At 73.7% G+C, this 54867-nt stretch carries 58 protein-coding genes and 4 tRNA genes (2 of these 62 running past the window's edge); 39 read left to right on the top strand and 23 right to left on the bottom strand.

What is annotated here, in order from left to right:
* From treY to GXB85_RS08270, 6 genes are all read right to left on the bottom strand, one after another.
* On the bottom strand, positions 1-923 hold the beginning of the coding sequence (treY, locus tag GXB85_RS08295) for a malto-oligosyltrehalose synthase (RefSeq protein WP_161917172.1). Its footprint begins 1591 nt before the window's first position; 923 of the gene's 2514 nt are visible here — the first part of the coding sequence; it begins with the start codon at positions 921-923; its stop codon lies beyond the left edge, outside the window.
* Entirely contained in the window at positions 920-3040 is a 2121-nt protein-coding gene (glgX, locus tag GXB85_RS08290; protein WP_161917171.1) for a glycogen debranching protein GlgX, read from the bottom strand. Before glgX ends, treY begins: the two co-directional genes overlap by 4 nt.
* A gap of 68 nt (positions 3041-3108) precedes the next feature.
* Positions 3109-3534, bottom strand: a complete 426-nt coding sequence (locus tag GXB85_RS08285) for a rhodanese-like domain-containing protein (protein WP_161917170.1) — start codon at positions 3532-3534, stop codon at positions 3109-3111.
* Between the two features lie 55 nt (positions 3535-3589).
* Entirely contained in the window at positions 3590-4093 is a 504-nt protein-coding gene (locus tag GXB85_RS08280; protein WP_161917169.1) for a DsrE/DsrF/DrsH-like family protein, read from the bottom strand.
* A gap of 71 nt (positions 4094-4164) precedes the next feature.
* Positions 4165-4479 carry a TusE/DsrC/DsvC family sulfur relay protein gene (locus GXB85_RS08275; protein ID WP_161917168.1) on the bottom strand — a complete coding sequence of 105 codons (315 nt, stop codon included), beginning with the start codon at positions 4477-4479 and terminating at the stop codon, positions 4165-4167.
* 23 nt (positions 4480-4502) lie between these two features.
* Positions 4503-5786 carry an NAD(P)/FAD-dependent oxidoreductase gene (locus tag GXB85_RS08270; RefSeq protein WP_161917167.1) on the bottom strand — a complete coding sequence of 428 codons (1284 nt, stop codon included), beginning with the start codon at positions 5784-5786 and terminating at the stop codon, positions 4503-4505.
* A 181-nt stretch (positions 5787-5967) separates the two neighbouring features.
* Here GXB85_RS08270 and GXB85_RS17820 point away from each other — a divergent pair, with 181 nt between their 5' ends.
* Positions 5968-6132, top strand: a complete 165-nt coding sequence (locus GXB85_RS17820; RefSeq protein WP_202627718.1) for a hypothetical protein — start codon at positions 5968-5970, stop codon at positions 6130-6132.
* Between the two features lie 27 nt (positions 6133-6159).
* Here GXB85_RS17820 and GXB85_RS08265 read toward each other — a convergent pair whose 3' ends face one another.
* The 3 genes from GXB85_RS08265 to GXB85_RS08255 are packed head-to-tail and all read right to left on the bottom strand — an operon-like array spanning position 6160 to position 8781.
* Complete coding sequence (locus tag GXB85_RS08265) at positions 6160-7185, bottom strand: FAD-dependent monooxygenase (RefSeq protein WP_161917166.1); 1026 nt, start codon at positions 7183-7185, stop codon at positions 6160-6162.
* Positions 7172-7696 carry an isoprenylcysteine carboxyl methyltransferase family protein gene (locus tag GXB85_RS08260; RefSeq protein ID WP_161917165.1) on the bottom strand — a complete coding sequence of 175 codons (525 nt, stop codon included), beginning with the start codon at positions 7694-7696 and terminating at the stop codon, positions 7172-7174. Before GXB85_RS08260 ends, GXB85_RS08265 begins: the two co-directional genes overlap by 14 nt.
* Positions 7690-8781, bottom strand: coding sequence for a type III polyketide synthase (locus GXB85_RS08255; RefSeq protein ID WP_161917164.1), 1092 nt, complete (start codon positions 8779-8781; stop codon positions 7690-7692). Before GXB85_RS08255 ends, GXB85_RS08260 begins: the two co-directional genes overlap by 7 nt.
* Positions 8782-8852: 71 nt before the next feature.
* Between GXB85_RS08255 and GXB85_RS08250 the strand changes: the two genes are divergently transcribed.
* Together GXB85_RS08250 and GXB85_RS08245 are read left to right on the top strand one after the other, a co-directional pair.
* Positions 8853-9809 (top strand): UbiA family prenyltransferase, encoded by a 957-nt coding sequence (locus tag GXB85_RS08250; protein ID WP_161917163.1) that lies wholly within the window; start codon positions 8853-8855, stop codon positions 9807-9809.
* The gene (locus tag GXB85_RS08245) at positions 9802-10683 is read left to right on the top strand and encodes a glycerophosphodiester phosphodiesterase family protein (RefSeq protein WP_161917162.1); all 882 of its coding nucleotides are present in this window, start codon (positions 9802-9804) and stop codon (positions 10681-10683) included. Before GXB85_RS08250 ends, GXB85_RS08245 begins: the two co-directional genes overlap by 8 nt.
* Here GXB85_RS08245 and GXB85_RS08240 read toward each other — a convergent pair.
* The 3 genes from GXB85_RS08240 to GXB85_RS08230 all read right to left on the bottom strand — a co-directional run bounded on the left by GXB85_RS08240 (position 10619) and on the right by GXB85_RS08230 (position 14687).
* Complete coding sequence (locus GXB85_RS08240; protein ID WP_161917161.1) at positions 10619-11623, bottom strand: alpha/beta hydrolase; 1005 nt, start codon at positions 11621-11623, stop codon at positions 10619-10621. The two genes, GXB85_RS08245 and GXB85_RS08240, sit on opposite strands and share 65 nt — an antisense overlap.
* Positions 11620-13032 carry an MFS transporter gene (locus tag GXB85_RS08235; RefSeq protein ID WP_161917160.1) on the bottom strand — a complete coding sequence of 471 codons (1413 nt, stop codon included), beginning with the start codon at positions 13030-13032 and terminating at the stop codon, positions 11620-11622. Before GXB85_RS08235 ends, GXB85_RS08240 begins: the two co-directional genes overlap by 4 nt.
* A 68-nt stretch (positions 13033-13100) precedes the next feature.
* Entirely contained in the window at positions 13101-14687 is a 1587-nt protein-coding gene (locus GXB85_RS08230; protein ID WP_161917159.1) for a molybdopterin-dependent oxidoreductase, read from the bottom strand.
* A gap of 94 nt (positions 14688-14781) precedes the next feature.
* Here GXB85_RS08230 and GXB85_RS08225 point away from each other — a divergent pair, with 94 nt between their 5' ends.
* A complete protein-coding gene (locus tag GXB85_RS08225) occupies positions 14782-15057 on the top strand; it encodes a hypothetical protein (RefSeq protein WP_161917158.1) in 276 nt (91 codons plus the stop codon).
* Between the two features lie 29 nt (positions 15058-15086).
* Positions 15087-15257 (top strand): CsbD family protein, encoded by a 171-nt coding sequence (locus GXB85_RS08220; protein ID WP_161917157.1) that lies wholly within the window; start codon positions 15087-15089, stop codon positions 15255-15257.
* 105 nt (positions 15258-15362) lie between these two features.
* Here GXB85_RS08220 and GXB85_RS08215 read toward each other — a convergent pair whose 3' ends face one another.
* A complete protein-coding gene (locus GXB85_RS08215) occupies positions 15363-15587 on the bottom strand; it encodes a hypothetical protein (RefSeq protein WP_161917156.1) in 225 nt (74 codons plus the stop codon).
* Positions 15588-15732: 145 nt separating this feature from the next.
* On the opposite strand from GXB85_RS08215, the gene GXB85_RS08210 reads away from it, so the two are divergent.
* The 5 genes from GXB85_RS08210 to GXB85_RS08190 all read left to right on the top strand — a co-directional run bounded on the left by GXB85_RS08210 (position 15733) and on the right by GXB85_RS08190 (position 21846).
* Positions 15733-17100 (top strand): rhodanese-like domain-containing protein, encoded by a 1368-nt coding sequence (locus GXB85_RS08210; RefSeq protein WP_161917155.1) that lies wholly within the window; start codon positions 15733-15735, stop codon positions 17098-17100.
* Positions 17097-17906: a sulfite exporter TauE/SafE family protein gene (locus GXB85_RS08205; RefSeq protein ID WP_161917198.1), complete on the top strand. Its 810-nt coding sequence runs from the start codon at positions 17097-17099 to the stop codon at positions 17904-17906. The genes GXB85_RS08210 and GXB85_RS08205 overlap by 4 nt, the downstream gene beginning before the upstream one ends.
* Positions 17907-18010: 104 nt before the next feature.
* Positions 18011-19375, top strand: a complete 1365-nt coding sequence (locus GXB85_RS08200; RefSeq protein WP_161917154.1) for a hemolysin family protein — start codon at positions 18011-18013, stop codon at positions 19373-19375.
* On the top strand, positions 19368-20411 hold the full coding sequence (locus GXB85_RS08195; protein ID WP_161917153.1) for a hemolysin family protein: 1044 nt from the start codon (positions 19368-19370) through the stop codon (positions 20409-20411). The genes GXB85_RS08200 and GXB85_RS08195 overlap by 8 nt, the downstream gene beginning before the upstream one ends.
* A gap of 70 nt (positions 20412-20481) precedes the next feature.
* On the top strand, positions 20482-21846 hold the full coding sequence (locus tag GXB85_RS08190) for a cytochrome P450 (protein WP_161917152.1): 1365 nt from the start codon (positions 20482-20484) through the stop codon (positions 21844-21846).
* Here the strand turns inward: GXB85_RS08190 and GXB85_RS08185 are convergent.
* Positions 21822-22172, bottom strand: a complete 351-nt coding sequence (locus GXB85_RS08185) for a nuclear transport factor 2 family protein (protein WP_161917151.1) — start codon at positions 22170-22172, stop codon at positions 21822-21824. The genes GXB85_RS08190 and GXB85_RS08185 overlap by 25 nt on opposite strands.
* Before the next feature lie 90 nt (positions 22173-22262).
* On the opposite strand from GXB85_RS08185, the gene GXB85_RS08180 reads away from it, so the two are divergent.
* Both GXB85_RS08180 and GXB85_RS08175 read left to right on the top strand, forming a co-directional pair.
* Positions 22263-22832 carry a TetR/AcrR family transcriptional regulator gene (locus GXB85_RS08180; protein WP_161917150.1) on the top strand — a complete coding sequence of 190 codons (570 nt, stop codon included), beginning with the start codon at positions 22263-22265 and terminating at the stop codon, positions 22830-22832.
* The gene (locus GXB85_RS08175) at positions 22829-23632 is read left to right on the top strand and encodes an SDR family oxidoreductase (protein ID WP_161917149.1); all 804 of its coding nucleotides are present in this window, start codon (positions 22829-22831) and stop codon (positions 23630-23632) included. The genes GXB85_RS08180 and GXB85_RS08175 overlap by 4 nt, the downstream gene beginning before the upstream one ends.
* A gap of 33 nt (positions 23633-23665) precedes the next feature.
* On the opposite strand, the gene GXB85_RS08170 is transcribed toward GXB85_RS08175, so the two are convergent.
* Positions 23666-23962: a winged helix-turn-helix domain-containing protein gene (locus GXB85_RS08170; RefSeq protein ID WP_161917148.1), complete on the bottom strand. Its 297-nt coding sequence runs from the start codon at positions 23960-23962 to the stop codon at positions 23666-23668.
* Positions 23963-24167: 205 nt separating this feature from the next.
* Between GXB85_RS08170 and GXB85_RS08165 the strand changes: the two genes are divergently transcribed.
* From GXB85_RS08165 to GXB85_RS08155, 3 genes are read left to right on the top strand one after another with little or no spacing between them, the layout of a single operon-like run.
* Positions 24168-25277 carry a TerC family protein gene (locus GXB85_RS08165; protein WP_161917147.1) on the top strand — a complete coding sequence of 370 codons (1110 nt, stop codon included), beginning with the start codon at positions 24168-24170 and terminating at the stop codon, positions 25275-25277.
* Complete coding sequence (locus tag GXB85_RS08160; RefSeq protein WP_161917146.1) at positions 25274-25837, top strand: hypothetical protein; 564 nt, start codon at positions 25274-25276, stop codon at positions 25835-25837. The genes GXB85_RS08165 and GXB85_RS08160 overlap by 4 nt, the downstream gene beginning before the upstream one ends.
* Positions 25824-26318: a succinate dehydrogenase hydrophobic membrane anchor subunit gene (locus tag GXB85_RS08155; protein ID WP_161917145.1), complete on the top strand. Its 495-nt coding sequence runs from the start codon at positions 25824-25826 to the stop codon at positions 26316-26318. The genes GXB85_RS08160 and GXB85_RS08155 overlap by 14 nt, the downstream gene beginning before the upstream one ends.
* A 61-nt stretch (positions 26319-26379) precedes the next feature.
* On the opposite strand, the gene GXB85_RS08150 is transcribed toward GXB85_RS08155, so the two are convergent.
* From GXB85_RS08150 to GXB85_RS08140, 3 genes are all read right to left on the bottom strand, one after another.
* A tRNA-Val gene (locus GXB85_RS08150) sits at positions 26380-26454 on the bottom strand.
* A gap of 27 nt (positions 26455-26481) precedes the next feature.
* Positions 26482-26552 (bottom strand) — tRNA-Cys (locus tag GXB85_RS08145).
* Positions 26553-26603: 51 nt separating this feature from the next.
* Positions 26604-26675: transfer RNA gene (locus GXB85_RS08140), tRNA-Gly, on the bottom strand.
* A gap of 94 nt (positions 26676-26769) precedes the next feature.
* Between GXB85_RS08140 and GXB85_RS08135 the strand changes: the two genes are divergently transcribed.
* Together GXB85_RS08135 and GXB85_RS08130 are read left to right on the top strand one after the other, a co-directional pair.
* Positions 26770-27876 (top strand): chorismate-binding protein, encoded by a 1107-nt coding sequence (locus tag GXB85_RS08135; protein ID WP_370524097.1) that lies wholly within the window; start codon positions 26770-26772, stop codon positions 27874-27876.
* A gap of 46 nt (positions 27877-27922) precedes the next feature.
* Complete coding sequence (locus GXB85_RS08130; protein ID WP_161917144.1) at positions 27923-28807, top strand: aminotransferase class IV; 885 nt, start codon at positions 27923-27925, stop codon at positions 28805-28807.
* 49 nt (positions 28808-28856) lie between these two features.
* Here GXB85_RS08130 and GXB85_RS08125 read toward each other — a convergent pair whose 3' ends face one another.
* On the bottom strand, positions 28857-29285 hold the full coding sequence (locus tag GXB85_RS08125) for an SsgA family sporulation/cell division regulator (protein WP_161917143.1): 429 nt from the start codon (positions 29283-29285) through the stop codon (positions 28857-28859).
* A 232-nt stretch (positions 29286-29517) separates the two neighbouring features.
* On the opposite strand from GXB85_RS08125, the gene GXB85_RS08120 reads away from it, so the two are divergent.
* From GXB85_RS08120 to GXB85_RS08075, 10 genes are all read left to right on the top strand, one after another.
* Positions 29518-29589 (top strand) — tRNA-Val (locus GXB85_RS08120).
* A 238-nt stretch (positions 29590-29827) separates the two neighbouring features.
* Complete coding sequence (gene thrS, locus GXB85_RS08115) at positions 29828-31828, top strand: threonine--tRNA ligase (protein ID WP_161917142.1); 2001 nt, start codon at positions 29828-29830, stop codon at positions 31826-31828.
* Complete coding sequence (locus GXB85_RS08110) at positions 31828-32373, top strand: HIT domain-containing protein (RefSeq protein ID WP_161917141.1); 546 nt, start codon at positions 31828-31830, stop codon at positions 32371-32373. Before thrS ends, GXB85_RS08110 begins: the two co-directional genes overlap by 1 nt.
* Positions 32374-32377: 4 nt before the next feature.
* Positions 32378-33013 (top strand): phosphatidylinositol phosphate synthase, encoded by a 636-nt coding sequence (pgsA, locus tag GXB85_RS08105; protein WP_161917140.1) that lies wholly within the window; start codon positions 32378-32380, stop codon positions 33011-33013.
* On the top strand, positions 33010-33996 hold the full coding sequence (locus tag GXB85_RS08100; RefSeq protein WP_161917139.1) for a phosphatidylinositol mannoside acyltransferase: 987 nt from the start codon (positions 33010-33012) through the stop codon (positions 33994-33996). The genes pgsA and GXB85_RS08100 overlap by 4 nt, the downstream gene beginning before the upstream one ends.
* Complete coding sequence (locus GXB85_RS08095; protein ID WP_161917138.1) at positions 33993-35177, top strand: glycosyltransferase family 4 protein; 1185 nt, start codon at positions 33993-33995, stop codon at positions 35175-35177. The genes GXB85_RS08100 and GXB85_RS08095 overlap by 4 nt, the downstream gene beginning before the upstream one ends.
* Entirely contained in the window at positions 35174-35797 is a 624-nt protein-coding gene (locus GXB85_RS08090) for a hypothetical protein (RefSeq protein WP_161917137.1), read from the top strand. The genes GXB85_RS08095 and GXB85_RS08090 overlap by 4 nt, the downstream gene beginning before the upstream one ends.
* 65 nt (positions 35798-35862) lie before the next feature.
* Positions 35863-36963 (top strand): PrsW family intramembrane metalloprotease, encoded by a 1101-nt coding sequence (locus GXB85_RS08085; RefSeq protein WP_161917136.1) that lies wholly within the window; start codon positions 35863-35865, stop codon positions 36961-36963.
* Positions 36964-37070: 107 nt separating this feature from the next.
* Entirely contained in the window at positions 37071-37973 is a 903-nt protein-coding gene (pdxS, locus tag GXB85_RS08080) for a pyridoxal 5'-phosphate synthase lyase subunit PdxS (RefSeq protein ID WP_161917135.1), read from the top strand.
* The gene (locus tag GXB85_RS08075; RefSeq protein ID WP_370524096.1) at positions 37970-38593 is read left to right on the top strand and encodes an NUDIX hydrolase; all 624 of its coding nucleotides are present in this window, start codon (positions 37970-37972) and stop codon (positions 38591-38593) included. The genes pdxS and GXB85_RS08075 overlap by 4 nt, the downstream gene beginning before the upstream one ends.
* 20 nt (positions 38594-38613) lie before the next feature.
* On the opposite strand, the gene kynU is transcribed toward GXB85_RS08075, so the two are convergent.
* Both kynU and GXB85_RS08065 read right to left on the bottom strand, forming a co-directional pair.
* Positions 38614-39852, bottom strand: a complete 1239-nt coding sequence (kynU, locus tag GXB85_RS08070) for a kynureninase (RefSeq protein ID WP_161917134.1) — start codon at positions 39850-39852, stop codon at positions 38614-38616.
* A complete protein-coding gene (locus GXB85_RS08065; protein ID WP_161917133.1) occupies positions 39849-40532 on the bottom strand; it encodes a hypothetical protein in 684 nt (227 codons plus the stop codon). The genes kynU and GXB85_RS08065 overlap by 4 nt, the downstream gene beginning before the upstream one ends.
* 49 nt (positions 40533-40581) lie before the next feature.
* Here GXB85_RS08065 and pdxT point away from each other — a divergent pair, with 49 nt between their 5' ends.
* From pdxT to GXB85_RS08015, 10 genes are all read left to right on the top strand, one after another.
* The gene (gene pdxT, locus GXB85_RS08060; RefSeq protein ID WP_161917132.1) at positions 40582-41205 is read left to right on the top strand and encodes a pyridoxal 5'-phosphate synthase glutaminase subunit PdxT; all 624 of its coding nucleotides are present in this window, start codon (positions 40582-40584) and stop codon (positions 41203-41205) included.
* 12 nt (positions 41206-41217) lie between these two features.
* Complete coding sequence (locus GXB85_RS08055; protein WP_161917131.1) at positions 41218-41979, top strand: YebC/PmpR family DNA-binding transcriptional regulator; 762 nt, start codon at positions 41218-41220, stop codon at positions 41977-41979.
* 75 nt (positions 41980-42054) lie between these two features.
* Positions 42055-42633 (top strand): crossover junction endodeoxyribonuclease RuvC, encoded by a 579-nt coding sequence (gene ruvC / locus GXB85_RS08050; RefSeq protein WP_161917130.1) that lies wholly within the window; start codon positions 42055-42057, stop codon positions 42631-42633.
* A 53-nt stretch (positions 42634-42686) separates the two neighbouring features.
* Complete coding sequence (gene ruvA / locus GXB85_RS18150) at positions 42687-43295, top strand: Holliday junction branch migration protein RuvA (RefSeq protein ID WP_161917129.1); 609 nt, start codon at positions 42687-42689, stop codon at positions 43293-43295.
* A complete protein-coding gene (gene ruvB, locus GXB85_RS08040) occupies positions 43288-44343 on the top strand; it encodes a Holliday junction branch migration DNA helicase RuvB (RefSeq protein ID WP_161917128.1) in 1056 nt (351 codons plus the stop codon). The genes ruvA and ruvB overlap by 8 nt, the downstream gene beginning before the upstream one ends.
* 100 nt (positions 44344-44443) lie before the next feature.
* Positions 44444-44815: a preprotein translocase subunit YajC gene (gene yajC / locus GXB85_RS08035; protein ID WP_161917127.1), complete on the top strand. Its 372-nt coding sequence runs from the start codon at positions 44444-44446 to the stop codon at positions 44813-44815.
* Positions 44816-44867: 52 nt separating this feature from the next.
* Positions 44868-46775, top strand: coding sequence for a protein translocase subunit SecD (gene secD, locus GXB85_RS08030; RefSeq protein ID WP_370524095.1), 1908 nt, complete (start codon positions 44868-44870; stop codon positions 46773-46775).
* On the top strand, positions 46775-47875 hold the full coding sequence (gene secF / locus GXB85_RS08025) for a protein translocase subunit SecF (RefSeq protein ID WP_161917126.1): 1101 nt from the start codon (positions 46775-46777) through the stop codon (positions 47873-47875). Before secD ends, secF begins: the two co-directional genes overlap by 1 nt.
* A gap of 11 nt (positions 47876-47886) precedes the next feature.
* Positions 47887-48423 (top strand): adenine phosphoribosyltransferase, encoded by a 537-nt coding sequence (locus GXB85_RS08020; RefSeq protein WP_161917125.1) that lies wholly within the window; start codon positions 47887-47889, stop codon positions 48421-48423.
* Positions 48424-48505: 82 nt separating this feature from the next.
* A complete protein-coding gene (locus GXB85_RS08015; protein ID WP_161917124.1) occupies positions 48506-50860 on the top strand; it encodes a bifunctional (p)ppGpp synthetase/guanosine-3',5'-bis(diphosphate) 3'-pyrophosphohydrolase in 2355 nt (784 codons plus the stop codon).
* Positions 50861-50938: 78 nt separating this feature from the next.
* On the opposite strand, the gene GXB85_RS08010 is transcribed toward GXB85_RS08015, so the two are convergent.
* Complete coding sequence (locus tag GXB85_RS08010; protein WP_161917123.1) at positions 50939-52597, bottom strand: DUF349 domain-containing protein; 1659 nt, start codon at positions 52595-52597, stop codon at positions 50939-50941.
* Positions 52594-53379 (bottom strand): peptidylprolyl isomerase, encoded by a 786-nt coding sequence (locus GXB85_RS08005; protein WP_161917122.1) that lies wholly within the window; start codon positions 53377-53379, stop codon positions 52594-52596. Before GXB85_RS08005 ends, GXB85_RS08010 begins: the two co-directional genes overlap by 4 nt.
* A 154-nt stretch (positions 53380-53533) precedes the next feature.
* Between GXB85_RS08005 and GXB85_RS08000 the strand changes: the two genes are divergently transcribed.
* Positions 53534-54265, top strand: a complete 732-nt coding sequence (locus GXB85_RS08000) for an MBL fold metallo-hydrolase (RefSeq protein WP_161917121.1) — start codon at positions 53534-53536, stop codon at positions 54263-54265.
* 14 nt (positions 54266-54279) lie between these two features.
* Positions 54280-54867 carry the 5' end (the start) of a histidine--tRNA ligase gene (hisS, locus tag GXB85_RS07995; RefSeq protein ID WP_161917120.1) on the top strand. The gene runs 810 nt beyond the window's last position, so the window shows 588 of its 1398 coding nt (coding positions 1-588); it begins with the start codon at positions 54280-54282; the stop codon falls past the right edge of the window.

Genomic DNA, 54867 nt, shown 5'->3' with positions numbered 1-54867 from the left:
GCCCAGTCCTCCGGGAGCTCCTCGGCGGGCGCGAGGATCTTCTCGACCGCCACCCACGCGTCGTCGGTGGCCCGCGCAAGGCGCTCGAGGTAGCCCTGCGGGTCGGCCAGCCCGTCGGGGTGGTCGATGCGCAGGCCGTCCACGACGCCGTCACGCACGAGCCCCGCCACCAGGTCGTGGGTCGCGTCGAAGACCTCCGGGTCCTCGACCCGCACGGCCGCGAGCGTGCCGACGTCGAAGAAGCGCCGGTAGTTCAGCTCCTCGTCCGCGACCCGCCAGTACGCGAGGCGGTAGTGCTGCCGCTCGACGAGCTCGGCGAGGGGCAGGTGCTCGGTCCCCGGCCGCACGGGGAACACGTGGTCGTAGTAGCGCACCACGGTCTGGGTGCCCTCGTGCGGTACCTCCTCCTCGGCGACCACGAGCTCGTCAGCCGCGAGCACGGCACCGATCCGGCGCCCGAGCACAGGCATCAGCAGGGCGCCGTCACCGGCGGACCAGTCGACGTCGAACCACGCCGCGTACGGCGACTCGGGCCCGTGCGCCAGGACTGACCAGAGCGCACGGTTGTGCCAGGCCGGGGTCGGCACGGCCATGTGGTTGGGCACGATGTCCACGACGAGGCCGAGCCCCGCCGTGCGGGCCGCGGCCGCGAGCCGGTCGAGCGCCTCGCGGCCGCCCAGGACGGGTGACACGGTGGCGTGGTCGACGACGTCGTACCCGTGGGTCGAGCCGGGTGCGGCCGTCAGGAGGGGTGACAGGTACAGGTGCGTCACGCCCAGGTCGGCGAGGTAGTCGACCTGGGTCGCCGCGTCGTCGAGGGTGAGCCCCGCGTTGAGCTGGAGGCGGTAGGTCGAGACCGGGACGGGTCGCCCCGGCGGGGGACGACGCCTCGAGGGGCCGGGTCGCTCGCCGGTGTCGCTCACGAGCGCTCCTGCACCGGGCGCGTCAGCACGACGCTGCTGCGGCCGGTGACCACCACGGAGCTCGCCGCCTCGACCTCGGCCCCCTCTTCGAGCGAGTGGTCGGTGTCGACCACGCACGTCCAGGTGGCGCCGAACTCGACGGGCGGGAGCGTGAACTCGACGCCTTCGGGAGCGGCGTTGTAGAGCAGCAGGAAGCTGTCGTCGACGACGCGCTCGCCCCGCACGTCGGGCTCGGCGATCGCCTCGCCGTTGAGGAACACCATCACGGCCTTGGCGTGCCCCTCGTGCCAGTCCTCGTCGGACATGTGCTCACCGGTCGCGTTGAACCACGCGATGTCGCCCAGGTCGCTCTCGCCGCCGTGGTCCGCGCTGCCGTGGAAGAAGCGGCGTCGACGCAGCACGGGGTGGTCCCGGCGCAGGTGGACGAGCGTGCGGGTGAACTCGAGGTGCGCGGCCTCGGCCTCGTCCAGGTCCCAGTCCATCCAGGTGATCTCGTTGTCCTGGCAGTAGCCGTTGTTGTTGCCGCCCTGGCTGCGACCGAGCTCGTCGCCGTGGGCGAGCATCGGCACCCCCTGCGACAGCAGGAGCGTCGCGAGGAAGTTGCGCTGCTGGCGCCACCGCAGCCGCTGCACCTCGGGGTCGTCGGTCGGGCCCTCGGTGCCGCAGTTCCACGAGCGGTTGTGGCTCTCGCCGTCCGCGTTGCCCTCGCCGTTCGCCTCGTTGTGCTTCTCGTTGTACGAGACCAGATCCCGCAGCGTGAAGCCGTCGTGCGCCGTCACGAAGTTGATGGATGCGATCGGTCGACGGCCGGTGTGCTCGTACAGGTCGGAGGACCCCGTGAGCCGGCTCGCGAACTCCGCGAGGGTCGACGGCTCGCCGCGCCAGAAGTCGCGCACCGTGTCGCGGTACTTCCCGTTCCACTCGCTCCACAGGGGAGGGAACCCGCCCACCTGGTAGCCGCCGTCGCCCACGTCCCACGGCTCCGCGATCAGCTTGACCTGGCTGACCACCGGGTCCTGCTGGACCAGGTCGAAGAACGCCGAGAGGCGGTCGACCTCGTGGAACTGGCGCGCGAGGGTCGACGCGAGGTCGAAGCGGAAGCCGTCGACGTGCATCTCCGTGACCCAGTAGCGCAGCGAGTCCATGAGCAGCTGGAGCACGTGCGGGTGCCGCATGAGCAGGGAGTTGCCGGTGCCCGTGGTGTCGAAGTAGTGCGCCTGGTCCTCGTCGACGAGGCGGTAGTAGGCGGCGTTGTCGATGCCGCGGAACGAGAGGGTGGGGCCCAGGTGGTTGCCCTCGGCGGTGTGGTTGTAGACGACGTCGAGGATGACCTCGATGTTCGCCTCGTGCAGGGCCTTGACCATCTGCTTGAACTCCTGGACCTGCTGGCCCGGCGTGGTCGAGGCCGCGTACCCGTTGTGGGGCGCGAAGAAGCCGATGGTGTTGTAGCCCCAGTAGTTCGACAGCCCCTTCTCCTGGAGCGAGGGGTCGTTGACGAACTGGTGCACGGGCATGAGCTCGATCGCCGTGATGCCGAGCTCGACGAGGTGCTCGACCACCGCGGGGTGCGCCATGCCGGCGTAGGTGCCGCGGAGCTCGTCGGGGACGCCCGGGTGGAGCTGCGTCATGCCCTTGACGTGCCCCTCGTAGACGATGCTCTCGTGGTACTCACGGTTCGGCGGACGGTCGTGGCCCCAGTCGAAGTAGGGGTTGATGACCACCGAGGTCATCGTGTGCCCCGCGGAGTCGTCGGTGTTGAGCGACGTGGGGTCACCGAAGTCGTAGGAGAACAGGGCCTGGTGGCCGTCGACCTGCCCGTCGATGGCCTTGGCGTACGGGTCGAGGAGCAGCTTCGCGGGGTTGCACCGGTGCCCGTTCGCGGGGTCGTACGGGCCGTGCACCCGGAAGCCGTAGCGCTGGCCCGGCTGGACGCTCGGCAGGTACGCGTGCCAGACGAACGCGTCCACCTCGGGGACGTCGATCCGCGTCTCCGTGCCGTCCTCGTCGATGAGGCAGAGCTCGACGCGCTCGGCGATCTCGGAGAAGAGTGCGAAGTTGGTGCCCGAGCCGTCGAACGTGGCTCCGAGGGGGTAGGGCTTGCCCGGCCAGATCTGCATGGGCCAAGAGTGCCAGCAGGACCGGCCGACCGCGCACCGGGGTGGGGCCGCGGACTGTGGCGAACCTCTCAGTCGGTGACGACCTCACCCTGCCATGCCGCGATCCCGCCCTCGAGGTGCGCCACGTCCTGGACGCCCGCGTCGAGCATCACGGCGACCGCCTGGGCCGACCGGTTGCCCGAGCGGCAGTACACGGCGTAGGTGCCCGTCGGATCGAGCGCGGCGACCGCCTCGGGGAAGCCCGGGTCCGACACGTCGAGGTTGACGGCGTCGGGAAGGTGCCCGCTCGCGAACTCCTCGGGCGTGCGCACGTCGAGCACCACGACGTCGGGCTCGCCGACGAGCGACGCGAAGGCGTCACCGTCGAGCGTCGCGCCGAGCCCGGTGCCGACCGCCTCGGCGGGCGGCCCGTCGGGGGACGTGGGGCCGCAGCCGACCAGGGCGGCGGTGGCCACGACGAGGCCGACGAGGGGGCGGAGGATGCGTGGCGTCATGGGAAGACCATACCCCACGGGGTATTGACCGGACATGGCCGAGCGTCCGGAGCGCTCAGATGAACAGGAGCTGGGCACCCTCGGTGAGCTCGATGAAGTCGCTCGCCGAGATGATGCCCTCGACCTCCTCGTAGAGGTCGGCCTCGGTGAGCTTGTTCATGTCCGCGCTGAGCCTGCAGGCCCACAGGTGGCCGCCCGCCGCCACGATCTGCTCCAGGAAGTCGCGCACCGGTGGGATGTCGAGCTCGGCGAGCGAGCGGCGCATCTGGCGTGTGGCCATCGTCGTCATGCCGGGCAGCGGGGTCAGGCCCATCGGCATGTGCGTCGCGGTGTTGCCGACCGGGGTGAACTTCAGGTCGTCCATCCGGGACCGCGTGATCATGTCGAAGCCCCAGAAGGTGAAGAACAGGTGCGTCTCGACGCCCTCGCCCAGGGCCGCGTTCCCGAGGATGAGACCCGGGTAGGCCATGTCGAGGTTGCCCTTGGAGCAGATGATCGCGAGCTTGCGGCCCTCGGTGGCGTCGTCGTCGAACGACGGACGGATCTCGGGGACGGTCATGGCAGCTTCCTCTCGGAGGGCCGGGTGCGCGGTGTCGCGACTTCGGCGAGTGTCGGGGGCGGCAGTACGCGTCAGACGCAGCCCTTGGGCTTGGGGAGACCTGCCACGTAGGCCATCTTCTTGGCGGGCTTCTTGGGGAACAGCGCGAACTGCTCCTTGGTCGGTACGCCGCCCACGGTCTGCACGCGACGCGTGGTCGCCGTCTCGCCCTGCTCCGCGAAGTCGGCGCGCAGGAACCGCAGCAGCTCCCAGTGGCGGTCGGTGAGCTCGATGCCGATCGCCGCGGCGAGAGCCGCGGCGAGGGACTCGTCCCACTCGGCGGGGTCGGTCATGAAGCCCTCGGCGTCGACGTGGACCTCACGTCCGTCGATCGTGGTCACGGGCATGGCGTACTCCTTGTCTCGTGCGGTCAGTCCATCCCGGCCGGGACGACGGGGCCGGTGGTCGTGCCGGGCGTCGGCGCCTCGGGGCGCTGCTTGCCCACCATCGACATGTGGGCGCTCACGGGCAGGCGCCGGCCGGGGAGCAGCGCGTGCCAGTACAGGTGCCGGAACGCGAGCTTGCCCCAGTGGTTCACGCGGCTCTCCCGCAGCAGTCGGAACGGTCCGACGCGGGGGAGGGGGTACGTGCCGGGCAGGGGCTCGACGTCGTAGCTGAAGTCGATGAGCAGGCCCTTGCCGTGCCCCGACTCGATGAAGCAGTTCGCGTGCCCGTCGAAGCCGTGCGTCATGGGGCGGCCTGCGACGTGCGCGAGGAAGTTCGGCACGAACGACTCGACCGCGAAGTGTGCGACCGAGCCCGCCTTCGACGCCGGTGCGTCGCTGGCGTCGCCGATCGCGAAGATCGTGTCGTACGCGGTCGAGAGCAGCGTGTGCTTGTCGACCGGGACGTAGTTGAGCTCGTCGCCCAGGCCCGAGCGCGCCACGAAGTCGGCGCCCATGTTGACCGGGATCGTCACGAGCAGGTCGAAGCCCAGCTCGCGCCCGTCGAACGCGCTGAGCGTCCCTGCCTCGGCGTCCACCTGCTCGACGACGAAGTCGGGCTCGACGTGCACGCCGCGGTCCTCGAGCATCGAGCCGAGCGCCGCGGAGGCCACGGGCTTGGTGAACGCGCCCGGCAGCGGCGTCGCGTAGGTGATCTCGACCTTGTCGCGGATCTGCCGGTCGGTGAAGAACGCGTCGGCGAGGAACGCGAACTCGAGCGGCGCGACCGGGCACTTGATCGGCATCTCGGTCACGTGGACCACCAGTCGTCCGCCCGGCCAGTCGGCCAGGCGTGCCGCGAGGGCCATGGCCCCGTGGTAGGTGAAGAACTCGTGCACCGTGTCGCCCAGCCCCTCGCGCATCCCCGGCGTCTCGTCGGGACGCGGGGAGGTGCCCGTCGCGATGACGAGGTAGTCGTAGGCGAGCGTGCGGCCGTCCTCGAGGTGGACCACGCGGGCGTCGGGGTCGACGCGGTCGACGGCGGCCCGGACGAGCTCGACGCCCGAGGTGAGGGTCGGCCGGACCGGGCGGACGACGTCACGTGCGCGCAGGCTGCCGAAGGGGAGGAAGAGGAAGCCGGGCTGGTAGAAGTGCTCGGCCGACGGCTCGACCACCGTCACGCTCCACTCGTCGCGCGCCAGGCGCGGCCGGAGCTTGTTGACCACCATCGTGCCGGCGGTCCCGGCACCCAGGACGACGAGTCGGCGCATCTTCGACACCTCGCGTGCTCGGGGGCCGCCCGGTGGCGGCCGTGCACCCGTCACTCCCGACGCTATGTCGCACCGTCGGGGCAGCCCAGGGACCTTCGTCGCATACCCTGCGGGGTATCAGACGGGGGTGGTCCGGAGGCTTCCGCATGCGGTGGGCCGACGGCGGTGCGACTGTGGTCCGATGAGCGAGCAGACACCCTCCGAGCGCCCCTACGACCCGGCCGAGGACCCCGATGCCGACCCGGAGAACCTCACGCCTCGCACGGGCGAGGAGGCCCAGGGCGAACCGGCCGACGGTGACCCGGACGCCGACCCGGACATGCTGAATCCTCGCGCCGACCGCTGAGACGTCGCCGCGTCGGCGCCGGGGCCCTCATCGGGCGAGCCGGTCGACCACTGCGCCGTAGAGCCAGGGCACGCGCCGGGCGACGGGCACCACGGCGGGTCGCAGCGGCGACGTCGCCCATGTGACGAGGCCGGCGGTCAGCAGGCGGTAGTCGCGTGTGACGCGGCGCCACTCCCGCTCGTACGCGGACGCGTCCTCGAGCGTCGCGATCGCTGCGTGCGCCTGGGCGAGCCCCACCCGCAGCCCCTCACCCGTGAGCGCGTCGACGTACCCGCTCGCGTCACCCACCAGCCGTACCGCGCCGCACGTGCGCCGAGCGGTACGACGCAGCAGCGGCCCGGCGCCGCGCAGCGTCCCGACGACCGGCGCGCCCTCGAGGCGCCCGGCGAGCTCGGGGGCGAGGGCGACCTGGTCGGCCAGGTCCGTTCCCGTGGGACCGAGCGCGGCCACCCCCACCAGCTCCGGGCCCACGGGCGTGACGTAGAGCTCGGCGTGCGGGGTCCAGTGCACCTCGACGAGGTCGGTCCAGGGCGCCACCGCGTGGTGACGGCGCACGCCGTACCGTCGCGCACCGCCGCGGCTCGCGGCGACGTCGAGGCCCAGCAGCCGGGAGACCGTCGAGTGCAGACCGTCGCACGCGAGCACGTGCCGCGCCCGGATCCCGTCGACCACGGCGCCGTCGGGCTCGAGCGTGAGGGTCCGCACGCGCTGCTCGCGGTGCGCGACCCCGAGCTCGTCGGCCCGCGCACGCAGGGCCGCGTGGAGCGTGGTGCGTCGCACGCCCCGGCCGGGGGAGCGGAAGCGGTGGTCCACGTGCGCACCGTCGCGTCGGTAGCTGATCCCGGCCAGGGCGTGCCCCTCCGGGTCGACGCCGAGGCGGAGCAGGGCTGCCAGCGTCCCTGGCATGAGGCCCTCGCCGCACGCCTTGTCCACCGGACCGCTGCGCGGTTCGAGCACGACCACCTCGTGCCCCGCGAGCCGCGCCTCGATCGCGGCGGCGAGGCCGACCGGCCCACCGCCCACCACCAGGACCTCGGCGTCAGGCGGCGGCACGGGCGGCCTCGAGCGCGCGCGCCTCGGCGGGGATGCGGAAGCCGAGCAGCAGCACCGCGTTGAGCACGGTGAACGCCACCGCCGTGACCCACGCACCGTGCACCAGCGGCAGCGCGACGCCCTCGACGACGACGGCGACGTAGTTGGGGTGCCGCATCCACCGGTACGGCCCGCGGGCCACGAGCGGGAGGTCCGGGACCACGATCACGCGGGTGTTCCAGCGCGGGCCCAGGGTCGCGATGCACCACCAACGGAGCGCCTGGCTCGCGACGACGAGCGCGAGGGCCGGCCACCCGACCCACGGCGTGAACGGTCGATCGGCGACGAGCACCTCGACCACGCAGGCGACCAGCAGCCCCGTGTGCAGGGCGACCATGGGCGGGAAGTGGCCACGGCCGCTCTCGACCCCGCCGCGCGCGAAGGACCACCGGGCGTTGCGGGTCGAGACCACCAGCTCCGCCAGGCGCTCGAGCGCCGTCGCGGCGACCACGGCCAGGTACACCGTCAGCATGCGGATCCTCCCTCGTCGGACCAGCGCAGCAGCACGAGGTCGGTGCTCACGCCCGGCCCGAACGCCATGAGCACCCCCGGGGAACCGGGCGGGTGCTCCTGCTCGAGCGCCCGCGCGAGGCCGTGCAGCACCGAGGCGGACGAGAGGTTGCCCGTCGCCGCGAGCAGCTCACGTGCGCCGGCGAGCTCGGCGGCGTCGAGGTCGAGGGCCTCCTGGACGGCGTCGAGGATCCGTGGGCCGCCGGTGTGCACCACCCAGCCCGTCACGTCTGGGGGCTTGAGGTCGTGGCGGTCGAGGAGGCGTTCGACGGGGCCGCGCAGCCCTCGTCGCACGACGTCGGGCAGGCCTGCCCCCAGCACGATCCGGAAGCCGGAGGCCCCGATGTCCCAGCCCAGGTCGCCCGCGGTGCCGGGCTCGAGGTGGCTCGCGGCCGCGACCGTCCGTGGTGCGGGACGCCCGGCACCGTCCCCGGCAGGTACGGCGTCACCCGTCATCACCACCGCAGCCGCCCCGTCGCCGAACAGCCCCGTCGCCACCAGGTTGGCCGCCGAGTCGTCGTCGCGCTGGAGCGTCAACGAGCACAGCTCGACCGACACGAGCAGGGCGACCTGCTCGGGGTGGCCCACGAGGTGGTCGTGGAGCCGGCCCAGCCCGGCCGCGCCGCCCGCGCACCCGAGCCCGAAGGTCGGGATCCGCACGACGTCGGGTCGCAGCCCCAGCTCGGTCACGAGCGTCGCGTCGAGCGAGGGTGCGCCGATCCCGGTGACCGAGGTGAGCAGCAGCAGGTCGACGTCCTGCGGGCGCAGGCGCGCGTCGTCGAGGGCACGCCGCACGGCCGTTCCCGCGAGGCGAGCGCCCACCTGGTGGAACGTGCGGTTCGTCTCGTCGAACCCACCGAGGTGCGGGTAGGCGTCGAGCGGCAGCGCGAGATGGCGTGTCGTCACCCCGGTGGCCGCGTGCAGGCGGGCCATCGCGCGGGCGCGCGCCGGCGTCCCGGTGAGCAGGGGGGCCAGGACGTCGGCGATCTCGGACTGGCGGTAGGTGTGCGGGGGCAGGACCGGGGCGACGGCGACCACACGGGGCATCTCGGCATCGTGTCACGTCGCGTGCGCCACGTCGCGAGGGCTAGCGTCCGGTGGGGAGGTGGTCGGCCGGGATGGGTGCCACGGACGCGGGGACGACGAGCAGCGGCGACGGCCGGGCCGCAGGCGCGCGCGCCGGTGCGCGCCTGCGGGCCGGGGCGACAGGCGGACTCGTGGCGCTCGCGGCGCTCGCCCGCGCGAGTCACGCGGGACCCACGGCGATGGTCACGGCGATGTCGGCCGCCGTCCTCGTCGCCGCGTCGGCGCCCGCCGTCACGGTCGTCGTCGCGACCGCCGCCGTGCTCACCGGTCAGCTGTCCGTCGGCTGGTCCAACGACTGGGTCGACGCGCGCCGGGACCACGCCGCGGGGCGCGTCGACAAGCCCGTCGTCGTCGGAGCGCTCGAGGTCGGCACCCTGCGAACCGCGGCACTCGGCGCGCTCAGCGTGTGCGTGCTCGCCTCCGTCGCGACGGGACTGCTCCCGGGCCTCGTGCACGTCGCCGCGGTCGCCTCGGCCTGGGCGTACAACCTCGGGCTCAAGGCGACCGCGTGGTCGTGGGCCCCGTACGCGGTCTCGTTCGCCCTGCTGCCGCTCTTCCTCGTGCTGACGCTCCCGGGCGCCCCGCTCGCGCCCGCGTGGCTCGTCGCCGGGGGAGGGCTCCTGGGTGTGGGCGCCCACGTCGCCAACGTGCTCCCGGACCTCGACGACGACGCGCGCACGGGTGTCGACGGCGCGGTGCACAGGCTCGTGCGCCGTCGCGGCCGGGCGGCGGCGCTGCTGCTCGCCCCCGCCGTGCTGCTGGCCGCCGTGGTCGTGATGGTCACGGGCCCGCTGATCGCCGGCGGCGCGGTGACGCCTGCGCCGGCGGCCCTGGTCGTGGGCGGCCTCGCGGCCGTGACCGCCGTCGTCGCGGGGGCCCTGGGCCTCGTGGCGCCGCGCAGCCGGCACCCGTTCACGCTGTCGATGGTCGTCGCCGCGCTGTGCGTGGTGCTGGTGGTCGACGCGGGCAGGTCGGTCGCCGGTGCCTGAGCGACGTCGGGAGCACGTGCCTCGGATCATCGCCCACCGGGGTGCGCACGGCCCCGCGCCCGAGCACAGCCGCGCGGCCTACGTGCAGGCCCTGGCCGACGGCGCCGACGGGCTCGAGTGCGACGTGCGTCTCACGGCCGACGACGTCGCCGTGTGCTGGCACGACGCGACCCTGGACCGCACGACGACCGAGCAGGGCCCGCTCGCGGAGCGCACCTACGCCGGCCTGCGTGAGGTCCTGCTGAAGCCTGCGGGCACCCGGCGGGCGGACGCCGGCGGCACGCACCGGGTGCTCAGGCTCGCGGAGCTCGTCGAGCTCGCGGCAGGAGCCGCCCGGACGGTCGAGCTCGCGGTCGAGGTCAAGCACCCCGACCCGCGTGGCAGGCCCACCGAGGACGCCGCGCTCGAGGTGCTGACCGCGGCGGGGTGGGAGGCGACCACGGGTGCCGTGGGAGCGGCACGTGTCTCGCTGATGGCGTTCGACCCGGACGCGCTCGAGCGCCTCGCAGGGCAGGGCGTGTCGAGGCGCGACCTCGTGCTCCTGGTGGACGCCGGAGACCCGGTCGCGCTGACGCGTCTGACGGCGCGGCCGGACGACGACGCGACGCGGGCCGCCCGGTCCGTCGCCCGTGCGCTCGCCCTGGTCGACGACGGCGCGTTCGGTGGGGTGGGGCCCAGCGTGGCCTTCGTGCGTGGGCACCCCGAGCGGGTCGAGCGGTGGGTGCGTGCAGGACGCGCGCTGCGTGTGTGGACGGTGGCGGGCGCGAACGACCTCGACGTGTGCCTCCGGGCGGGCGCCGAGGCCGTGATCACCGACCAGCCGGCGGCGCTGCGTCGGATCCTGGGTCGCGCGCCAGGTCGAGGCGGCGGCTGAGCCAGGTCACCACGGCGTCGAGATACGCCTCGCGCGCGGGGGTCTGCGACAGGGCGAGGTCGTGCAGGCCGCCCTCGATGCGCTCGACCGTGACGTCGGGACCGATGCGTGCCGCGCGGGCGACGATCTGCTCGACGTCGAGCACCGTGTCCTGCTGGTGACGCGACGGGTTGGTGTCGTCGTCGGGCCCGCTGCTGGCGGAGACGCAGACGAGCACGGGCACACGCACGTCGAGGCCGCGCGCGAGTCGCGCCTGGCCGCGGCGCACCGCGCGGAGCCAGCCGGCGAGCACGGGAACACCCTCGGGACGCTTGAGCTCGACGTCGAAGTCCCACGGGCCGCCGGCATCGCGGTGCAGCGTGCGCGCGTACGACGGCCCGTGGCTGAGCCTGCGGCGCGGGTCGAGCGGACCCACGAGGTCGAGCACGCGCGTCGACACCACCCGACTGAACCACGGGGCGGCGAGGTCGAACCACGGGCTGTTGAGCACGAGCGCGTCGACGGCGTCCGTGCGCCGCAGCGCGTGCGCCCACAGCGTCGCGACGAGCCCGCCGGTCGAGTGCGCCATCACGACGAGCCGGCGGTGACCGGCCGCGCGCACGTGCCGGGCGGCGGCCGTGAGCTCCTCGGCGTACTCCGTGAGGTCGTCCGTCCACCCCGGCGTCTGCCACGGCCGCAGCGACCGCCCGTAGCGGCGCAGGTCCACGGCGTAGAAGGCGTAGCCCTCACGCGCGAGCCGCTCCCCGACGTGCGCCTGGAAGAAGTAGTCGTTGTAGCCGTGGACGTAGAGGACCACCGGCCGTGGATCGGCAGCGTCCCCTGCCGGGAGCCCGTGGGTGCAGCGCACCAGCGTCGCGACGAGCGGGCCCTCGTCGTCGGCGCCCAGGTCGAGCGTGGTCTGCTCCCAGCCCGCGCCGAGGCCGTCCGGCCGCCACCTCATCGGTCGAGGCTCGTCCGCGTGGCGGTCGAGGCGTGGTCGGGGACGCGCACCCGCAGCAGCAGCACGAGGCCCAGCCCCACCACGAGCATGATGCCCAGGACCCCCCAGTACTGGGCCCCGCCCAGGGCGATGAGGGTCGAGAAGGCGAACGGGGCGAGGAAGCTGGCCGCGCGCCCCGTGGTCGCGTAGAGACCGAACATCTCGCTCTCGCGGCCGAGCGGGCTCACGCGCGCCAGGAGCGAGCGGCTCGCCGACTGGGCCGGCCCGACGAAGACGGTGAGCAGCAGGCCGAAGACCCAGAAGGCCGTGCGGCCGGCGTCGTGCAGCACGAACACCGCCGAGCCCGCGACGAGGAGCCCCACCAGGGAGGCGATGATGATCCGCTTGGGCCCGAGCCTGTCGTCGAGGTGCCCCCCGACGAACGTCGAGACGCCGGCCACGACGTTGGCGGCGATCGCGAAGACGACGACCTCGCTCGCGCTGAAGCCGAACGTGCCCGAGGCGATGACCGCGCCGAACGTGAAGACGCCCGCCAGCCCGTCGCGGTAGACGGCCGCGGCGATCATGAAGGTCAGGGTCGAGCGGCGGTCGCGCCACAGGGTCACGACGTCGGTCACGAGCCTGCGGTACGCGCCGAGGAACCCGAGCCGCTGCCGCGTCGGGCTGGGCGGGACCTCGGGCACGCTGAGCATGACCGGGATCGCGAACACCGCGAACCAGACGGCCGAGAGCAGCACCGACACCCGGATGTCGAGGCCGTCCTCGCCCGTGACGCCGAACCAGCCGACGTCGGGGTTGATGAAGCCCACGAACAGCACGAGCAGCAGGACGATCCCGCCGATGTACCCCGCGCCCCAGCCGATCCCGCTGACCTGGCCTCGGTTCCGTGGCGTCGAGACCTGGGTGAGCATCGCGTTGTAGTTGACGCCGGCGAGCTCGAAGAACACGTTGGCGAACGCCAGCAGCGCGATCCCGAGGAGCAGGTTCTCGGTGAGCGAACCGGGGGCGGGACGCACCAGGAACATCGCGGCGCAGATGGCCACGGTCACGCCCGTGTGGACGCCGAGCCAGAGCTTGCGGCGGCCCGTGTCGTCCGAGCGCGCGCCGGCCACGGGCGCCAGGAGTGCGATCACGAGGCCTGCGGCCGCGAGCCCCCAGCCCAGCCACGTCGAGTGGACGGCGACCGCCGCGTCGTAGGCGGCCGTCGCGGGACCGCCGTCCGGCTCTGCGGCGGCTGCCGCCACGACGTCGGGCTCGATGAACGCCTCGCTCGTCAGCCACCGGGTGAAGACGAAGGTCGTGATGACCGCGTTGAACGCGGCCGACCCCCAGTCCCACAGGGCCCACGAGACGACGCGTCGGCGCGGGACGGGGGCAGCGGCGGCTCGGCTCGGAGCGTCGGCGATCACACGCGGATCCTAGGGGTGGGCCCGCAACCGCAGGTGGCCGCTCCGCGAACGGCGCGTGACGCGCGGGCTCACCCGGTGACGGTGACGCCCACCGTGTGCCATCCGGTCGCGCCGTCGGGCACCACGGGCGCCACCTCGCCGGTCTGCGTGACCCCCGAGGCGTCGACCGCTCGGACCCGCAGCTCGTGGCTCCCGGGGCGCGCGTCGCGCCACGTCCACGACCACTGCCGCCAGGTGTCGAGCCCCACCTGCGCGGCGAGCTCGGCGGGCTCCCACGGTCCGCCGTCGACGCTGAGCTCGACCGCCTCGATGCCGGTGTGCTGGGCCCATGCGGTGCCGCCGACGGCGACGTCGCCCGCCGGGAGCGCCGCGCCGTCGGCTGGCACCTCGATGCGCGAGGAGGTCTTGACCGGCCCGCGCTCCGACCAGCCGCGCACCGTCCAGTACGCCTGCTGGTCGGCGAAGCGGGTCACCTCGAGCTCGGCGAGCCACTTGGTCGCTGAGACGAACCCGTAGAGGCCCGGCACCACCATGCGCACGGGGAAGCCGTGCGCGAGCGGCAGGGGCTCGCCGTTCATCCCGACGGCGAGCAGGGCGTCGCGGTCGTCGAGCAGCACCTCGAGCGGTGTCGAGGCCGTGAAGCCGTCGACGCTGCGCGAGAGCACCATGTCGGCGCCGGGGAGTGGCCCGGCCCGGCCCAGCACCTCACGAATCGGCAGGCCCAACCAGGTGGCGTTGCCGACGAGGTCGCCGCCCACGGGGTTGGACACACACGCGAGGGTGACGTGGGCCTCGACCAGCGGCGAGGCGAGCAGCTCGTCGAACCCGATCTCGACCTCGCGGTCGACGAGGCCGTGCACGCGCAGCCGCCAGGTCTGCGGGTCGACGCGCGGCACGGTCAGCGCGGTGTCGATGCGGTAGAACTCCCCGTTGGGCGTCACGAAGGGCACGACTCCCGGCACGGGCGACTGCGCCGCGGCGGGGACCGCGCGAGCCTGCGTCCGCGCACGCGGCAGGCGGACGAGGTCACGCGCAGCCGTCGCGGCGCGGCCGAGGCCCTCGACGGCGACGCCCGCGGCGGCGGTGAGCACGCCTGCGGCGGCGACCACCGCTGCGAGGCCCAGGAACGCACGCCTGTCGGGGCCCGGGCCGGGGTGGCGGGTGGGTGCGGGGGCGGCACGCAGCACGAGGCCGCGGAGCGCGCCCGCCCCGGCGAGGGCACCCACCGCAGCCGGGAGCACCGAGGCCGCGGACGCGTCGGGGCGCAGCGCGGCAGCTGCCGCGCCCAGCGCGCCGAGGGCGAGCACGAGACCGGTCGCGAGTCCCGCGCGCCGTCGCGCCACCAGGCCGATCGCGGCGGCGACGGCGGCGATCACCAGGCCCGTGACGACGAAGAGGGCGGTCTTGTCGTGCACGCCGAACGCGGCGATCGCCGCGTCCTTGAGCCACGCAGGCGACGCGTCGACGACCATGCCGCCCACCGCGACGAGCGGCGAGGAGCCAGGTGCGGCGATCGCCGCGACCAGGTGGGCCGTGCCGAGCGTGAGGCCGGCGGCGAGGACGCCCGCGAGGGCGAGGGCGCCGCGCGCGTCCGACGACGCGTCCGCGGGGCCCTCCGGCGGGTGGGCCCGGACCTGCGGTGGTTCGGTGGTCATGTGCCAGCCTCTCCCGCGACCCTCGGATGTGTCACCCCTCGGGGCGAGCGCCGCGTACGCCGAGCGTGTCGGTGGTCGAAGGCAGGGTGGGGCCATGGACGGTGGGCACGCCTTCGTCGCACCGGGACCGCACCCGTGGGGCGGCTCCTGGGGCTACGACCGCGTGCTCGAGTGCTTCTGGGCCGAGGTGGCGTTCCCGGATGAGCGCGGTGTCGTACGGGTCGGTGTCGAGCACCTCGTGCCTACGCTCGCCGGGCTCGCGCGCGTGCTCGCCGCGCACGTGGGCGTGCCGGGTGACGAGGTGTTCGTCGCGCTCACCCACGTGCACGGAGACGTCGCTCGACGCGCGGGGACCGGGTGCGCGGCCTAGCCTCGAGTGACCCGACCGAAGGAGGCGCCATGGGTGTCGACGACAAGGCCCGCAACGCGGGCGAGGAGTGGCAGGGCAAGGCCAAGGAGGCGCTCGGCGACGCGACCGACGACCGCGACCTCGAGGCCGAGGGCCAGAAGGACCAGACCTCGGCGAACCTCAAGCAGGCGGGGGAGAAGGTCAAGGACGCCTTCCGCTGACGTGCACATCAGCCGGGCCGGATCCGCTCGTCGGGTCCGGCCCGTTCTGCGTCCGGGCCTTGCTCCGAGCGACGGTCCAGCCCTCGGACGGGGTGCGGGCCCGGCTCAGTGCGCCGGCGCGGGCGCGGCGGCGGCGGGCTCTCGCCACGAGTGCTCGCCGACCCGTCGCACCGCGTGCGTGGGTGCGATCTCGCGTTCGAGGACACGCTGCCAGTGCGGACGTGCCGCGAGCATCCGCCGGTGTAGCTCGGCGTCGACGTCGCGGTACTCGAGCGCGAGGCGCTGCTCCTTGCTGGGGGAGCAGAAGCGGACGGTGAGGACGCGGGTCACGGGGTCGTGGGTGCACGAGCAGACGAAGAGCACCTCTCCACTGTGCGCGGTCCGGACGCCGCAGACGTAGGACCTCTGGCACGCCGGGAGTCCATGGAACAATACCCCCAGGGGTATGGTTCCCCAGGTGACCCGAGGAGGAGACATGACACGGACCACCATCGTCCCCATCGAGACCCCGTCGCTGGGGGATCGCAGCTACCTGGTGCACGACGGCGAGGTCGCCGTCGTCGTCGACCCGCAGCGCGACATCGATCGCGTGCTCGAGCTGGCCGCCGCCGAGGGCGTGCGGATCACGCACGTCGTCGAGACGCACATCCACAACGACTACGTGACGGGCGGCCTCGCCCTCGCCCGTGCGGTGGGCGCCGCGTACGTCGTGGGGGCCGACGACGACGTCGCGTACGAGCGCGTCCCGGTGAGGGACGGTGACGTGATCGCGACGGGGTCCCTGCGGCTGCGCGCGATGCACACCCCGGGCCACACCTTCACCCACCTGTCCTACGTGCTCGAGGGTGACGAGCCCGCGGTGTTCTCGGGCGGGTCGCTCCTGTTCGGCTCGACGGGTCGCCCCGACCTGCTGGGCGGCGACCACACCCACGAGCTCGCGCACCACCAGTACGCCTCCGCGCGCCGACTCGCGGCCGAGCTCCCCGACGAGACCCGGGTGATGCCGACCCACGGCTTCGGCAGCTTCTGCTCCGCGACCGCGACCACCGACGGCGCGACGTCCTCGACGATCGGGGACGAGCGCCGGGCGAACCCCGCCCTCACGAAGGACGAGCAGGACTACGTCGACGAGATCGTGGCAGGGCTCGACGCCTACCCGGCGTACTACGTGCACATGGGCCCGGCGAACGCCGCGGGACCCGACGCGCCCGACCTGAGCCCGCCGGCTCCCGCCGACGCCGGCGAGCTCGCGCGACGGCTCGCGGACGGCGAGTGGCTCGTGGACCTGCGCACGCGCACCGCCTTCGCCGCGGGCCACGTCCCCGGGACGTTCAACTTCGGGACGGACGGCCAGTTCTCGACGTACCTCGGCTGGCTGATCCCGTGGGGCACACCGGTGACGCTCCTGGGCGAGACCGCGGAGCAGGTGGCGCAGGCCCAGCGCGAGCTCGTCCGGATCGGTATCGACCGCCCCGCCGCGGCCGCCACCGGCGGACCGGAGGACTGGACGGACGGCCCGCTCGCGCAGGTGCACCGGGCGACCTTCGCCGACCTCGCCCAGGTGCGGCACCACCGCCCCGTGACGGTGCTCGACGTCCGTCGCGCGAGCGAGTGGACGGCGCGTCACCTCGAGGGCGCCGTCCACGTGCCGCTCCATGAGCTTCTGGTGCGGGCCGACGAGGTGCCCGCCGGGGAGCTCTGGGTGCACTGCGCGAGCGGGTACCGCGCGTCCATCGCGGCCTCGCTGCTCCTCGCCCGCGGCCACCGGGTCGTGCACGTCGACGACGTGTTCGACGAGCACGCCGGCGACGCCGGCGTGCCACTCGTCGGAGCTGTCGCCTGAACGCGGCCGACCTCGCGCTGGCCCTGCCGCTCGGGCTGCTCATCGGGCTGAGCATCGGGGCGCTGGGCGGCGGCGGCTCGATCCTCGCGGTCCCGGCGTTCGTCCACCTCTTCGGGCAGGACGCGTTGACCGCCACCACCGGATCGCTCGTGGTGGTGGGCGTGACGGCCCTCGTCGGGGCCGTCCCGCACCAGCGGGCGGGGCGCGTCCGGGTCGTCCGGGGGCTCACCTTCGGCGCGCTCGGGTCGGGCGGCGCCGTCGCTGGGTCGTGGTTGTCGGCCGGGGTGCCCGACGCCGTGCTGCTCGCGGGGTTCGCCGCGCTCATGCTCGTCGTCGCCGGGCTGATGACAGCGCGTCGACGGCGTGCGGCGCGCGACGTTGCAGGCGCCGCACGCGGCACGACGGCGGACGCGGGTACCCGTAGCGGGCGGCACGTCGTGCTCCTGGTCGCGACGGCCACCGGGGTCGGGCTCCTGACCGGCTTCTTCGGCGTCGGCGGCGGCTTCGCGGTGGTCCCCGCGCTGGTCCTCGCGCTCGGGCTGCCGATGCGCGTCGCGGTGGGCACCTCTCTCGTCGTCATCGCCGTCAACAGCGCGGTCGCGCTCTCCGCGCGGCTCGCGGGTGCGGGCGACCTCGACTGGGGGCTGCTCGGTGCCTTCACCGTCGCCGCGGTGGGCGGGAGTCTGCTGGGCAGCCGCGTCGTCGGCCGCGTGAGCCCTGCGAGGCTGAACCTGGGCTTCACGGTGCTGCTGGTCGCGGTCGCCCTCTCCATGGCCGTGCGCAGCGTCCTGGACCTGCTCGGCTGAGCACCGATCTGCCGTGCCGGCGGTGAGCCCGTATCGTCGTGGCGCATGGACGACTGCTCGCCGACCACGGCTGACCCCACGCGTCGAGGGGGTGCACGTCCCCGGTGAGCCCCGAGTGGTTCCTCCTCCTGCTCGCGCTCGGCCTCGTCGTGGCCAATGCCGTGTTCGTCGCCGCCGAGTTCGCGCTCGTCACGGTCGACCGTCCGACGATCGCGCGGCTCGCGGCCGACGGCGACCGCCGTGCCGCCTCGGTCCGCACGGCCCTCGACCGGCTCTCGACGCAGCTCTCGGGCGCCCAGCTCGGCATCACCGTGACGAGCCTCGTGGTGGGCTTCATCGCCGAGCCGTCGGTCGCGACGCTGCTGCGCGGGCCTCTCGGTTCCTGGGGGCTGCCCGAGGAGACAGCGGCCGCGACCGCCCTCACGGTGGCCTTCCTGCTCGCGACCGCCACCCAGATGGTCTTCGGCGAGCTGGTGCCGAAGAACTGGGCCATCTCGGAGCCGGTGCGCGTCGGGCGTGCCGTCGCGGGCGCCCAGCGGGCCTTCACCTGGGCTGCCGGCCCGCTGCTCACGGTGCTCAACGGCAGCGCGAACCGCATCGTGCGTGCCCTCGGGATGGAGCCCGCCGAGGAGCTCGCCTCGGCCCGTTCGGCCCAGGAGCTCGGCTCGCTCGCCGCCCGCTCGGCCGAGCACGGCCTGCTCGACGCCCAGACCGCCGACCGGCTCGCGCACTCGGTCGCGCTCGGTGAGCGCACAGCCTCCGACGCGATGACGCCGCGGCCGCGCGTGCGGTTCCTCGAGCACGACGCACCGGTGGGTGACGTCCTCGCGCTCGCGGCGCGCACCGGCCACGCACGGTTCCCCGTGCTCGGCGACGACGTGGACGACCTGCGCGGCGTCGTGCACTTCAAGGACGCCCTCGCCGTGCCCGCGCCCGAGCGTTCGACCCGCACGATCGGTGAGGTGCTGCGCGACCTCCCCGCCGTGCCCTCGACGATGCCCCTGGACGCGACCCTGGCCGTGCTGCGGCAGGGGCTGCAGATGGCCGTGGTGGTCGACGAGTACGGCGGCACGGACGGCATCCTCACCCTCGAGGACCTGGTCGAGGAGCTGGTCGGGGAGATCGAGGACGAGCAGGACCGACCGCTGAGCGCGCACCGCCGCGTCGGTGAGCACCGGTGGTCGCTCTCGGGCCTCCTGCGGCCCGACGAGGCGGGCGAGGCGACGGGCCTCGAGCTGCCCGAGGCGCGCGAGTCCGACACCCTCGGTGGCCTCGTGACCGAGCGCCTGGAGCGCTTCGCCGAGCTCGGCGACGAGGTGGTGCTCGAGGGACGGGACACGACGCGGCGCGATCCGGACGGCTTGAGCCGACCGGTGCTCGTCCGCCTGACCGTGACCCGCCTCGACGGCTGGCGCGTCGACCGTCTGCTGCTCGCGGTCGAGGACACCGAGGAGGACGACCGTGGCTGATCTCACCGCGCTCCTCGTGGCGGTCGCGCTCCTGGCCGGCAACGCCTTCTTCGTCGGCGCCGAGTTCGCGCTCATCGCCGCACGGCGCACGCAGATCGAGCCACGCGCCGCGACCGGTTCGCGCGCCGCCCGGCTCACGCTGCGTGCGATGGAACGCGTCTCGCTGATGATGGCCGGCGCGCAGCTCGGGATCACGATGTGCTCGCTGGGGCTCGGTGCCATCGCGGAGCCCGCCGTCGCCCACCTGCTCGAGGTCCCGCTCGCCGCCGTGGGGATCGAGGGTGCGTTGCTGCACACCATCGCCTTCGCCATCGCCCTGACCATCGTCGTCTTCCTGCACATGGTGCTGGGCGAGATGGTGCCCAAGAACATCGCGATCGCGGGGCCCGAGCGCTCCGCACTCGCCCTGGGGCCCCTGCTCTACGGCATCGTGCTCGTGCTGCGTCCGCTCATCGTCGCCCTGAACTGGTGCGCGAACGTGGTGCTCCGGATGCTGCGCGTCGAGCCCAAGGACGAGGTCGCGTCGGCGTTCACAGCCGACGAGGTCGCGGCGTTCATCGCCGAGTCGCGTCAGGAGGGGCTGCTCGACGAGGACGAGCACGAGCTGCTCACCTCGGCGTTGAGCATCGGCCTCGAGAAGGTCTCGGCGGTCACGGTCCCGCGCGACGAGCTCGTGGTGCTGCCGGTGGACGTGACCGCCGAGCAGGCGGAGGCGGAGTGCGTGCGCACGGGCTTCTCGCGCTTCCCGCTGAGCAGTCCCGGCGGCGAGCTCGTGGGCTACCTGCACCTCAAGGACGTCCTCGGGCTCGACGAGGACGAGCGTGTGCGCCCCGTGCCCGCGCGGGTGGTGCGGCCGCTCGCGACGATCGCGGCGGGTGCGACGCTCGAGGACGCCCTGGCGGCGATGCAGGCCCGTGGCTCGCACGTGGCTCTCGTCACGCGTCGAGGCAGCGTGCTCGGTGCCGCGATGCTCGAGGACGTCGTCGAGCACCTCGTGGGCGAGGTGGCCGACGCCGCGCAGGACGCCGGCGCCTGAGCCTCGAGGTGCGTGCCGCGCGCACCAGCGTGACGCTGGGCAGATGCCTCGCCGAAGGAGCGCCCGGATCATGTCATCGTCCACGGCACGGCCACGCAGGTTGCCGCGCACCTCGACCGCCGAGACGGCCCGGGTGGTCACCGGGGTGCTCGTTCCCCTCATCGCCCGCGGCCTGATCCTCCGTCGCCCTCGCATCACGGGCCTGCTGGAGGCCGTCGACGTGGATCGGCGGGCCGTCGCGACCCTCGAGGCCGTGCGCCGCCGCCACGGCGCGGGGCCGGTGCGGCTCCGCCTACCCGGTCGCCGGATCGTGCTCGTCCTCGACGGTTCGGATGCCCGCCGCGTGCTGGACGGGACGCCCGAGCCCTTCACACCGGCCACGCATGAGAAGCGTGCAGCCCTCGACCAGTTCGAACCGCACGGTGTCCTGATCTCACAGGGCGGCGACCGCCCCGCCCGACGACGGCTCAACGAGGCCGCCCTCGAGACGGGCAACCCCGTGCACGGGCACGCCGAGCTCATGACCGCAGCCGTCGCCGCGTGCGCCGCCGAGCTCGTCACCGCAGCGCGTGCAGACGACGGTGTGCTGACCTGGGACACCTTCGCGGACGCGTGGTGGCGGCTCGTCCGGACCGTGGTGCTCGGAGGGTCCGCCCGTGACGACCGCCGGGTCACGGACGATCTGGCCGTGCTGCGGCGGGCTGCCAACTGGGGCTTCCTGCCGCGTCGACGGCGGACGCGGGCACGGTTCCTCGCGCGGCTCGACCGTCACCTCGACAGCGCGGAGCCCGGGAGCCTTTCGGCCGCTCTCGCGGCACAGGTCCAGGGGGAGATCGGCACCTCGCGGGCGGACGCCGTGGAGCAGGTGCCGCAGTGGCTCTTCGCCTTCGACGCCGCCGGCATGGCGACGATGCGGGCCCTGGCGTTGCTGGCGGCCCACCCGGGCGCAGCGGAGGAGCTACGGGTCGAGGCCGCCTCGCGTGGATGCGGGCCCGCGGCGGCGTTCGCGCGCGCGTGCGTCCAGGAGTCCCTTCGCCTGTGGCCGACGACGCCCGCCGTGCTGCGCGAGTCGACCCGGCGTACGGCGTGGCGCGCGGGCCCGGTGCCGGAGGGCTCGCTGTTCGTGATCCACGCGCCGCTGCTGCACCGCGGCGGGGGCCACCAGGACGCGGACCGGTTCGCGCCGCACGCCTGGCTCGACGGCGCGGGCCCCGGGCCTGGTCCGAACGTCCCGTTCAGCGCCGGGCCGGCGCGCTGTGCGGGGGAGGACGTCGTCCTGCTGCTGACGAGCGCGCTCCTGGCGCGCCTGCTCGACCAGGTCGACCTCACCCCGGCCGGACCGCGCACGCTCGCCGCCGACCGGCCGCTCCCGGGAACGCTGAGCCCGTTCGGTCTGCGCGTGCGGTTCGCTCAGCGTTCGTCCTCGGCGACGTAGTGGATCGTCTGAGCCACGATGCGCCCGTCGTGCACGTGGAACGAGTCGACCCCGCTGCGCACGCTGACGTGCCGCGCCGTGCCTGACCAGCGGAGCAGGGCGTACGGGCCTTCGACCACGAGCTCCTCGTAGGTGTACCGGCCGTCGCCCAGGTAGTGGTCGAGCACGTCGGCGAGGCGACGGACAGCGTCCTTGCCGCGACCTGAGCCCTCGCCCCACGAGAGCAGGACGACCTCGTCGGCGTAGTTGTGCTCGAGATCGGCCTCCAGGTCGCCGGCCCGGCGCAGGTCGAGGTGCGACTCGAGCGTCTCCCGGGTTGACCGCATGCTCCCACTCTCCGCGGCGACCGGGCCCGTCGCACGCGGAGCGGGCTACGCTGAAGGCGGACAAGGTTGTCCGCTCGGACGAGGAGTGTCATGACGCGTTCGCTGGAGCACGGAGGCCACGGCGTGGCGCGCAGTCGCACGGCCCTCGTCCGCGCCGCGCGGGAGGTCTTCGCCGAGCGCGGGCTGCATGCGCCGCTCTCCGCGGTCGCACGCCGAGCCGGCGTCGGGCAGGGCAGCCTGTACCGCCACTTCCCCGAGCGGGGCGCGCTCGTCCTCGCCGCCTTCACCGAGAACGTCGAACGGCTCGAGTCCCTCGCGGCCGAGCCCGGCGCGACGCTCGAGAACGTCCTCGCCGAGGCGCTCGAGCTGGCGGAGCGGTCGAGCGCCTTCATGGACGCCGTGGCGGCCGACGACCCGGCGATGGCCGAGCTCGGTGCGCGCGTGCGGGCCCTGCTCGCCGGGCTCGTGCCCGCCGGTCACCGCGACGGCACCCTCGCTCCTGACGTGGACGCCGACGACGTCCTGCTCGGGCTCCTCATGCTCTCGAGTGCGCTCGGCAGCCTCCCGGCGGCCGAGCGCCCGGGCTCGGCCGCACGGGCGCGGGCGCTCGTGCGGCGCGCCTGGACCGCCCGTCCGGACAAGGGAAGGAGCACGCCGTGAAGGTCGCGCAGAAGGTCCTCGTCGTCACCGGCGGAGGGAACGGGATCGGCAGGGAGGTGGTGCTCGCCCTGCTGGCGCGCGGTGCGCGGGTCGCTGCCGTCGACCTCAGCGAGCCCGGCCTCGAGGCCACGCGGGAGCGCGCGGAGGCGGACGAGCGCCTGAGCACCCATGTCGTCGACGTGACGCAGCGCGCGCAGGTCGAGGCCCTGCGCGAGGAGGTGCTCGCGCGCCACGGCCAGGTGGACGGGGTCGTCAACGTCGCGGGCATCATCCAGCGTTTCGTCCGCGTCGCCGATCTGGACGTCGCCGAGATGCGGAAGGTGTTCGAGGTCAACCTCTGGGGCACGGTGCACGTGACCACGACCTTCCTGCCCGATCTCCTCACGCGGCCGACGGCGTGCGTCGTCAACGTCTCGAGCATGGGCGCCCTCGCGCCCGTGCCGGGCCAGTCGGCCTACGGCGCGAGCAAGGCGGCCGTCACGCTGTTCACCGAAGGGCTCTACGCCGAGCTGATCGACACAACGGTCGACGTGACGGTGGTCTTCCCGGGCGGGGTCAGCACCGACATCGCGAAGAACTCTGGGGCGGACCTGACGCGCACGGCGACGGAGCCGGGCGCCGCCTCCATGGCGATGACCACGCCGGCCGATGCCGCGCGTCAGCTGGTGGACGGGCTCGAGCGTGCCGCGTTCCGCGTCGTCATCGGCAAGGACGCGCGCGGCCTCGACCGGCTCTCGCGCCTCTCGCCGCGTCGGGCGACCGAGCTGATCGCGCGGCGTATGCGCACCCTGCTGGGCTGAACGGTCACGGTCCGTGCTGCCCGCGCAGGCCGGTCAGCGCGTGACGAGGCGGAGGAACTCCCCGACGGCGACGCCCGACTCGAGTGGGTGCCGGAACGGGCGGTCCTCGTGCACCGTGTAGACGTTGCGGCGCCCTACGCGCTCACGCTGGACGTAGCCCGCGTCCTCGAGGTCACGCACGATCGCCTGCACGGCCCGCTCGGTGATGCCCACGCGCTCCGCGATCTCCCGCAGGCGCATGTGTCGGTCGAGGGCGAGGCACACCAGCACGTGCCCGTGGTTGGACACGAAGGTCCAGTCCGGGGCAGCGCCTGCTGGCTCGGCCGTCATGGCACCAGGGTAGGTGCGGTGCGCATGGGCGCCGTCGTCCACCGTCGCTGATTGACAAAGCACGAAGCACGCTTCGCCCTTTATCTCGAGACGAAGGGGAGTACCCCACGACGGCGCGTCGTCAGTCCGGCCGCGGAGCGGCCCGGTGCGCCGGGCCGCCGGGCCGGGGGAGACCTTCAGTCGGTCCTACCGACGGAGGTCGCTCGTGGATGTCCCTGTCTGGCTGTGGTTCGCGTCCCTCGGCGTGATCCTGCTCATGCTCGCCGTCGACCTCGTGGCGCACCGCCACGCTCACGTCATCGAGGTGCGCGAGGCCGCGCTCTGGTCGGCCGTCTGGGTCGCGATCGGCGTCGGCTTCGGCCTCGTCGTGTGGCAGGTGTACGGCGCGGCACTCGGGCAGCAGTACTTCGCGGGCTACCTGATCGAGAAGTCGCTCGCGGTCGACAACGTCTTCGTCTGGGCGATCATCTTCGCCTACTTCGCCGTCCCCCGGGAGCTCCAGCACCGCGTCCTGTTCCTCGGCGTGCTGGGGGCCCTGGTGTTCCGAGGTGCGTTCATCGCCCTGGGCGCGGTGCTGATCGAGAACTTCCGGTGGATCCTCTACCTCTTCGCGGTCTTCCTGCTCGTGACCGGCTACCGGATGCTCCGGCAGCGCGACGAGCACCTCGACCCCGAGGCCTCGCGCACGCTACGGCTCTTCCGCCGCCACGTCCCCATGACCGACGCCTTCCACGGCCAGCGGTTGCTCGTGCGGACCGGGGGTGCCGTGCTGGCGACACCGCTCCTCGCGGTCCTGGTGCTGATCGAGGTGACCGACGTCGTGTTCGCCGTCGACTCGATCCCCGCGATCTTCGCCGTCACCGACGAGCCCTTCCTCGTGTTCACGGCCAATGCCTTCGCACTCCTCGGGCTACGGGCGATGTACTTCCTGCTCGCCGACCTGATGCACCGGTTCGTCTACCTCAAGGTCGGTCTGGCCGTCGTGCTGATCTGGGTGGGCCTCAAGATGCTCCTCAAGATCGACGTGCTCTACGTCCCGACGACCCTCTCGCTGGCCGTGGTGGCGACGATCCTCGGCACGTCCGTCGTCGCGAGCCTCCTGGCGACGCGCGGCCAGGGCCGCCGCCCGGCGCCGGCGCCTGCACGCCCGCCCTTCCGGTACGCCACGGACGAGGAGCTCGCGGCGGCCGAGCCGCTCCTGCGCCGTCGGTCGCTCGGCGGACGCCCGGCCCCTCGCCCCGACGACGCGCACGACCCGGCGACCGCACACGTCGCCCACGCACGGCCCGTCCACGAGAAGGAGGAGAACCGATGACCCTGCTGCAGGAAGCCCCTCGCACCGCGCCCGTGGCGGCGGTGATCACCGACGCGCTCGTCGCCGTCGAGGTGGCCCGCCATGCGGCGAGCTGGGCCGGCGCGGGCGGACCGCTGCTCCTCCTGGTGCCGACGCCCCGGCTCGGGCCCACTCTCCGCCGTGCCACGCTCGAGCGTGGCCGACGGCGCCGCGACCAGGAGACCTCGGCCGTCGTCGCGCGTGTGACCCCCACGCTCGCTGGTCACGACGGGGAGATCCGCTGGCGTGCCGTGCCGTACCGACCGACCGGAGCGCACCCCGCCGCTGCGCTCGCGACGGCCGTCCTGCGGTCCGCGAGCCAGGCGGGCGCGCGTGCCCTCGTCGCGCCCGACCCGGTCGCGGCGCGCCTTCCCGCCCGCGCGGGGCTGGTCGTCGTCGGCGTGCGGTCCCGCGATCGGTGGGCGCGTCGCGGGCAACCGGACCGTGCGGCGCAGTGGCCCGCCCGTGGTGCTCCGGGCGCCGGCTGGGCAGGGCTCGAGGCGTGGGCCCTCGACGTGCGCGACGGCCATGTCCCGGACTGAGCCGCAGCAGGGTGTCACACCGAGGCGCCCCGTGGTTCCTGCGCCCCGCGCCCCGGACGCTCACGCACGTCGGGCCGGCACGCCGGGGTCCGGCCGCCGACGGCTCGTGGTGTGGGTGTTCATGCGCGTCTCGGGAGCGGTGCTGCTGTTCCTCGTGCTCGCTCACCTCACGGTCAACCTCGTCGTCGGCGACGGCATCAACGCCATCGACTTCGCACTCGTCGCCGGGCGGTGGTCGAACCCGTTCTGGCAGCTGTGGAGCCTCGTCATGCTGTGGCTCGCGATGCTCCACGGGGCGCACGGTCTCGTGACGATCATCGACGACTACGCCGAGTCGGCGCGTGCCAGGCTCGTGCTCAAGGTGCTGGTCACGGCCGCCACCGTGGTCACGGTGGCGCTCGGCACGCTGGTGATCTACACGTTCGACCCGTGCCCGGTGGGGGCGGATCCCGCCCTCCTGCCGTCGTTCTGCACGGGCTGACGCACGCAGCCCGGCGTATGCATGCAAGAAGCCCCAGGCCGACGGCCTGGGGCTTCTGTGCTGGTGGGCGATACTGGGATCGAACCAGTGACCTCTTCCGTGTCAGGGAAGCGCGCTACCGCTGCGCCAATCGCCCGTGCGGTACTACCGGGATGCATCCGCGAGGTGGAGACGGGATTCGAACCCGTGTGGACGGCTTTGCAGGCCGCTGCCTCGCCTCTCGGCCACTCCACCGCAAGGCTCACGTCCACGTCCGGGGCCGTGCCCCGTGGGATGTCGCCTCCGAGCGGACGACGGGATTCGAACCCGCGACCCTCACCTTGGCAAGGTGATGCTCTACCACTGAGCCACGTCCGCACTTCACGGCCCGGTCACCCGGGCGCCGTGTGCGTCCCAGACTCTAACCGACCACGACGACGAACGTCCAACTCAGCACGGCTACCGTGTCGCCGTGCCCCTCGAGCCCTCGCCACGCACCCTGTCGGGTCCGGTCGGCGGTTCGCGCGACACCGACGGCTGGGCGTGGTTCGACGGCGTGCGCGCCCGCGGCGCCGTCGAGTGCGTGGACCTCGCGACGCGTGGGGACCGGGTCGCCTCAGGCGGCTGGTGGGCCGTCGTGGGGGACTTCGAGGGTCGCGTCCGCGCGTGGCGCTTCGCCGAGGTGGACCGTGCACCGGGGGTCGACCCGCCCGTCGGCGGGCCCTGGCACGGACCGGCGTCGGCCTGGCGCACGTCGATCGGTGAGCGCGCCTACCGCACCGCGGTCGAGGCCGTGCGCGGCGCCGTGCGTGAGGGGGACGTCTACCAGGTCAACCTCTGCCGGGTGCTCGAGGCGGATCTCCCCGAGGCGGACGCCGACGCAGCCGCCCTGCTCGCCCGGCTCCGGGCGGGCAACCCCGCTCCCTACGGGGGCGGGGTGCACGTGCCCGCCCAGCAGGGCGACGCGGGCGCCTGGGTCGTCACCGCCTCTCCCGAGCTCTTCTGGCGGGTGCGGGACGGCTGGGTCGAGTCCGGGCCGATCAAGGGCACGGCGGCCGAGCCGGCAGGGCTCACGGCCAAGGACCGTGCCGAGAACGTGATGATCGCCGACATGGTGCGCAACGACCTCCAGCGCGTCTGCGACCCGGGCACGGTCGAGGTGACCCGGCTGCTCGACCTCGAGCAGCACCCCGGTCTCGTGCATCTCGTGACGACGGTGCGGGGCAGGCTGCGCTCGCCCGCCCCGTCCTGGGGTGACGTGCTCGCCGCGACGTACCCGCCCGCCTCGGTCTCGGGCGCCCCCAAGCATGCCGCGCTGGGGCTCATCCGGGCGCTCGAGCCCGTGCCGCGCGGGCCGTACTGCGGCGCGGTCGGGTGGGTCGACGCAGACGCGGGGCGCGCCGAGCTCGCAGTCGGCATCCGAACGTTCTGGTGGGAGGCGGGACCGGCCGGTCGGGGCACGCTGCGGTTCGGCACGGGTGCGGGGATCACCTGGGGGAGCGACGCGCGGGCGGAGTGGGCCGAGACCGAGCTCAAGGCGGCGCGGCTGATCGGCCTCGCCGGCACCGGTCCGCGATGATGGGGTGCCCGGGACGAGAGCCGTGACGGGCACGGGGGAGGCAGGCATGCAGCACGACGACGCGCAGGTGCGCACGGTGGTCTGGACGCGCGACGGCCTGGTGGATGCCACCGTCCCCGCACTCGCCCCGCTCGACCACGGGCTGACCGTGGGCGACGGCGTCTTCGAGACGTGCGGCGTGGTCGACGGCGTCCCGTTCGCCCTCACGCGCCACCTGCGCAGGCTCGCGCGCTCGGCGCGCGGGCTGGGCCTCGCCGAGCCCGACGAGGCGCTCGTGCGCGCGGGTGTCGACGAGGTGCTCGCCGCGGCCCCGGGGGCCGCCCGGTTGCGGATCACAGTCACGGCCGGGCCCGGCCCCCTCGGTTCGGGCCGCCTCGCGGGTTCCGGGACCGACGAGCAGTCGGTGGTCCTCGCGGCGGGACCGGCCCCGGCGCCCGCCCCGGCCCGTGTGGTCCGCGTGCCCTGGACCCGCAACGAGCGCTCGGCGGTCGCGGGTCTCAAGACGACGTCGTACGCGGAGAACGTGGTGGCTCTCGCGCACGCCGTCGCGCAGGGCGGCGACGAGGCGTTGCTCGCGAACACGGTGGGTGAGCTGTGCGAGGGGACCGGGAGCAACGTGTTCGTGGAGCGGCACGGCGAGCTCGTCACGCCGTCGCTCGACTCCGGCTGCCTCGCGGGGATCACGCGCGAGCTCGTCCTGGAGTGGTCACGTGCCGCCGGACTCCCGGTACGTGAGGCCGCCCCGGGAGAGCTCGGGTGGGACGTGCTCGACGAGGTCGTCGCAGGGAGCGCGCACCTCATGCTCACAGGTTCGGTCCGCACGGCCGTCCCGGTGGCCGCGCTCGACGGCACCGGGATCGCCGTCGGGCCGCTGACGGCGCAGGCGTGCACCCTCTACGCGCAGCGGGCCGCGGACGACGTCGACCCGTGAGCCGCCCCTCGGGTCCCGGGTCGGATCGGGGTCAGACGCGTGCCCGGGCTCAGGCGTCCAGCAGGGTCACGATGAGGCGCGAGATCTCGCCCTCCATGTGCGGGGACTCGGAGCCGAAGGGGACGAGGGCCACCGTCGCGGCCACGAACCGCTCGAAGGGCTCGATCGGGCCCGCGAGCAGCGCGTCCCCCTCGACCCCGCTCAGCGCGATCAGCAGGTAGGCGGGGTCCTCGTCGCGCCAGATGCGCACGTCGCCGGTGCCCGCGGGGGCCGCGGTGTCGGCGAGGAGGCCGTGGGCGAACAGCTCGCGGCCGATGAGCCAGGTCGAGGTCGAGTGCGCGCCCGTGAAGGCGACGCGCACCGTGTACGGGTCGTCGGCCTCGAACGACAGCTCGGCAGTGATGGGAAGCACGCTCGCGTCCGAGAGGACCAGGTGCATCGCGACGACCTCGCAGGCGTCCCGCACGGGTTCCGGCATCGCCACCCCTCTCGTCGTGTCCGCCGCCGCCACCCCTGTGGTGCCGTGCGGGTCTTTCCCTCGTGCTTCCGGTGCTCGTGACCACCGGTGCCCGGCAGCGACCTCGGGGCAGGGCCCGTCGGGTGCCGCCACATCCTGCTCCGCCACGCCCACCGAACGCCAGGTTCGGCAAACCGCTGCGGATCTACTAGCATCACTCCCGCGTCGTCCGGACCGGTGGTCCGCGGCGTGAGGGCGATTGGCTCAGTGGTAGAGCGCCTCGTTCACACCGAGGAGGTCACTGGTTCGAACCCAGTATCGCCCACCCGTCCGCTTCGTCCGCATCCGCCAAACGGGCGTCCTTGCTGGTCACGCTCGTGATGACGTCATATGACTCCACAGGTCAGGCCTCACCGATGAAGAGGCATGGGCCCTTGGTCCCGTGACATCGCGGCCGCGGATTCACCCGTTCGGCGCAGCGCCGCGCGGGGTCCCGTCCCGGCTCTCGGGACGGCGGGGCCTCGGTAGCATCGGTGCACCGACGCAACCCGAGGAGATCACCGGTGCCACAGCTCAGCCTGACCGTCGACGGCGACCCGCGAGAGGTCGACGCCGGCACCACCGGGACGGACCTCTTCGGCGGACGGCGCGAGGTCGTCGTCATGCGTGTCGACGGTGAGCTGCGCGACCTCGCCTCGCCGCTGACGGACGGCGCTGCGGTCGAGGCCGTGACGATCGACTCGCCCGACGGTCTCGCCGTGCTCCGGCACTCCGCCGCGCACGTCCTGGCCCAGGCGGTGCAGCAGCTGCACCCGCAGGCGCGGCTCGGCATCGGTCCGCCGATCACGGACGGCTTCTACTACGACTTCGACGTCGACACGCCGTTCACCCCCGAGGACCTCAAGGCGCTCGAGAAGCAGATGCAGCGCATCGTCAAGGAGGGCCAGACCTTCCGTCGGTGGGACGTGTCGGAGGCCGAGGCGCGTGCGGAGCTCGCGGACGAGCCCTACAAGCTCGAGCTGATCGGCCTCAAGGGGAACGCCGGCGGCGTGGCCGAGGGCGCCTCGGTCGAGGTGGGGCTCGGCGGGCTCAGCATCTACCAGAACGTCCGACGCGACGGCTCGGTCGCGTGGCAGGACCTGTGCCGGGGCCCGCACGTGCCCACGACGCGTGTCCTGGCCAACGGCTTCCAGCTCATGCGTTCCGCGGCCGCCTACTGGCGCGGCAGCGAGAAGAACCCCCAGCTGCAGCGGGTCTACGGCACCGCCTGGCCCACCAAGGACGAGCTGCGCGCGCACCTCGAGCGGCTCGCCGAGGCCGAGCGCCGCGACCACCGCCGGCTCGGCGCGGAGCTCGACCTCTTCTCGTTCCCCGACGAGATCGGCTCGGGGCTCGCCGTGTTCCATCCCCGGGGCGGGATCATCCGCATGGAGATGGAGGAGTACTCGCGGCGACGGCACGTCGAGGCGGGCTACTCGTTCGTCAACACCCCGCACATCACCAAGGCGCGCCTGTTCGAGACGTCCCGACACCTCGACTGGTACGCCGACGGCATGTACCCGCCGATGCGCCTGGACGAGGAGCTCGACGACGACGGTGCGGTGCGCAAGCCGGGCCAGGACTACTACCTCAAGCCCATGAACTGCCCGATGCACAACCTCGTGTTCTCGGGCCGCGGTCGTTCGTACCGCGAGCTCCCGCTGCGCTTGTTCGAGTTCGGCACGGTCTACCGCTACGAGAAGTCGGGCGTCGTCCACGGGCTCACCCGGGCGCGCGGCTTCACGCAGGACGACGCGCACATCTACTGCACGCGCGAGCAGATGCGCACCGAGCTGGGCTCGCTCCTCGACTTCGTGCTCGAGCTCCTGCGCGACTACGGGCTGAGCGACTTCTACCTCGAGCTCTCGACGCGTGACCCTGAGAAGTCCGTGGGCGACGACGCGACGTGGGCCGAGGCCACCGAGACGCTGCGCGAGGTCGCGACGGCCTCGGGCCTCGACCTCGTGGACGACCCGGGCGGCGCGGCCTTCTACGGGCCCAAGATCTCGGTCCAGGCGACCGACGCGATCGGCCGCACCTGGCAGCTGTCGACGATCCAGCTCGACTTCTTCGAGCCCGAGCTCTTCGAGCTCGAGTACACCGCGCCCGACGGGTCGCGTCAGCGGCCCGTGATGATCCACCGCGCCCTGTTCGGCTCGATCGAGCGCTTCTTCGCGATCCTGCTCGAGCACTACGCGGGTGCGTTCCCGGCGTGGCTCGCGCCCGTGCAGGTGCTCGGCATCCCCGTCGCCGAGCCGTTCAACGACCACCTCGCCGCCGTGGTCGATCGTCTGCGTCGCGAGGGCGTCCGTGCCGAGCTCGACCTCTCGGACGACAGGTTCGGCAAGAAGATCCGCAACGCGAGCACCCAGAAGGTGCCGTTCGTGCTGATCGCGGGCGCCGACGACGTCGAGGCCGGAGCCGTCTCCTTCCGGTACCGCGACGGCCGTCAGGAGAACGGCGTGCCCGTCGACGAGGCGGTCGCGCGCGTGGTCACGGCGGTCCGCGACCGGGTGCAGGTCTGATGACGGACGTGCTCGAGCCCGGCGGCCTGCCGGGGGACCCCGACGGGCTGCAGCGCCTGTGGACGCCGCACCGCATGGTGTACCTCGGCGGACAGGACAAGCCGAGCGGCCCCGGCGCCGCCGAGTGTCCCTTCTGCCGTGCCCAGGGGGCGAGCGACGAGGACGGGCTGGTGGTCGCGCGCGGAGAGGCGGCGTTCGTCGTGCTCAACCTCTACCCGTACAACTCGGGGCACACCATGGTGCTGCCGTACCGGCACGTGGCCGACTACACCGAGCTCGACGAGGCCGAGGTCGCCGAGGTCGCGGCGCTCACCCGCACCGCGATGACGGTCGCACGCGAGGTGCTCGGCGCCCAGGGGTTCAACCTGGGCATGAACCAGGGCGAGGTCGCGGGCGCCGGCATCGCCGCGCACCTGCACCAGCACGTCGTGCCCCGGTGGGCCGGGGACGCGAACTTCCTCCCGGTCGTGGGTCGCACCAAGGCCCTTCCCGAGCTGCTCGGTGACACACGGCAGCGTCTCGCCGACGCCTGGCCGCGGGGGTGAGGCCGTGCTGAGCCACCTGCGCGTCGGAGCGGGACGTGTCTTCGGGCCCGTCGCCGACGCCCTGCTGCGCGCCGGCGTCTCGCCGGACGTGGTGACCGTCGTCGGCACTCTCGGCGTCGTCGTGACCGCGCTCTGGGCGTACCCGACGGGCCATCTGCTGACAGGGACCCTCGTGATCGCCGTCTTCGTGCTGAGCGACCTCGTCGACGGGCTCATGGCTCGGCGGTCGGGGCGGAGCGGGCCCTGGGGTGCGTTCCTCGACTCGACCCTCGACCGCTTCGGCGACGCGGCCGTGTTCACGGGTCTCCTGCTCTGGCTCGCCGGGCGCGGCGCGGACGACGTCGGTGCGGTCCTCGCGCTCGCGTGCCTCGTGCTCGGGTCGATCGTGCCCTACGCCCGCGCGCGTGCCGAGGGGCTCGGCATGACGGCGAGCGTCGGCATCGCCGAGCGCGCCGACCGGCTCGCCCTCGTCCTCGTGGCCGCGGCGCTCGTCGGGATCGGGCTGCCGACGACGGTGCTCACCGTCGTGCTCGGCCTGCTCGCCGTCGCGAGCCTCGTCACCGTCGTCCAGCGCATGGCCGCGGTGCGTCGGCAGGTCGTCGCGCACACGCAGGGGAGTGTGGAGGGACCCACGGCATGAGCGCATCCCTGGGCGCCCGGGTGTTCCTCGGGGGCTGGCGGCTCGCCGCGCGTCTGCCGGAGGACGCCGTCCGCGCCGCGATGCTCGTCGCGGCGGATGCCGCGTGGCTGCGTCGCGGTGGCGGCGTGCGGCGTCTCGAGGCGAACCTGCGGCGCGCGCGCCCCGACGTGGCGCCCCGCGAGCTGCGCCGCCTGGCGAGGGTCGGGATGCGCACCTACCTGCGCTACTACGGCGAGGCGTTCACGCTCGGCCGGCTCAGCGCCGCGCAGGTCGACGCCCGCGTGCGCGTCGAGGGCCTCGAGCACGTGCTCGCCCGCACGGACGCGGGGGAGGCGGTGGTGCTCGCGCTCGCGCACCAGGGCAACTGGGACCTCGCCGGAGCCTGGGCGACGCGTCGCCTCGCGCCCGTCACGACCGTCGCCGAGCGCCTCGAGCCGGCCGAGGTGTTCGACGAGTTCGTCCGGCTGCGCGAGGGCATCGGCCTGCGGATCCTGCCGCTCGACCGGGGCAGCGACGTGTTCCGCGACCTGGTCCGCGTGGTGCGTGCGGGTCATGCGCTGGTCCCGCTCCTGGCCGATCGCGACCTCACGGCGCGAGGGGTCGAGGTGGACCTCCTCGGCGAGCGCGCGCGGGTGGCCGCGGGCCCTGCGGCTCTCGCCGTCACGACCGGCGCGGCGCTCGTGCCGACGACGATCCGGCACGAGCGGCTGCGCGGCGCGCGTCGACGAGCAGCGGGCGCACGGTGGGGGATCGTGCTGCGGTTCCACCCGCCGGTGACCGTGGCCGACGACGTGCCCCGGGGCGACAGGGTCCGGGCGCTGACCCAGGCGTGGGTCGACGCGCTCGGGCACGACATCGCGGAGGACCCGACGCACTGGCACATGCTCCAGCGCGTCTTCGTGGCCGACCTCGACCCGGCTCGCGACCCCCTCAGGGCGAGCCGTCCCACGGACGACCCCGCTCCCACGGGGACGGTCCCGTGAGCCGCGGGCTTCGGGTGGGCATCGTCTGCCCGTACTCGTTCGACGTCCCCGGCGGCGTGCAGTTCCACGTGCGGGACCTCGCCGAGGCGCTCATGGCGCGCGGGCACACGGTGTCCGTGCTCGCACCGGCCGACGACGACACCCCCGTCCCGGACTACATGACGACGGCGGGACGATCCATCGCCGTGCGCTACAACGGTGCGGTCGCACGCATGACGTTCGGACCGCTGAGCGCCGCGCGGGTGCGACGGTGGCTCGCCGCGGGCGACTTCGACATCCTCCACCTGCACGAGCCCGTGACCCCGAGCCTCGGGATGCTCGCGCTCTGGATCGCCCAGGGACCGATCGTCGCGACGTTCCACACGGCTCTGCTGCGGTCGCGCGCGCTCCAGGTCGCGCACCCGGTCGTGCGCCCGAGCCTCGAGAAGATCGCCGCGCGGATCGCCGTGTCGGAGGACGCGCGGCGCACCCTCGTCGAGCACGCGGGCGGTGACGCCGTCGTCATCCCGAACGGGGTCTACGTCGACCAGTTCGCCCGGGCCGAGCGAGATCCGCGCTGGACCGGGACGCCCGACGCGCCCACCATCGCGTTCCTCGGTCGTCTCGACGAGTCCCGCAAGGGCCTGCCCGTGCTCATCGGCGCGGTCGCGACCGTGCTCGACGCGTACCCGGGGGCCAGGTTCCTGGTCGCGGGCCGGGGCGAGACCGGGGAGTCGCAGGCCCGGGCTGCCCTCGGTGAGCGGGCGGCCGCGGTCGAGTTCCTCGGCGGGATCAGCGACGAGGACAAGGCCCGGCTGCTGCGCTCGGTGGACGTCTACGTGGGGCCCCAGACGGGTGGCGAGAGCTTCGGCATCGTGCTGGTCGAGGCCATGAGTGCGGGCACCACCGTGGTCGCGAGCGACCTCGGGGCCTTCCGTCGGGTGCTCGACGAGGGCACGGCGGGTGTCCTCTTCCGCACGGGCGACCCGCAGGACCTCGCACGCACGCTCGTGCGGGTGCTGGGTGACCCCGAGGAGTGCGCGCGCGTCCGCGCGCACGCCGCCGACGTCGTGCGGCGGTACGACTGGTCGAGCGTGACGGAGCAGGTGCTCACCGTCTACGAGCTGGCCCTCGCGGCCGCTCCCGGACCGGTCGCGGAGGACCCGTCGACCACGCGCAGGCGTCTGCGGGGTGCCAGATGAGCTGGTCGGAGGTCGCGGTCGTCGTCGGCGCTGCGCTCGTGCTCGCCGTGTGGTGGGTGTGGGTCGCGGCGAGCCGGCTCGACCGCCTGCACCGCAAGGTCGCCTCGTCGCGCTCGGCCCTCGAGAACCAGCTGGTGCGCCGGGCTTCTGTCGCCGCCGAGCTCGCCGGCTCGGGTCTGCTCGACCCCGCGAGCACCGTGCTCGTCGGCGAGGCGGCGTGGACGGCCCTCGGGGCGCGTGAGGTCACGGAGGAGACGCCGCGCGAGCTCGCCGAGGCCCTCGCCGGTACCGCGCACCACGTCGCGGGCCCTGACGACCGTGAGGCCGCCGAGAGCGAGCTCTCCCGCACCCTGCGGATCGCGCTCGACGACCGCGACGAGGTGGCCGAGCTGAGCGCGAGCCCGCTGGGCCACGAGCTGCTCGCTGCCCTCGCGGCCACCTGGTACCGCGTCCAGCTCTCGCGCAGGTTCCACAACGAGGCCGTCGCGCAGACCCAGCGCGTGCGGCGCAAGCCCGCCGTGCGCCTCCTGCGGCTGCACGGCCACGCGCCCGTGCCGCACACGGTCGAGATCGACGACGGCTGGCCGGACTGGCTGACGCGACCGGGCCAGGTCGGGTGAGCGGCCCCGCACCAGCACCGGCGCAGCCGTCGACCTGGCCGCCCCCTCGCCGCGGGGTGCCGGGCGTGGGCGCCGTCGTCGCGGCCGCCGTGCTCGGCGTGCTCGGCCTCGTCGCCGTGGCGGTCGTCGCGACGTCGGTCGGCCCGACCGCCGTGCCGCTCGCGGCGCTGCTCGCCCTGGTCCCGCTCGCCGTCGTGCTCGCGACGATCGCCTGGGTGGACCGCTGGGAGCCCGAGCCGCTGCCCGCCCTCGCGGTTGCGTTCGGGTGGGGGGCCTCGGTGAGCGTGCTCGTGGCGCTCGTGGTCAACACCGGGGCCGTCGAGGTGCTCGTGGCGCTCGGGACGGGCCTGGGCGAGGCGTCCGCGGTCGGCGCCACGGTGGTGGCCCCGGTGATCGAGGAGGTCGTCAAGGCGCTCGGCGTGCTCGTGGTGCTCCTGGCCTGGCGCCGGTCGTTCGACGGTCCGGTCGACGGCCTCGTCTACGGCGCCACGGTCGCGGCCGGGTTCGCGTTCGTCGAGAACATCCTCTACTTCGGGGCTGCCATCTCGGGTTCGATGGGCCTCGAGGACTCGGGTGCGGCCGTCGCGACGGTCTTCGTGCTCCGGGCGGTCGTCTCACCGTTCGCGCACGTGATGTTCACTGCGTGCGTGGGTCTCGCGCTCGGGATCGCGGCGCGCTCACCGTCGCCGACGGCCTGGCTCCTGGCGCTGCCCACGGGCCTGGTCGCGGCGGTCGGGCTGCACGCGCTGTGGAACACCACGGCCGTGCGCTCGTCGTCCGGTGGGTTCGTGGCCGCCTACGTCACCGTGCAGGTGCCGGTCTTCCTCGCCCTCGTCGGCCTCGTGGTCTGGCTCAGGTCGCGCGAGGGACGCGTGGTCCGTGACCGCCTCGGGGAGTACGCGCGCCGCGGGATCGTCGGACCGGCCGAGGTGACGCACCTGTCGTCGTTGGGGGACAGGCGGCGCGCGCAGGCCTGGGCTCGCGCGAACGGCGGCCCGCGCGCGGCCCGCGCGATGCGCGACTACCAGCGGGCCGCCACGGTGCTGGCCTTCCAGGCGCACCGCGTGCACCTCCAGCGCGACCTCGACGCCCTGCGCGACGAGCCCGCCCTGGTGGCCGCGCTCGCGCAGGCCCGGACGCGGCTGCGCGCGACGCTCACGGTCTAGGATGGAGCGATCGCGGTGTCGATGAAGCGCGGCGCCTCCACCGCGCGGCCGTGCAGGCCGGCGGCCTCGGCGTCGTCCGGCCCACCCCCCGAGAACCAAGGACTCAAGTGAGCAGCGAGAGCACGCAGAACGTCACGGGAACCGCCAAGGTCAAGCGCGGCATGGCCGAGATGCTCAAGGGCGGCGTGATCATGGACGTGGTCACCGCCGAGCAGGCCAAGATCGCGGAGGACGCGGGTGCCGTCGCCGTCATGGCGCTCGAGCGCGTGCCGGCCGACATCCGTGCGCAGGGCGGCGTCGCGCGGATGAGCGACCCGGACCTGATCGACGGCATCATCGAGGCCGTCTCGATCCCGGTCATGGCCAAGGCGCGGATCGGCCACTTCGTCGAGGCCCAGGTGCTGCAGTCGCTCGGTGTCGACTACATCGACGAGTCCGAGGTGCTCACCCCCGCGGACTACGCGCACCACATCGACAAGTGGGCGTTCACCGTCCCGTTCGTGTGCGGGGCGACCAATCTCGGTGAGGCCCTGCGGCGGATCACCGAGGGCGCCGCGATGATCCGCTCGAAGGGTGAGGCCGGCACGGGCGACGTCTCGAACGCCACCACGCACATGCGCACGCTGCGCGACGAGATCCGGCGCCTCACCGCGCTGCCCGAGGACGAGCTGTTCGTGGCCGCGAAGGAGCTCCAGGCGCCGTACGAGCTGGTCGCCGAGGTCGCGCGCACCGGCAAGCTGCCGGTCGTGCTGTTCACCGCCGGCGGCATCGCGACGCCCGCCGACGCCGCGATGATGATGCAGCTCGGTGCCGAGGGCGTGTTCGTGGGCTCGGGCATCTTCAAGTCGGGCAACCCGGCCGAGCGGGCTGCAGCCATCGTCAAGGCGACCACCTTCTACGACGACGCCGACGTGATCGCGAAGGTCTCGCGCGGTCTGGGTGAGGCCATGGTGGGCATCAACGTCGAGGACGTCCCCGAGCCGCACCGGCTCGCCGAGCGGGGCTGGTGACGGCTCCGCGTCCCGACGCACCCGCGGGGCCCGAGGCCGAGGGTCTCGTCGGAGCCGGGTGGCGCCGTGGCCCGGACGGTCTCTACGCCCGCCGAGGCGCACGCGTGGTGGTCCTCGACGACGACGACCGGCTGCTGCTCCTGCGCGCCCACGACGCGGGGGAGCCGACGCGCAGCTGGTGGTTCACCGTGGGCGGGGGGATCGACCCTGGTGAGGATGCGCGCGCCGCGGCCGTCCGCGAGGCGTGGGAGGAGGTCGGCCTCCGGCTCGACCCCACCCACCTCGTGGGCCCGGTGTGGACGCGCTCGGCGGTGTTCGACTTCGCGCGTGTGCACTGCCGCCAGGACGAGGAGTTCTTCGTCGCGCGCGTGGCTGCGCACGAGGTGCGCGTGGACCGCTCGACCTGGACGGTGATCGAGCAGGACACCGTCGACGAGGTGCGCTGGTGGTCGATCCCCGACCTCGCGCGGTGCACCACGCAGGTCTACCCCGAGGGGCTCGCCGACCTGGCTGCCGACCTCGTCGGCGCAGAGAGCGGCCGTGGGCCAGCGGCAGGTCCCGGCGACCCGGAGGTCCGGTGGGACGGTGTGACCGTGACCCTGCCCGCCCAGCGTCCGTGAGGCGATGACGGGCGACGGCCTCACGTCACCAGGGGACGGGGGCGTTCGGTCAGGTGCTCACCCGTCGCCAGGACGTCTGCGAGTCGGGCCGCCGCGGTGAGCATGTCGGAGTGCGTGAGGTAGGGGGCCGCGACCCCGAGCCGCACGACGTCGGGCTCGCGGAAGTCGCCGATGACGCCGCGCGCGGCGAGCGCGTGCACCACGCCCCACGCCGCGGGGTGGCGCCAGGCGACCTGTGAGCCGCGGTGCTCGTCCGCCTCCGGCGTGAGCGGTTCGAGCCCGGGTGCCAGCCGGTCGACGCACGTCCGCAGGAACCTCGTCAGGGAGAGCGACCGCTCCCGCACGCGTGGCACCGGCAGCGCGTCGAGGACGTCGAGGGCGGCCTCGAGAGCGAGCATCGACAGCAGCGGGGGCGAGCCCAGCCGGGCCCGGCCCACACCGGCGGCGGGCGTCCACGTGGGCGACATCGCGAACGGCTCGGCATGTCCGTGCCAGCCCCGCAGGTCCGGGACGTACGCCGGCTGGTGGCGTCGGGCCACGTAGACGTACGCGGGCGCACCCGGCCCGCCGTTCAGGTACTTGTAGCCGCACCCCACGGCGAGGTCGACGCCGTGCGCGTCCAGCTCCACGGGCAGCGCACCTGCGCTGTGGCTCAGGTCCCACAGCACCAGCGCGCCCGTGCGGTGGGCGGCCTCCGTGATCCCGGGCAGGTCCCAGAGCGCACCCGTCCGGTGGTCCACGTGCTGGAGGACGACGACGGCGACCTCCGTGCCCCTTGCAGCCAGCACGGCCGGCACCTCGTCGGGACGGGCGAGCACGAGCTCGAGGCCGCGCGCCTCGGTGAGGCCGTCCACCACGTACAGGTCGGTCGGGAACGCGCCCGGGTCGGTCACCACGACGCCGCGCCCAGGCGTGAGCCGGAGCGCCGCCGAGAGGGCCTGGTGCAGCTGCACGGTGGTCGAGTCACCCACGAGCACCTGGCCGGGCGACGCACCCAGCACCGGCGCGAGGTGGTCCCCGATCCGCTCGGGGGCCCGCCACCAGTCGCGCGAGTTCCACGCGCGGACCAGCTGGGTGCCCCACTCCTCACGCACGGCGCGCGCGACGACGTCGGGCACGTGCCTGGGCAGGGCACCGAGCGAGTTGCCGTCGAGGTAGACCACGTCGTCGGGCAGGAGGAACAGGTCGCGCCGGTCGGTCGCGGCGTGCTCCCGGTCGAGCGCGGCCGCCTGCGCGTCGAGCGCCGAGACCGGCGTCACGCGGCACCTCCGGGCCCGACGGCACCCGCCGGACGGGTGGGGCGCGTCCTCAGGTACCAGAGCACGCCGCCGGTGACCGTGAGGGTCACGCCCACGATGCCGAGGACGACCGCGGTGAAGACGCCCGCGATCGTCCCGGCGAGCCCGCCGAAGAAGGTCCCGAAGCCTGCGTCGGTCACCACCAGCACGCGCGCGTCGTCCGGCAGCCCGTCGGCGACGGCAGTGACGGTGTACGTCCCTGCGACGTCCGCGCTGAACCCCGTGATCGTCGAGGCCGTGGTGCCGCCCATCGTCGTCTCGCCCGAGACGCCGGGGGAGCGCAGTCGCACGGGCTCGCCGTCGGGCCCCGTCACGGTGAGCGCGTCCTGGGCGCTCGGCGTGGCCCCGGCACCTGCGGGGCGTGCGAGGTAGACCGCGTGGTCGCCGGGTGAGAGCTCGACGGACCCCGAGCCGGGGACGGGGACGGCGACCAGCACGCCCGCCCCGTCGTCGCCGTGACGGTCGAGGACGTCGGTCGGCAGCGTGCGCAGGGCCAGGACCACGGCGAGGCCGCCGACAACGACGGCGAGTGCGAGCGCCGCGACCCCGCCGAAGGTGAGCGCCCGGGCGCCGCGCAGGTTCCGGCGCGGGGGCGGACCTCCCGGCGCTGTGGTCGGTGGTGGGACGGAGGACGAGGCCATGTGCCGACGATAGGGCTCCGACGCGACCCGGCACGTAGGATCGCGCGACGTGACCAGCACCCCCGCACCCACGATCGGCGTCCTCGCCCTGCAGGGCGACGTCCGCGAGCACGCGTCCGCCCTCGAGAGCGCCGGGGCGCGGGCCGTCCCCGTGCGTCGGGCCGCCGAGCTCGCGACGGTCGACGGGATCGTGCTGCCGGGCGGCGAGTCGACGACGATCGAGAAGCTGCTGCGCGTGTTCGAGCTCTTCGAGCCGCTGCAGGCGGCGGTGCGGGACGGGCTCCCGGCCTTCGGGTCGTGCGCCGGGATGATCCTGCTCGCGGACCGGCTCGAGGGTGGGGCGCACGGGCAGCGCACGCTCGGCGGCCTCGACGTGACCGTGCGGCGCAACGCGTTCGGCCGCCAGGTGGACTCGTTCGAGACCGACCTGGTGGTCGACGGCGTCCCGGACAGTGCGCAGGACCCTGTGCACGCCGTCTTCATCCGGGCGCCCTGGGTCGAGCAGGCGGGGCCGGACGTCCGGGTGCTGGCGACGGTCGGCACGGGCCCGGCCGCCGGTAGGATCGTCGCGGTGCGCCAGCGCGACGTCCTCGCGACGTCCTTCCACCCCGAGATCAGCGGGGACCACCGTCTGCACCACCTGTTCGTCCAGATCGTCACCGACCGCGGTTGAGGGGTTCGACGTATGTCAGGTCACTCCAAGTGGGCCACCACCAAGCACAAGAAGGCCGTCATCGATGCGCGGCGCGGCAAGCTCTTCGCCAAGCTGATCAAGAACATCGAGGTCGCGGCCCGCGTGGGTGGCGGTGACCCCGCGGGGAACCCGACGCTGTACGACGCGATCCAGAAGGCCAAGAAGTCGTCGGTGCCGAACGACAACATCGACCGCGCCGTCAAGCGCGGGTCGGGTGCCGAGGCCGGCGGTGCGGACTACCAGACGATCATGTACGAGGGCTACGGACCGGGCGGCATCGCGGTGCTCGTCGAGTGCCTCACCGACAACCGCAACCGCGCCGCGTCCGACGTGCGCGTCGCGTTCACGCGCAACGGCGGCACCATGGCCGACCCGGGCTCGGTGTCGTACCTCTTCTCGCGGCGCGGGGTCGTGATCGTGCCGAAGACGGACGGTCTCACCGAGGACGACGTGCTCGCTGCCGTGCTCGACGCCGGCGCCGAGGAGGTCAACGACCTGGGCGAGGCTTTCGAGGTCATGAGCGAGGCGACGGACGTCGTCGCCGTGCGCACCGCGCTCCAGGACGCGGGCATCGACTACGACTCGGCCGAGGCGCAGTTCGTCCCGGCGACGCAGGTCGAGGTCGACGTCGAGGGTGCACGCAAGATCCTGCGGCTGATCGAGGCGCTCGAGGACAGCGACGACGTCCAGGACGTGTTCGCGAACTTCGACGCGTCCGACGAGGTCATGGCCGAGCTCGACGCCGAGGACTGACGCCCTGCCGCGACGGCGGCGCGTGGGCCGGTGTGGCGTCGCTCCGCGACCCCGCGAGCCTGTGACACTGGTCCGGTGCGCGTGCTCGGAGTCGACCCCGGTCTGACCCGCTGCGGGCTCGGCGTCGTCGACGCCCGGCCCGGGCGGCGCGTCGGTCTCGTCGCGGTCGGCGTCGCGAGGTCGGCGGTCGACGACGACGTCGCGGTGCGGCTCCACGCGATCGGCACGGTCGTCGAGGAGTGGCTCGACCAGCACAGGCCCGACGGCGTCGCGCTCGAGCGCGTGTTCGCGCAGCACAACGTGCGCACGGTGATGGGCACGGCGCAGGTCTCGGGCGTGGTCATGGCGGCCGCGGCGCGACGTGGCATCCCCGTCGCGCTCCACACCCCGAGCGAGGTCAAGGCCGCCGTGACGGGCAGCGGACGCGCCGACAAGGCGCAGGTGCAGCAGATGGTCGCCCGGATCCTCGGGCTGGCCGACCTGCCACGACCGGCCGACGCCGCCGATGCGCTCGCCCTCGGGATCTGCCACCTCTGGCGCGCGGGCACCGCGAGCGGGCCCGCGAGCACCACCGCGACGCGGGGCACGGCGGCACAACGCGCCTGGGCCGCAGCCGAGGCCTCGGCACGCCGCGCCCGCTCGGCGGCGCGCTGACGACTCGCTGCTACGGTGACGGCGTCGTACAGGTGTTCGGACCGGGAGGGTGCATGATCGCGTCGCTGCGTGGCCGCGTGCTGCAGGTGCGGCTCGACGCCGCGGTGGTCGAGGTCGGTGGCGTGGGGCTGCTCGCCTACGCGACGCCGGCCACTCTCGCCGGCCTGCGGACGGGGCACGAGGCCGATCTCGCGACCTCCCTGGTGGTTCGCGAGGAGTCGATCACCCTCTACGGCTTCGCGGACGCCGACGAGCGCGACGTGTTCGAGACGTTGCAGACCGTCAGCGGCGTCGGTCCCCGCCTCGCCCTCGCGATGCTCGCGGTGCACACGCCCGACGGTCTGCGCCGCGCGGTGCTCGACGAGGACCTCGCGGCGCTCCAGCGCGTGCCCGGGATCGGACGCAAGGGCGCGCAGCGCATCGTGCTCGAGCTGGGCGACCGGCTGGGTGCGCCTGTCCCGACGGCTGCGGCGGTCGCCCCGGCCGTCCCGGACCGGCGCGGCGAGGTGGTCGAGGCACTCGTGGGCCTCGGCTGGAACCAGCGCGCGGCGCAGGACGCCGTCGAGCAGGTGGTGCCCGTGGACGCGGGAGCGGTCGAGGCGGTGGACGTCGCGGCGGTGCTCCGCGGCGCTCTGCGGGTGCTGGGAGGTGGCCGTGGCTGAGGACGACGCACACGAGGACGTCGTGACCGAGCGCGTGGTGGCCCCTGGGGCGGAGGACCTCGAGCGCGCGGCCGAGGCCGCCCTCAGGCCGCGAAGGCTGGCCGAGTTCGTCGGTCAGCGCGTGGTGCGCGAGCAGCTCGAGCTCGTGCTGCACGCGGCCCTCGGCCGCGGGCGTGCGCCCGACCACGTGCTGCTGTCGGGCCCCCCGGGGCTCGGCAAGACGACGCTCGCGATGATCATCGCGGCCGAGCTCGGCGCGTCGGTGCGCGTCACCTCGGGCCCCGCGATCCAGCACGCGGGGGACCTCGCTGCCGTGCTCTCGTCCCTCGAGGAGGGTGAGGTGCTCTTCATCGACGAGATCCACCGTCTCGCCCGGCCCGCCGAGGAGCTCCTGTACGTCGCGATGGAGGACTTCCGGGTCGACGTCGTCGTGGGCAAGGGTGCAGGTGCGAACGCGATCGGTCTCTCGTTGCCTCCCTTCACCGTCGTGGGCGCGACGACGCGTGCCGGCCTGCTGCCTGCGCCGTTGCGCGACCGGTTCGGGTTCACGGGTCACCTCGACTTCTACGCGGACGACGAGCTCGAGCGCGTGCTCGCGCGCTCGGCGGGTCTGCTCGAGGTCGAGCTGCACGCCGACGCCGCTGCGGAGATCGCGCGTCGGTCGCGGGGGACCCCGCGCATCGCGAACCGGCTGCTGCGACGCGTGCGCGACTGGGCGCAGGTGCGCGGCGACGGCACCCTGGACCGCCGGGCGGCACGTGCCGCCCTCGAGGTCTACGAGGTCGACGCGCTGGGACTCGACCGGCTCGACCGCGCTGTGCTCCGGGCGTTGTGCACCCGCTTCGGCGGCGGTCCGGTGGGGCTCGCGACGCTGGCGGTCGCGGTGGGGGAGGAGGCCGAGACGGTCGAGACGGTCGCCGAGCCGTTCCTGGTGCGCGAGGGCCTGCTCGGTCGGACACCGCGAGGTCGCGTGGCGACGCCGCGCACGTGGGAGCACCTGGGCCTCGAGGCGCCCGTGCCCGGCGGCGCGGACACGCTGTTCGGCTGAGTCGCGGGGAACCGCGGCACGCGCCGCGGCGTTAGGGCAGCAGGACGCGGGTCCCCTAGACTTCGCGCGGTCGCAACCCCGATAGGACGTGAGACTTCCGATGGACCCGATCCTCCTCGTGATGCTGCTCGGCATCGTGGCGCTCTTCTGGATGTCGAGCCGCACCCGAAAGCAGCAGAAGGAGGCCGCGGCCTTCCGCGAGAACCTCGCGCCCGGTCAGGAGGTCATGACCGGCTCGGGCATGTTCGGCACGATCCTCGCGGTCGACGACGAGGTCATCACCCTCGAGACCGCCCCGGGCGTCACGAGCCGCTGGCTGCGGCCGGCGATCGCGAAGCTCGTCGAGCCGCCGGTCGACGAGGACGACGAGGACGTCGAGGACGAGGACCTCGAGGACGACGACGTCGACGACGTCGAGGTCCCGGACGACGCCTCCGGCCTCACGCGCCCCGAGGACGACGAGCGCCGCTGACGCACACGGGCGCCCGACGGTCGGCGCCCCGAAGGACGAGAGAAGACACTCCGTGGCAACAACCCCGACCCGACGTCGACCGGTGCGCACGCTGGTGACGCTGGGCGTCCTCATCCTGCTGATGTTCGGCGGCCTGCTCGCAGGCACGCAGTGGTCGAACGCCTCGCTGACGCCCAAGCTCGCCCTCGACCTCGAGGGTGGCACGCAGATCATCCTGACGCCGGTCTCCGACGAGGACGTCGAGATCGACGAGGAGACGATCGCCCAGGCCATCGACATCATCCGGCAGCGCGTCGACGCCTCGGGCGTCGCGGAGGCGGAGATCACGAGCCAGGGCGGCCGCAACATCGTCGTGGCCCTCCCGGGCACCCCGAGCGAGGAGACGCTGGACCTCGTGCGCCAGTCGGCGCGCATGCTGTTCCGCCCCGTGCTGGCCGTCAGCGGCCCGGAGGCGACGACGGCGGTCGAGGACCCTGCTGCGGACGAGGGCACCGCCACCGAGGACCCTGCGGCGGAGGACCCGGCGACCGAGGACCCGGCGACCGAGGATGCGGACGGGTCGGCCACCGAGGAGCCCGCGACCGAGGACCCGGCGGCCGAGGAGCCCGCCGCCGAGGAGCCCGCGGCTGAGGCGCCGGAGCCTGCGGACCCGAGCGACCTGGCATGGGTGACGGACGAGCTCGCGGCCGAGTTCGAGGCCTACGACTGCACCGACGAGGCGAACCTCACCGGTGGGCCGGACCTCGTGGGCCCCGAGGACGCCGCGGTCGTCGCGTGCGATGCCTCCGGCTTCGCGAAGTACCTGCTCGGCCCGGTCGAAGTCGAGGGCACGAGCATCGACGACGCCACGTCGGGCCTGCGCGTCACGCAGACCGGGGCCGTCACCAACGAGTGGGTCGTGAACCTGAGCTTCGACGGCGAGGGGACGAGGACGTTCCGCGACGTCACGACGCGCCTGCTCTCGCTCGAGCCGCCCCGCAACCAGTTCGCGATGGTGCTCGACGGGCTGGTGATCTCGGCCCCCTCCGTGAACACGGTGATCCCTGACGGGAACGCGGAGATCTCGGGCGACTTCGACCGCGAGAGCGCCGGCACGCTCGCGCGCCAGCTCAGCTTCGGCTCGCTCCCGCTCACGTTCGAGGTGCAGAGCGAGCAGCAGATCTCGGCGACGCTCGGCTCCGAGCAGCTCGAGCGCGGGCTGCTCGCGGGAGCGATCGGCCTCGCACTCGTGGCGCTGTACTCCCTGGCGCAGTACCGGGGTCTCGGCCTCGTGACCATCGGGTCGCTCGTCGTCGCCGGCCTCGTGAGCTACGGCTTGATCGCGTTGCTGTCGTGGGTCCAGGGCTACCGCCTGAGCCTGGCCGGCGTCGCCGGCCTGATCGTCGCGATCGGCATCACGGCGGACTCGTTCATCGTCTACTTCGAACGCATCCGCGACGAGCTGCGCGACGGCCGGACGCTCGTCGCAGCCGTGGATGCGGCCTGGACCCGTGCGCGGCGCACGATCCTGGCCTCCGACGCGATCAGCTTCCTCGCCGCGGTGGTCCTGTACTTCCTCGCGGTGGGTGGGGTGCGTGGATTCGCGTTCACGCTCGGCCTGACGACCGTGGTCGACCTCGTGGTCGTCTTCCTCTTCACCCACCCGCTGATGCTCCTGCTCGCGCGGACCCGCTTCTTCGGCCAGGGGCACCGCCTGTCGGGTCTCGACCCGGAGCAGCTGGGTGGCCGCTCGCGCTACGTCGGCCGGGGCCGTGTGGTCGCCGCCGGTCAGCCCGCGGACCGGGGAGCTCCCGCGCGCCCGGCCTCGGCCTCGGCTCCGTCGCCGAGCACCGACGGCGAGCCCGTCGCGGCGGGACGCATGACCATCGCCGAGCGTCGCGCGGCCGAGCGTCGTGCCGCTGCAGGGGCTCCGGCGCCCGCGCCCGAGGGCGATGCCGGCACCGACGGGAAGGACCTCTGATGGCCGCGTCGCGCATGTCCCGCTGGGGCAACGAGCTCTACTCGGGCGCCCGCTCGTACGACATCGTCGGCCGCCGCCGCACGTGGTTCGTGATCTCGCTGGTCGTGCTCGCGGCGTCGACCGGCCTGCTGCTCCTGCGGGGGCTCAACACCGGCATCGAGTTCCGCGGTGGCGCGGAGCTGACGATCTCGGGGGCAGCGACCACCGAGCAGCAGCCCGCGATCGACGCGGTGACGTCGATCGTCGGGGACGAGGCGCCGCGTGTCTCGTCCCTCGGCGGCGACTCGGTGCGCGTCCAGACGCTCAGCATCGACAAGGAGACCTCGGACGACCTCGAGGCCGCCCTGGCGGCTGCCTACGAGGTGGACCCTGCCGAGATCAGCACCACGTCGATCGGTCCGACCTGGGGCGACGACGTCACCAGCAAGGCGCTCCGGGCCCTCGTCATCTTCCTGGGCCTCGTCGCTCTCGTGATGACGGTCTACTTCCGTGACTGGCGCATGGCCGCGGCGGCCATCGTCGCGCTGCTGCACGACCTGGTCATCACCGTCGGGCTCTACGCCGGCATCGGCTGGGAGGTCACGCCCGCGACAGTGATCGGCTTCCTCACGATCCTCGGGTACTCGCTCTACGACACCGTCGTGGTGTTCGACAAGGTGCGTGAGAACGTGGCGCCCGCGCTCGACCAGCGTCGCTACACCTACGGCGAGCTCGCCAACCTCGCGGTCAACCAGACGCTGGTGCGGTCGATCAACACGTCGGTCGTCGCGGTCCTGCCCGTGGCGGCGATCCTCTTCATCGGTGCCTTCCTGCTGGGGGCGGGGACGCTGCGCGACATCGCACTCGCGCTGTTCATCGGCATCCTCGTCGGCACCTTCTCGTCCGTGTTCGTCGCGACGCCGCTCCTGGTCTGGATGCGAGAGCGTGAGCCACGCGTCGCCGAGCACACCGCGATGATCCACCGGCTGCGCGCGGAGGCCGGCGCGACCGACGGATCCGACGCCGGTCACGAGCGCGTGCACGTGGGTGCGCTGGTCCCCGGTCAGCACCTCGGCTCCCGTGCACAGCCGCGGCGCCGTCGCCCCGGGCGCCGGCCGTGACGCTGCCCCCGGTGGATGAGCGGGCGAGCGACCTCACCGAGCGGGTCCGCGCGCTCGTCACCGACGTCCCGGACCACCCACGTCCCGGAGTCGTCTTCAAGGACATCACGCCGCTCCTCGCAGATGCCGACGCGTTCCGAGCCGTCGTCCAGCACATGGCGGCGCGCGTGCGCGGCCGGGTCGACCTCGTGGTGGGGATGGAGGCGCGGGGGTTCATCCTCGGCGCACCCGTGGCGGTCGAGCTCGGCGTGGGCTTCGTCCCCGTCCGCAAGGAGGGGAAGCTCCCCGGGCGCACGCTCAGCGGGGCCTACGAGCTCGAGTACGGGAGCGCGGTGCTCGAGGTGCACGCCGACGCCGTGGCTCCCGGAGCCCGTGTGCTCGTCGTGGACGACGTGCTCGCGACAGGTGGCACGGCGGGCGCCACGGTCGAGCTGCTCGAGCGTTGCGGTGCCGAGGTCGTGGGGCTGGCCTTCCTGATGGAGCTCACGTTCCTCGACGGGCGGGCCGCGCTCGGCGGCCGCGACCTGGACGTCCTGCTGAGCTGCTGAGCCGTCCGACCGACGGCCCCACGGCGCGACCCTCGCCGCACGCCGCCTAGACTCGGACGATCGACGCTGCAGGAGGTGGGTGATGGCCGACTCGACGAGCGGTCCCGGCACGCCCACCACGAGCGTGCCCGGTGCCTCGAGCGCGGGCGGCTCTCCCGTTGCCCCGCGCGAGCGCGAGGGCTCGCGGGTGCGCTCCAGGCTCGTGCGCTTCGGCAGCCGGACGCCTCAGGGCTCACCCGCGCTCGAGCCCTTGATGCTCGCGGTGCGCGCCAACCATCCCAAGGCCGATCTCGCGATCCTCGATCGGGCTTACGGCGTCGCCGAGAAGGCGCACCGCGGCCAGCTGCGCCGCAGTGGCGACCCGTACATCACGCACCCCGTCGCCGTCGCCACGATCCTCGCGGACCTGGGCATGACGCCGCCCACGCTGGCTGCGGCGCTGCTGCACGACACCGTCGAGGACACGGACTACTCGCTGGACGACCTGCGTCGCGACTTCGGCGAGGAGATCGCCATGCTCGTGGACGGGGTGACCAAGCTGGACAAGGTCACCTACGGCGACGCAGCCCAGGCCGAGACCGTGCGCAAGATGGTCGTGGCGATGTCGCGCGACATCCGGGTCCTCGTGATCAAGCTCGCGGACCGGCTGCACAACGCGCGCACGTGGCGGTTCGTGCCCGCGGCGTCGGCGGAGCGCAAGGCCCGCGAGACCCTCGAGATCTACGCGCCGCTCGCGCACCGGCTCGGCATGAACACGATCAAGTGGGAGCTCGAGGACCTCTCGTTCGCGACGCTCTACCCGAAGGTCTACGACGAGATCGTGCACCTCGTGGCCGAGCGGGCGCCCGCACGCGACGAGTACCTGTCCGTGGTCCGCGAGCAGGTGACGGCCGACCTGCGCGCCGCGCGCATCAAGTGCACGGTCACGGGGCGGCCCAAGCACTACTACTCGATCTACCAGAAGATGATCGTGCGGGGCCGCGACTTCGCCGACATCTACGACCTGGTGGGCGTGCGCGTGCTGGTGGACTCGGTCCGGGACTGCTACGCGGCGCTCGGCGCGTTGCACGCGCGATGGAACCCCGTGCCGGGGCGGTTCAAGGACTACATCGCGATGCCAAAGTTCAACCTCTACCAGTCGTTGCACACGACCGTGATCGGCCCGGGGGGCAAGCCGGTCGAGGTCCAGATCCGCACCCACGAGATGCACCGCCGTGCGGAGTACGGCGTCGCGGCGCACTGGAAGTACAAGGAGGCCGCCAAGCAGAGCGGCGGTGCCGTGGACGCCGCGAGCGACATGGCGTGGCTGCGGCAGCTCGTCGACTGGCAGCGGGAGACGGCCGACCCCTCGGAGTTCCTCGACTCGCTGCGCTTCGAGATCCGCGGCGCCGAGGTCTTCGTGTTCACGCCGAAGGGCGACGTGGTCTCGCTGCCGGCGGGCTCGACGCCGGTGGACTTCGCCTACGCGGTGCACACCGAGGTGGGCCACCGGACCATGGGTGCGCGCGTCAACGGCAAGCTGGTCCCGCTCGACTCCGAGCTCGAGAACGGCGACGTCGTCGACGTGCTCACCTCGAAGTCGGAGACCGCCGGCCCCAGCCGGGACTGGATGACCTTCGTCAAGAGCCCGCGTGCACGCAACAAGATCCGCCAGTGGTTCTCCAAGGAGCGCCGCGAGGAGGCCATCGAGCACGGCAAGGACGCGATCGCCAAGGCGATGCGCAAGCAGCACCTGCCCATCCAGCGGCTCCTTTCCCACGAGGCCCTCGTCACCCTCGCGAACGAGATGCGGTACGCGGACGTCTCGGCCCTGTACGCCGCGATCGGCGAGGGCCAGGCCTCGGCGACGACCGTCGTGCACAAGCTCGTGCAGTCGATGGGCGGCGAGTCGGGGACGGAGGAGGACGTCGCCGAGACCGCGCGGCCGGGCGCCCAGCAGCGCCGGGCGCGCTCGGGCGACGCGGGCGTCGTCGTGCAGGGTGCGGGGGACGTCTGGGCGAAGCTCGCGAAGTGCTGCACCCCGGTGCCGGGCGACCAGATCATCGGGTTCGTCACGCGCGGGGCCGGCGTGAGCGTGCACCGCACCGACTGCCAGAACGTCGACGGCCTGCGGGCCCAGCCCGACAGGATCGTCGACGTCGCGTGGGACGTCGGCGCGAGCACGCTGTTCCTGGTCCAGATCCAGGTCGAGGCGCTCGACCGCAGCAGGCTGCTCTCGGACGTCACGCGGGTCCTGTCGGACCACCACGTCAACATCCTCTCGGCGAGCGTCTCGACGTCACGAGACCGGGTCGCGATCTCGCGGTTCGTCTTCGAGATGGCCGAGCCCGCTCACCTCAACTCGGTCCTCGCGGCTGTGCGCAAGGTGGACGGGGTGTTCGACGTCTACCGCATCACCGGGTCGCGCGCGGCCGAGCAGCCGGCCCCCCGCGGCTGACCCGGCCGCGAGCGGCGCACCGAGCGTCGACGGCGGAGCCCCCGGCGCCTCGTGGGCGCCGGGGAGCTCCCGTCGTCGTCAGCCCCGCGAGTCCGCGGCGGCGCGCTCGACCTGCTCGAGCCACGCCCGGCGCGCATCGAGCGCGGCGCGCGCCTCGGCGACGCGACGGGCGTCGCCCGCCTGCTCGGCACGCGCGAGGTCGTCCTCGAGGCCCGCGATCGCGGCGTTGAGCTGTGCCGCGGCTCCCTCGGCGCGGGCGCGGGTCTCGGGGTTGGAGCGTCGCCACTGCGCCTGGTCGGCGTCGCGGACGGCCTGCTCGACGGCGCGGAGCCGCCCCTCGACACGCTGCACGTCGCCGCGGGGCACCTTGCCGGCCTGCTCCCAGCGGTCCTGGATGTCACGCAGCCGCGCCTTGGCCGCAGCCAGATCCTTCACGGGCACGAGCTTCTCGGCCTCCTCGAGGAGCCCGAGCTTGACCTCGAGGTTCGCGCCGTACTCCTCGTCGGTGGCCTTGTTCGCGGCGTCCCGGGCGGCGAAGAAGACGTCCTGGGCCGCGCGGAAGCGGGCCCACAGCGCGTCGTCGTCCTTGCGGCTCGCGCGGCCCGCGGCCTTCCACCTCGTCATGAGGTCGCGGTAGGCACCCGTCGTGGGCCCCCACTCGGTGCTGCTCGACAGCCGCTCGGCCTCGGCGACCAGCTTCTCCTTCTCGGCCTTGGCGGCCGAGTTGTGCTTCTCGAGCTCGGCGAACCAGCGGCGCCGCTCCCTGTCGAATGCCGAGCGCGCGTGGCTGAACCGCTTCCACAGCGCGTCCTCCGAGCCGCGGTCCAGGCGCGGACCGTGTCGCTGCGCGTCCTTCCACTGGTCGAGGAGCGTGCGCAGCTGCTCGCCCGCCGGGCGCCACTGCATCTTCTCCGGAGCGGTGCCGGCGATCTTCTCGGCGGCCTCGACGATCACCGTCCTCGCCTCGAGCGCGGCCTGCTTCGCGGCAGCGCGCTCGGCCTCCGCGGCCGCGCGGCGCTCGGCGGCAACCACCCCGAGGCCCTCGAGCCGGGTGCGCAGCGCGTCCACGTCACCCACGACGGCGGGCTCCGCGAGCTCGGCCGTGAGGCCTTCGAGCGTGGTGTCGATCTCCTTGACCGAGAGGTCGGTCGTCTGGAGGCGGGCCTCGAGCAGCAGCACCTTGGCGTGCAGGTCGGCGTAGCGACGCACGTAGAACGCCAGCGCGTCCGCAGCCTCGGCGCCCGGGTACTGGCCGACCGCGCGCTCGCCCGCGGCCTCGCGCACCCAGACCGTGCCGTCGTCGTCGACGCGGCCCCACCGCGCCGCCTCGGCGGCCTCGGCCGGCGTGAGGTCCGGGGGTGCGGGCACGCTCGGTGCGGTGGGCGCGACGGCGGCGGGCGTCGGCGCGCCGCCCGGCCTCGGGCGCGGCACCGGACGCGGACGAGGCGTCGGTCGCGCGGTCTCGGGCGGCGCAGGAGCGGCCGCTGCGGCCTCGGGTGCCGCGGTGTCGGGTGCGTCGCTCTTCGGTGCGGCCGCCTCGGGTGCGTCGCTCTTCGGTGCGGCCGCCTCGGGTGCGTCGCTCTTCGGTGCCGCGGTGTCGGGTGCATCGCCTTCCGGTGCGGCCGCTTCGGACCGCGGCGCGCCTGCCTCGGCGCCGGCGCTGTCGGGTGCGGCCGGGGGAGAGGGTTCGGTCGCCTCGGGCTCGGGCACGCCCTGCTCGTTCTCGCGGTCGCTCACTGCAGCTCAACTCCTTCGATGGTGACCTCGGTGGCCGGCGTCGAGCCGGTTCCCTCGGCGATGCCGGCAGCAGCGACGTCCGCGAGGACGTCCATGCCGGTGACGACGGTGCCGAGGACCGTGTAGCCACCCGCGGCGTCGGCCGGGATGGTCGAGTCCTCGTACACCAGGAAGAACTGGCTCCCCATGCTGGAGCCGTCCCCGCTCACGCGCGCCATCGCGACCGTGCCGGCCGGGTAGACGTCGTCGGCGGGGGCGTTCTCGATCGGGCCGAACCGATAGCCCGGACCGCCCGTGCCGGTGCCCGTCGGGTCGCCGCACTGGAGCACGAAGATGCCGGTGTCCGTGAGCCGGTGGCACGTCGTCCCGTCGAAGAAGCCCTCGCGCGCGAGCGTGACGAACGACGCGACCGCCTGGGGCGCGGCGGCGCCGTCGAGCGTGAGCCCGAGCTCGCCCGCCGTCGTCGCGAGCGTCGCCTCCCAGGTACGGCCCTCGGCGACGGAGGGGTCCGGGACGGGGCGCTCGTGCTCACCGCTCACCGGGGCCTCGGTCGGGGACGGTGCGGGTGACGCGGCCGTGGTCGGCGCCGGCTCCGCCGCGAGGTCGTCGTCGCCGCCCAGCACGACCACGAGGGCGACGGCGCCCGCGACGAGCACGAGCCCGAGCGACGTACCCAGCACCGTCCACCGGCGCCGACGGCGGGCCCGCTCAGCCGCCTGGTGCTCGAGCCACCGCTCGTGGCGCCGACGTGCGGCCTCCCGCTCGCGCTTGCTCGAGGACACGTGCGCTCCTGTCGGGCCGTGGGCTACCGGGACGTGGACGACCGCCGGGGGCGGGCCCGCCACAGTCTAGGCAACCGCGGCCCCGCGCTCCGACCCCGCGGCGGCTCGCGGACGTCACGGTCTGGTCTCGGTCGCGCGTCGCTAGGCTGCGACGGTGCAGATCAGGACAGTGACCTCCGTCCTCCTGGGTGCCTCGTGCCACGTGGTCGGCGACGACGGCGGGCCGGCCGTCGTCGTGGACCCCGGCCTCGGTGTCACGAGCTCGGTGCTCACCCTGGTGCGCGAGGCAGGCCTCGACGTCCGAGCCGTGCTGATCACCCATGGGCACGTCGACCACACCTGGGACGCCGCGCCGCTGAGCGAACGGCTCGGGGTGCCGGTCCACGTCCACGCACGGGACCGTCACCGCCTCGCGGACCCGTTCGGCACCCTCGGCCCGCTCGGTGCCGAGCTCGCCCGCGCGGCCTCGGCCGACCCGGGCGCGGAGTACCGCGAGCCGAGCGACGTGCGCGTGCTCGACGTGGTCGAGGACGAGGCGGAGGTGACGTTCGCGGCGCCCGGCGCGACGGTGACCTTGCGTGCACTGCACGCGCCGGGCCACACCGAGGGCTCGACGGTGTACCTCCTGCGGGGCCGTACGTCGGACGCCGTGGTCGACGGCCCGGTCGCGCTCACCGGCGACGTGCTGTTCGCGCGCAGCATCGGGCGCACCGACCTGCCGGGCGGCGACGACGCGGCGATGGCCCGCACGCTGCGCCGGCTCGCGCTGCTGCCGCCCGGGACGGTGGTGCTCCCCGGCCACGGCCCGGCGACCACGATCGCCGACGAGCTGCGTGACAACCCGTACCTGCGCACCGCGCGGCACGACCGGTCCGACCGGACCTGAGAGGATCTCCCACCATGGCCCGCCCCACGCCGCTGTCCGGCTTCCCCGAGCTGCTCCCCGACGCCCGCCTCGTCGAGCAGCACGTGCTCGACGTGCTCCGCCGCACGTTCGAGCTGCACGGGTTCACCGGGATCGAGACCCGCGCCGTCGAGCCCCTCGAGCAGCTGCTGCGCAAGGGCGAGACCTCGAAGGAGGTCTACGTGCTGGACAGGCTCCAGGCCGACCCGGGGGAGGCGACCGACCGTGCGGGGCGCCTCGGTCTGCACTTCGACCTCACGGTGCCGTTCGCGCGCTACGTGGTCGAGAACGCGGGGCGCCTGGTCTTCCCCTTCCGCCGCTACCAGATCCAGAAGGTCTGGCGCGGCGAGCGTCCTCAGGACGGCCGCTTCCGCGAGTTCACGCAGGCGGACATCGACGTCGTCGCGCAGGGGGAGCTGCCGTACCACTACGAGGTCGAGCTGCCTCTCGTCATCGCCGAGGCCTTCGCGGCCCTGGCGGAGGTGGGCATGCCGCCCGTGCGCATCAGCGTCAACAACAGGCGCGTGGTCGAGGGCTTCAGCCGAGGTCTGGGCCTGGACGACGTCGAGGCCGTGCTGAGGTCG

It is taken from the genome of Cellulomonas sp. APG4 (assembly GCF_009996735.1).
In the GTDB taxonomy this organism is placed as follows: Bacteria; Actinomycetota; Actinomycetes; order Actinomycetales; family Cellulomonadaceae; genus Actinotalea.
The sequence above is the reverse complement of the archived record's forward strand: the minus strand, read 5'-3'. Positions and strand labels throughout refer to the sequence as shown.

What these genes read in the sequence shown, in the direction of transcription:
- GXB85_RS08180 (WP_161917150.1), top strand. Translation starts at nt 22,263, where the DNA reads ATGACGCGTTCGCTGGAGCACGGAGGCCACGGCGTGGCGCGCAGTCGC.
- GXB85_RS08130 (WP_161917144.1), top strand. Translation starts at nt 27,923, where the DNA reads ATGCAGCACGACGACGCGCAGGTGCGCACGGTGGTCTGGACGCGCGAC.
- GXB85_RS08100 (WP_161917139.1), top strand. Translation starts at nt 33,010, where the DNA reads ATGAGCGCATCCCTGGGCGCCCGGGTGTTCCTCGGGGGCTGGCGGCTC.
- GXB85_RS08210 (WP_161917155.1), top strand. Translation starts at nt 15,733, where the DNA reads ATGACACGGACCACCATCGTCCCCATCGAGACCCCGTCGCTGGGGGAT.
- GXB85_RS08110 (WP_161917141.1), top strand. Translation starts at nt 31,828, where the DNA reads ATGACGGACGTGCTCGAGCCCGGCGGCCTGCCGGGGGACCCCGACGGG.
- GXB85_RS08055 (WP_161917131.1), top strand. Translation starts at nt 41,218, where the DNA reads ATGTCAGGTCACTCCAAGTGGGCCACCACCAAGCACAAGAAGGCCGTC.
- secF (WP_161917126.1), top strand. Translation starts at nt 46,775, where the DNA reads ATGGCCGCGTCGCGCATGTCCCGCTGGGGCAACGAGCTCTACTCGGGC.
- GXB85_RS08155 (WP_161917145.1), top strand. Translation starts at nt 25,824, where the DNA reads ATGTCCCGGACTGAGCCGCAGCAGGGTGTCACACCGAGGCGCCCCGTG.
- GXB85_RS08160 (WP_161917146.1), top strand. Translation starts at nt 25,274, where the DNA reads ATGACCCTGCTGCAGGAAGCCCCTCGCACCGCGCCCGTGGCGGCGGTG.
- GXB85_RS08255 (WP_161917164.1), bottom strand. Translation starts at nt 8,781, where the DNA reads ATGCCCCGTGTGGTCGCCGTCGCCCCGGTCCTGCCCCCGCACACCTAC.
- GXB85_RS08170 (WP_161917148.1), bottom strand. Translation starts at nt 23,962, where the DNA reads ATGACGGCCGAGCCAGCAGGCGCTGCCCCGGACTGGACCTTCGTGTCC.
- GXB85_RS17820 (WP_202627718.1), top strand. Translation starts at nt 5,968, where the DNA reads ATGAGCGAGCAGACACCCTCCGAGCGCCCCTACGACCCGGCCGAGGAC.
- GXB85_RS08275 (WP_161917168.1), bottom strand. Translation starts at nt 4,479, where the DNA reads ATGCCCGTGACCACGATCGACGGACGTGAGGTCCACGTCGACGCCGAG.
- GXB85_RS08190 (WP_161917152.1), top strand. Translation starts at nt 20,482, where the DNA reads ATGTCATCGTCCACGGCACGGCCACGCAGGTTGCCGCGCACCTCGACC.
- yajC (WP_161917127.1), top strand. Translation starts at nt 44,444, where the DNA reads ATGGACCCGATCCTCCTCGTGATGCTGCTCGGCATCGTGGCGCTCTTC.
- GXB85_RS08065 (WP_161917133.1), bottom strand. Translation starts at nt 40,532, where the DNA reads ATGGCCTCGTCCTCCGTCCCACCACCGACCACAGCGCCGGGAGGTCCG.
- GXB85_RS08285 (WP_161917170.1), bottom strand. Translation starts at nt 3,534, where the DNA reads ATGACGCCACGCATCCTCCGCCCCCTCGTCGGCCTCGTCGTGGCCACC.
- GXB85_RS08250 (WP_161917163.1), top strand. Translation starts at nt 8,853, where the DNA reads ATGGGTGCCACGGACGCGGGGACGACGAGCAGCGGCGACGGCCGGGCC.
- GXB85_RS08230 (WP_161917159.1), bottom strand. Translation starts at nt 14,687, where the DNA reads ATGACCACCGAACCACCGCAGGTCCGGGCCCACCCGCCGGAGGGCCCC.
- GXB85_RS08125 (WP_161917143.1), bottom strand. Translation starts at nt 29,285, where the DNA reads ATGCCGGAACCCGTGCGGGACGCCTGCGAGGTCGTCGCGATGCACCTG.
- glgX (WP_161917171.1), bottom strand. Translation starts at nt 3,040, where the DNA reads ATGCAGATCTGGCCGGGCAAGCCCTACCCCCTCGGAGCCACGTTCGAC.
- GXB85_RS08270 (WP_161917167.1), bottom strand. Translation starts at nt 5,786, where the DNA reads ATGCGCCGACTCGTCGTCCTGGGTGCCGGGACCGCCGGCACGATGGTG.
- GXB85_RS08015 (WP_161917124.1), top strand. Translation starts at nt 48,506, where the DNA reads ATGGCCGACTCGACGAGCGGTCCCGGCACGCCCACCACGAGCGTGCCC.
- GXB85_RS08185 (WP_161917151.1), bottom strand. Translation starts at nt 22,172, where the DNA reads ATGCGGTCAACCCGGGAGACGCTCGAGTCGCACCTCGACCTGCGCCGG.
- GXB85_RS08240 (WP_161917161.1), bottom strand. Translation starts at nt 11,623, where the DNA reads ATGAGGTGGCGGCCGGACGGCCTCGGCGCGGGCTGGGAGCAGACCACG.
- GXB85_RS08090 (WP_161917137.1), top strand. Translation starts at nt 35,174, where the DNA reads ATGAGCTGGTCGGAGGTCGCGGTCGTCGTCGGCGCTGCGCTCGTGCTC.
- GXB85_RS08280 (WP_161917169.1), bottom strand. Translation starts at nt 4,093, where the DNA reads ATGACCGTCCCCGAGATCCGTCCGTCGTTCGACGACGACGCCACCGAG.
- GXB85_RS08220 (WP_161917157.1), top strand. Translation starts at nt 15,087, where the DNA reads ATGGGTGTCGACGACAAGGCCCGCAACGCGGGCGAGGAGTGGCAGGGC.
- ruvA (WP_161917129.1), top strand. Translation starts at nt 42,687, where the DNA reads ATGATCGCGTCGCTGCGTGGCCGCGTGCTGCAGGTGCGGCTCGACGCC.
- GXB85_RS08260 (WP_161917165.1), bottom strand. Translation starts at nt 7,696, where the DNA reads ATGCTGACGGTGTACCTGGCCGTGGTCGCCGCGACGGCGCTCGAGCGC.
- GXB85_RS08225 (WP_161917158.1), top strand. Translation starts at nt 14,782, where the DNA reads ATGGACGGTGGGCACGCCTTCGTCGCACCGGGACCGCACCCGTGGGGC.